We start from the raw sequence: 57070 nt of genomic DNA, 5'->3' as shown, positions 1-57070 counted from the left end.
CTTGCACCATGGGTTCCTGGCGTTCCTCCGATCGCATCCGCTGATGCGTGCCTGCGTGTCGGGCGATCCACGCCTGCAGGAGCGTCACCTGCATCGCTTCATCCATCGTCACTGGAGCGGCCGGGAAAGGCTGCATGCATTGCGCCACCACTACGAGCTGACGCTTGCGGCCTGGCCGGAGGCCTTGTTCGAAGCGGTTTACGTGCACGGCCGCGCGACACTGGGCGAGCTGATCCTGCGCGATGGCAGTACCTTGCAGCTGCATCTGAGGCCATCCATTCCCCTGGGATGCGAAGGCGAGCTGACCCTCGAACTGAGCGATGCCGACGCGCGCACGCTGTATCGTCTGGTAGTCACCTTCATCGATCGCCACACCATGGCCATCGGATCGCTGCAGGGACCGGACGGCCCGCAGGCGCGCGAACATGTGCGGGTGCTCACGCGCCAGATGCATGGCATGCGGCCCAAGCAGTTGCTGCTCGCGCTGGCCTATGCGTTGGCCGGGCAATGCGGCACGCGTCGCATCCTGGCCGTCGGCAACGACGCGCATCCCTTGCGCGATCGCACGCGTTTCCTCGCCGACTACGACAGCTTCTGGCGCGAGCAGGGTGGCGTGTCGCTGGGTGACGGTTGGTTCCTGCTGCCACACACCCTGCATCACCGGCCCGAGGCGCAGGTGGAGAGCAAGCATCGCGCTGCCTTTCGTCGTCGCGCGTTGCTGCGTTGGCAGGCGGTGCAGTTGTTGAACAATGCCCTGCGGCCGCTGCCGTGGTGGCGCGACGTAGCGCAGGCGCAGGCGGCGGTAGAATCGCTGTTTTCGCTTCCGGAAGTGTCCGAGGAAGCCTAGTGGATCGAAGAGTCGACGCCCCCGGCAACGCCGGCGTGAACCTGGACCCTGCACACGCCTTGCGCCTCGCGGAACTCTTTCGCGAGCACAACCGCGCGTTGGTGGCCTATCTGCAGTGCAAGCTCAACTCCCTGTCCGATGCGCAGGAAGTGGCGCAGGAGGCCTACGTGCGCCTGGTGACGCTGGAGCGGCCCGACCAGGTGGATTCGCTGCGTGCCTATCTGTTTCGCATCGCGTCCAACCTGGCGGTCGACCGGCTGCGCATGCGCCAGGTGCGCGCAGACAACCCGCTGCAACCACCCGATGAAGACCTGCACCTGGCGCCCATTCCCGAGCGCCATGCCGCGGCCACCAGCCAATTGCAGGCCCTGCGCGAGGCACTGCGCGAACTGCCGGCCAAGACGGGCCGCGCGTTCGTCATGCACGCTATCGATGGCTGCGAGATTGGCGCGATCGCGCGTGTGATGAAGATCAGCGAGCGCATGGTGCGCTATCACGTGGCCAACGCCCTGGCGCATTGCCGGGCGCGTATGGACGAACCGGAGATGCCATGATGGCCCAGACCCCGAATCAACAGACCTTGCGCATCGCCGCCGACTGGTGGGTGCGATTGCGCGATCCCAAGGCCAGCGAGCACACGACGGAACGATGGCTCGCCTGGATCGCCGAGGACGACGACCACCTCGGCGCGTTCGAGCGCGTCACCGAGCTGGCGGCGCGGCTGGGCGCACTGGGCGAGCTGTCGCGCGCCCGGCTGATGGCCGAGTTCGCGCCCGCCGCGCCGCGCCGCTGGCTGCCACTGGGTGCTGCCGCTGCCGCCGTGCTGCTGGTGGTGGCCGGCTACGTGAGCTGGGCGCTGCTGGGCGGCAAGCCCGTGGCGCAGGTCTACACCAGCGCCGTGGCCGCGCAGCGTGACATCACGCTGGAGGACGGCTCGCGCGTGGCCTTGGGTGGTGCCACCCGGCTCACCACGCGTTTCAGCCACGACCAGCGCAACATCGAGCTGGCCGAGGGCGAGGCGTATTTCGAAGTGGTCCACAACGCCGCGCGCCCGTTCGTTGTGCATGCCGGCAACATCACCATCGAAGACATCGGCACCGCATTCGATGTGCGCCGCACCGGCGATCGCGTGACGATCACCATGGCCGAAGGCCGCGTGCGCATCGTCGACGATGCCGCCGGAGCCGCCCACGGGCTGGAAGCGGTGGCCGGCCAGGCCGTGTCGTACGACCCTGATCGGGCGGCCATGAGTGTCACCAGCGCCGACCCTGCGCGCGCCGCCGCCTGGCGACACGAACGCCTGGAGTTCGACAACGAGCCGCTGTCGGTGGTGGTGGCCAACATCAATCGCTATCGCGCCAACCCGGTACGCATCGCGGACGATGACCTGAACGCGTTGACCTTCACCGGCACGGTCAAGACCAACGCCATCGACGACTGGCTGCAGGCCTTGCCCCAGGTGCTGCCGTTGAAGGTGAGCGAAACGGGTGGGCAGACCGTGCTCTCCGACGCACGCAAGCGGACGGGTGCCGGCTGACGCCCGTCCGTACGGCGGCAGCTCGCCAGCATCGCGTTGTTCCGGCGCGAAAAACGCCCGGCCACGTGTCACACTCGCGCTTTTTTTAGCGGGCGGGTTGCCGGTGCCATGAAAGCGTGTGCGAAACGGTTGCTTGCGGGCAGCCTGGCGATGTCGACGATCCTGGCCTTGCCGGGCGTTGCGTCTGCCGCCGCGCACACGCAGATGGATGGGCAGGCCCTCGCGTTCTCGGTTCCGGCGCAGCCGCTGGCCACGGCGCTGATCGATTTCGGCAAGCAGGCCAACGTGCAGGTGCTTACGGCGGGAAGCACCATCGCGCGATTCCGTTCGCTGGGTGTAAGCGGCACGCTGACGCCCCAGGACGCGCTCGCCAGGTTGCTGCAGGGCACCGGGCTCGATTACGCCTTCACGCAGGAAGGCACCGTGGTGGTGAAGCCGCGTGAGGCGACGTCTGCGAGCGGTGGCGCGCGGGCCAAGGCGCCGATTGAAGCCAAGCAGCTCACGGCGGTGGAAGCCAATGCGCTGGTCGGGCACGACGTGGGTTTCATGGCGTCACTCAACAGCATGGCGTCGCGCAACGACAACGACATGATCGATGTGCCGCAATCGGTCAGCGTGGTGACGCGCGACCTGATGGAATCGCAGCAGTTGCTCACCGTGGCCGACGCCGTGCGCAATGTGGCCGGCGTGCAGTACGTCGAAGGTTCCGATGGCCTGCCGCTGTTCCAGATCCGCGGTTTCTACACCAGTTATGGCCTCACCGACGGCATGCCCAACAGCATCGCCGGTTCCGGCGATTTCCCTCCGCTGATCGGCCTGCAGCGCGTGGAAGTGCTGAAGGGACCGCAGTCGGTGCTGGGCGACACCACCGGCGGCAACTTCGGCGGCCTGATCAACGTCACCATCAAGCAGCCGCAGTTCGAGCCAGTGCGCGAGCTCACCTACACCATCGGAGAGCAAGGCCAGGCGCAGGCGGGCATGGACTTCGGCGGTCCGCTGGGCCAGACGCCGGGGCTGAGCTACCGCATGGTGATATCCGGCGAATATGGTGATCGCTCGCCGCAGGGTTATCGCAACCAGCGCAGCGCGTACCTGGCGCCGTCGATCGGCTGGCGCGGCGACAGCACCGACGTGGTCGTCGGCGCGCAACGCATCCTCAACCGCGTGCCCATCACCGACCACGTGGTGCTGCTGGGCGACACCTTGTCGACCGCATCGCCGGACGGCCTGCTTCCGGGCAACCCGCGCGACTTCGCCAACTACCAGACTGACCGGCTGTACTACCTGCTCGACCAGCAGGTGGGTGACGCATGGACCTGGCGCAGCCGCGGGCAGTACGTGCGCCAGCGCAACAACCTGCATAGCTGGACGCTCTACGACCCGCAGCTCGACGGCGACACTTCCGCTTATGCAGAAGCCTATCGCTACGATGACACCTACTACTCGCTGCAGAACGACCTCATCCGTACCTTCGATACAGGATCGGTGCAGCACACCGTAACGGTGGGCCTGGACTATGCGCGCTCGCGCATCGGCCACAGCGACGATTTTCTGCATTCGTACGACGAGGGCGTCTATAACCTCTTCACCAGTCGCGCGCTGCCGACCGTGGCCGCGGTGATCCAGCCGCAGGACAACCAGCCGCTGGGCGGCACGCCGTGGTCGGTGGACAGCGGCCTGTTCCTGCAGGATCAACTCGCCTTGGGTGAGCGGTGGGAAATGCTGCTGGCCTTGCGCCGCGCATCCTACGAAGTCTCGACGGATGACGTCGATGGCAATCCCTGGACGCCCAGCCGCGTCAAATGGGTGCCCAACGCCGGCCTCGTCTACAAGCTCACGCGCGATATTGCGCTGTATGCCGGCACGGCCAACGGCTTCCAGCCCGTGTCGTTCCTCGGCGAGAACGGGCGCCCGCTGGTGCCGGCGCTGTCGCGACAGCTGGAGGCGGGCGCCAAGTTCAACCTGTTCGACGAGCGCGCACGCCTCACCGTATCGGCCTATCGCATCATGCTCGACCACAGCTACCTGCTGGTGGAAGAGCAGCCGCCGAACTTCGCCACCTTCGGCCCTGGCCAGACCAACCGTGGCATCGAAGTCGAGTTCGCCGGCCAGGTGACACCGGGGCTGGACCTCAGCGGCAGCTATGCCAACGCGATGATCCGCAACCACGACGGCTCGCGCGCCACCGGCGCCCCGCGCCAGCGGTTCAACGCATGGGTCAGTTACTGGTTCCAGAATGAGGCCTTGCGCGGCTGGGGCATTGCCGGCGGTGTGCTGGCGCGCAGCCGCTCGCTTGGGCAGAGCCTGGACTACACCACCTATTTCCCCACACCTGGTCAGGCGGAAGTGGGCGCGAATGTCTCCTATCGCGCGGCGCGCTGGCGCATGACGCTGGGCGTAAAGAACCTTCTCGCCCGCCGGCTGATCGCCGACGACTTCAATGAAACCTTCGTGCCCATCCGCACGCGGCGAAGCTACCTGCTCTCGGGCAGCTACGATTTCTGAGCACAAAAAAAGCCCCGGGGACATCCCGGGGCTTACGTTACGCAAGGCGAATGTATCAGCCGCCCGTCTGTGCGCCGGCGTCGACCTTCGCATCGGCCTTGGCTTTGGGTGCATGCTTGGTGGCCTTGTGCGCCGCGTGCTCGGTACCGGTGGCGGCCTTGTTAGCGGTCTTCTCAGTGGTGCCTACGGTCTTGTCCGCCATCTTGCTGCTCATGGCGGTGGTCTGGTCGACGGTCTTGCCGGCGGCGTCCTGCGCTGCCGCGGTGTTCGCGCTGGCCGAGACCTTCGCCGAAGCGGCGGCGTCCTGCGCAAAGGCGGGGACGGTGAGGACGGAAGCAGCGGTAACGACGAGGGCGGCGAGCATGGTCTTGCGCATGAGGAGAACCTCCAGTGTGGGAATGCCGACGAAGGCGTTGCTTCGCGGCTGGAATCCACGCTAGACGCACATCGCCCTACGGAACCTGAACCGGCAAGGTCTCCTTTAGCTGGCAGACAGATCGCTGAATCCGCGCTACCCGAGGCGATTTCAGCCCTATTGCTTTCCTTGCCACGCGGCGTCGCTGCTCATGCTTTTGGACGTCTATTCGCACTTATTGCTGCGCGCCCGCCGCCTCAGGTTGTGCCGTGGTGCGGCGATCGTGCGACGCATCGGCGGTCTGCACTTCGGCGCGTGGCAGCAACGCGTCGAGCTTGCCCTTCATGCGCAGCAAGGCGACGTTGGACATGTCCTTGTCAGCGGTTCGTTCGCCGGCATCTTCACTTTCCGGCGGTGCGCCGGGGGCACGCGTGAGTGCGGCCAGCTGCGGTGCGATCACCTGCGTCAGCGCGAAATAGGCGTCGTCACGCACGCCGGCCTGTTGCAGCAGGCGGCCGGGCAGCATCCATGACGCGAGGGCCTCGGGTTCGGTGTGTACCGGGTTGCGCGGATCCACCAGCAGCCAAGTGCCGGCCTGGCTCAGCATGTCCTTGCCATCGACAAAGCCGGTGGTGTTGTAGGTGTCGGTAAGCGCAGGGAGATGATCACCATAGAACAGCAGCAGGGTAGGCCGCTCGCGGCGCGCAAGCAGGTCCGCCAGCCGCCCCAGTTCCTGGTCGGCGTGCTGCATGTGATAGAGGTAGTTCTGCAGTTCCTGCCTGTTCTTGCCAGTCACGCCTTCGGGCACCGCAATCTCATCGCGCGCCGCGAGGTCGTTCGGCGGGACGTCGTAGGGTCCATGCGCCTCAATGCTGATGGCGAACAGGAATTGCGGCGGCCCGGCATCCTTCAGTTGCGCCATGATTTCGTCGGTCATCGCACTGTCGGCCATGTACTGGCCGTCCATGGCCGCTTTTACCGGAAATGCCGAGCGCGAGACGAAGCGGTCGAAGCCGATCGCGCGGAATGCCGTGGTGCGATTCCAGAAGCCCGGATCGTTGCCGTGCAGCGCCACCGTTTCGTAGCCGTGCGCGCGCAACGCGCGAACCATGCTGGGCACGACCTTGTGGTTCATCTGCAGGTACGGGAACTGCAGATCCTCGAAGTAGCGCAACGACAGGCCGGTGAGCACTTCAAATTCCGTGCGGATGGTGCCGCCGCCGTAGGTGGGTACGTGCAGCGGTCCGCTTTCGCCTTGCGCCGCGAGGCGATGCAGGTTGGGCGTGAGGTCGACATCCTGGTAGCCCTTCATGATCGACGGATCGAAGAAGGATTCGCTCTGCACGACCACGATGTCAGGCATTTCATCCTGTGCGCCGGAGGGTGATTGCAGGCGCTCGCGCAGCGCGGAGTCGCTCTGCGCGATCAGCTGCTGCGCAGCGACGGCGTCGGGCTTTTTGCGCGCGTGTCCCTGGTTGAGGTGGAACATCAGCAAGGAGCTGACGAGGCCCGAATGCTCCGCCGTGGCGGTGGCCGACCATGGTTCCAGCCACAGGTGCCGGCCGCCATAGATCTTCATCCAGCCCGGCATGCCGGCCAGCAGGGTGCCAAACAGCAGCAGCGCCACGCCGGACACCAGGCGCTTGCCGCGCGTGCGGCGGGCGAACAGCGGAAGCTCCATGCGCCATGCCAGCACGATGATCGCGAGCGCCGCGGCGAGCGCGAGATAAGGCCACGGGCTGCTCGGCAAGTAGCTGCCCAGCAGCTGGAATCCGCCGCGCCGCAGTTGCCCCAGCATGCGGAAATCCGCAGGCATCAGGGGCGTGTTGAGGTTGCTTACCTTCAGCGCGTTCACGCCATAGACCAGCGCCTCGAGCAGGAAGGCCAGGCCGAACGACAGCAGCGGGCGACGTGTCAGCACCAGCAGCAGCGTGGCCAGCATCAGTCCGGGCAGTGCATTGGCGATGGGAAAGATCGGCTGGGCGAGCGCCTGGGCCGAGCCCACGCCCGGACCTCCATCGATCAGGCCGGTAGCCAGCGTGAAGATGATCGCGAGCGAGGTGATGAACGCCGCGCGGACCGCAACGGAGCGGGCAAGCAGGGATGAGGTCGCAGACATCGTCATGGCATCCTGCGGAAGACTGTCATGGCTTGGACACGGGACTGTAACGGCGCGGGTCTTAACCAATTGTTGGAGCTCGGGCAGCAGCATCCCGGCACGATCAAGGCCAACGCGCGCGGCGGCCATGCAGACGACGGGAAGCGCACGATGACTGGCCTGCCGGTCATCCGCGGGTCATCTTGGGCGGCGATGGCAGCGCCAGTACGGCACAATGGCCCGATGACCGTTCCCCACAGGCCTCAGGAATCCGCGGCGCTGCGTGCGCTGATCGACGACCGCTACAGCGAACTGGCCGCGCGCTGCCGTGCCATGGGCGTGCCGCTGCACGACGACGCCGGCGTGGCCGAGCGCATCCGGCGCACGCTGCTGGCCAGCGACTTCGCCTTCGATACCTGGTTCCGGCAACCGCAACTGCTGGCGCCGCAAGGACTTGAGCGCCTGCGCTCTGGCAGCGACGCCAGCGCGCGCATCGACGCGATCAGGTTTTCCGACGACGAAGCCACCTGCATGACGGAGCTGCGCCGCTTCCGCCATGCCGAAGCGCTGCGCCTGGTATTTCGCGACGTCAACGGGCTCGACGAACTGCCGGAGACACTGTCCGCCACCAGCGTGTTGTACGAGGTGCTGCTGGGAGCAGCGCTGGGCTGGGCCGAGCGTGCGCTCGCCGCCCGTTATGGGCACAGCCGCAGCCACGACGGTGTGCTGCAACGCATGCTCGTGCTGGGCTTCGGCAAGCTCGGCGGCAGCGAGCTCAACTTTTCCTCGGACATCGATCTGGTGCTGGCGTATCCGCACAGCGGCCAGACCGACGGCGCGCGTTCGCTCGACAACAGCGAATACTTCGTGCGCCTTGCGCGCCAGCTGGTGCGCCTGCTCAACGAGCCCACGGTGGATGGCATCTGCGCGCGTGTGGACCTGCGCCTGCGGCCCTTCGGCAATGCCGGCCGGCTGGCGCTGCCGTTCTCGGCCATGGAGCAGTACTACCAGAGCGAAGGGCGGGACTGGGAACGCTACGCATGGATCAAGGCGCGCCCGGTGGCCGGTGATCGCCATGCCGGCAAGGAGCTGCAGGAGCTGCTGCGTCCCTTCATCTACCGCAAGTATCTGGACTACACCGCGTTCGCCGGACTGCGCGAGATGAAGGCGCTGATCGACGCGGAAGTGGCGCGCAAGGACCTGGCCGACAACCTGAAGCTGGGCCCGGGCGGCATTCGCGAGATCGAATTCGTGGTGCAGCTCACACAGATGATCCGCGGCGGCCGCGAGCCCTCGCTGCGCGTGCGCGGACTGTTGCCGGCGCTCACGGCGTGCGAGGCGCGCGGGCATATCAGCGCGGCGCGCGCCCGTGCGTTGCGCGAGGCGTATGTGTTCCTGCGCCGCGTGGAGAACCGCGTGCAGATGCTGCGCGATGCGCAGACGCACGACATCCCCGAAGATGCCCTCAGCCGCGAGCGCATCGCGCTCGGCCTGGGTCATGCGTCGTGGGAGGAACTGGACGAACAACTGGCGCGGCATCGCGCGCACGTGAGCGAAGAGTTTGGCGAAGTGCTGATGCCGCAGGGTAGCCGCGTGGCCAGTGCGCCGGTGGAGGATGTGGCGCTGTGGCAACGCGCGTGCATGGAAACGCTGGACGGGGGCGTGATGGAAGCCTCGGGCTTCGTGCCGGGCACCGGGGTCGCCGAGGAGCTGCAGAAACTTTCGCAGGCCGCGTCCGTGCGCGCGATGTCGCAGCGATCGCGCGAACAGCTCGATCGCCTCATGCCCCGCCTGCTGGCGGTGGCGCGTGAAAGCGCCGCTCCGGTGCCATGCCTGTTGCGCCTGTGCCGCCTGGTGCAGGCCGTCGCGCGGCGTTCGTCCTATCTCACATTGTTGGAGGAGCAGCCCGCCGCACGCTTGCGCCTGGCGCGTTTGTTCGCCGAAAGCGCCTTCCTCGCCGAGCGTGTCATCTCACAGCCGTTGCTATTGGACGACGTGCTCGATCCACGCATCGATCAATTGCCGCTCAAGCGCGCGGACATCAGTGCCGAGATCACGCGCGTGCTGGCCACGCTGGATGAGCGCGAGGCCGAGGCGGAGCTGGAGCGTCTCAACGAATTCAAGGCGAGCGTGGCGTTTCGCCTGGGCCTGGCCTTTACCGATGGGCGTGCCGATGCCGTCGCCACGGCGCGCCGACTGGCGGTGCTGGCCGAGTCGATCGTCATCGCGGTGACCGCGCTCGCCGAGCGTGAGCTGGCCATGCAGCACGGCCGCCTGCCGGGCGAAGGCTCCGGCTTTGCGGTGCTCGGCTATGGCAGCGTAGGCGGCGAGGAACTGGGTTTCGCATCCGATCTCGATCTGGTGTTTGTCTACGACAGCAAGCGCTCGCACGCGATGAGCGACGGCGCGCGCCCACTCGAAGGTGCGCGCTGGTATCAGCGCCTCGCGCAGCGCGTGATGAACTGGCTCACCGTGCTCACCCGTGCCGGTCGCCTGTACGAAGTGGATACACGGCTGCGGCCGGATGGTTCCAAGGGCCTGCTGGTCAGCAGCCTGGAGTCGTTCACCGGCTACCAGAAGAGCCGTGCGTGGACGTGGGAACACCAGGCCTTGCTGCGCGCGCGGCCCATCGCCGGTGACGCCGCATTGCATGCCGAACTGTCGGCGGTGCGTCGCGAAGTGCTCGCGGTGCCGCGCGACCGCGCCTCGGTATTGAAGGAAGTGGGCAACATGCGCCAACGCTGGCGCGCCGAGCGCGATCGCTCCGACGCGGACCAGTTCGACATCAAGCAGGGCAAGGGCGGCCTGCTGGACATCGAGTTTGCGCTGCAGGGGTTGGTGCTGGCGCATGCATTCGAGCATCCTGCCCTGCTCAACATCACCGCTAACGCCGGCTTGATCGAAGCCTGCCGGCAGGCCGCGCTGCTCGACGGACGGCAGGCGGGGCTGTTTGCTGAAGCTCACGCGCAATTGCTGCATCGCGCGCTGGCGTGCACGCTGGACCTGCGTTCGCGCATCGCGCCACGCGACGGCGAACTGGATCGCTTGTCCGGCAACGTGCAGGACGTGACGACGGAGCTGGGCTTCGAGTTCTGATCAGCCCGCCTGCCGCGCAGCAATGCGCTGGCACAGGGTCGCGGCGATGGCAGCGGTTTCGCGCAGGGGTCGGGCGGGCGGCGCGGCCTGCTCGCTGAGATCGTGCAGCCAGCCGGCGTCGCGTAGCGCGCGATGGAAACGCTCGATCTTTGCGGGCAACGTGCCGAGCACGAGCGTGTGTACGGGGCAGCCCACGGCGCATGCCTCGGACAGCATGTTCACCGAATCGGGCGTCACCACCAGACGATCTGCCCAGCCCAGCACGCCGGGGTAGGGGTTGCTGCCGTCGTCGTGGCCCGACCAGACCAGACCGGGCACGCCCACCAGGCGCTCGCGCATGCGTTCGGCCAATACCCGCGGCGTACGGCGCGAGGCAAGCACGAGCAAGCTGCCTCCTTCCGCGTGCTGGCGCGAGAGCAGCCCGCTGGCGAGCTGGTCGATATATGCCTCATCCAGCGTGACGCCCTTGCGCGGCCCGCCGAGCAGCACGCCCACGCGTGGGCGAGGAAGTTCGGCGAAGGCCGGGTTCGCATCGCGACCGTCCTGCAGCCAATCGTCATCTACTGGATTGAGCGATCCCACGGGCTGCAGCACGTTGTCGCCCTCCAAGCGGTCGTGTTGCGGTGCGATCACCGTGTCCCAGTGCGAGGGATCGATGCGCGGGTCGAGGATCTGCACCGTGTAGCAGCGCCCTTCGCTCAGCTCGCGCAGCACGCGCGTATACAACGCCGACGCCCGCCCGCAGCCGATCGCCACGGTGGGCCAGGGTGGCGAAAACTGTTCGCGCTGGATGTCGGAGAGGGCGAGCCGGGCGCCCGCGGTAAGGCGTGGTGCCAGCCAGGACCAGGGCTCGCCAGGCTCCAGCTGCAAATGCCTGACCGGCATGCCCAGCCGCTCGGCCAGCGCCAGCGCCTGGCGCTGGTTGCCGGCGGCGGCGTCAGTGATCACCCAGCAGTTGCCCTGCAGCTTCAGCATGGCTGGTGACGCTCGCGAACGGCGTTGATTGTTTCCCTGGGCAATACAGTTCGTTTCATTCGCCTGGGTCCAGTTTGTCCGCGCCCGCGCTTACACTGGGGGTCTGTTGCGCCAAGATGGGCGCGTTACGATCCAAGGATACCCATGAGCGAGTTGCTTTCCGAGGCCGCCCTCGACCAATTGTTCCGCACCGCCCGCACCTTCAACGCGTGGCTGCCGAAGGACGTGAGCGACGAGCAGCTGCACCGCCTCTACGAGCTCGCCAAGTTCGGTCCGACCAGCGCCAACTCCTCGCCGGCGCGCCTGGTCTTCGTGAAGTCGCAGGAGGCCAAGGCCAAGCTTTCGCCGTTCCTTTCCGAAGGCAACCGCGCCAAGACCATGGCAGCGCCGGTCACCGCGATCGTGGCGACCGACCACGCCTTCTACGAAAAGCTGCCGCAGCTGTTTCCCCATGCTGACGCGCGCAGCTGGTTCGCCGGCAACCAGCCGCTGATCGACCTCACCGCTTTCCGCAACGGAACGTTGCAGGGCGCCTACGTGATCATGGCGGCGCGCGCGCTCGGCCTCGATTGCGGCCCGATGTCCGGGTTCGACAATGCCGGCGTGGATGCGGCCTTCTTCGGCGGCACCACCATCAAGTCCAACTTCCTGATCAACATCGGCTACGGCGATGCCAGCCGTGACCTGTTCCCGCGCAGTCCCCGCCTCTCGTTCGACGAGGCCTGCCGGATCGACTGAGCGGCTTGTGTCCGCTGGTCCCTGCAGCCCATCCACCACTGGAGATTTGATCCATGCGTGCACTTCGCTATTTCGTTATTGCCGGCCTGCTCGGCGCCGCCTTCACCGCACAGGCCGCGCCGGTTACCTACAAGATGGATCCGGGCCACACCATGGTCCTGTTCAGCTGGAACCACTTCGGCTTCTCCAACCCCACCGCGAACCTTGGCGTGGGCGAGGGCACCCTGGTGTTCGACGAAAAGGATCCGGCCAAGTCGTCGGTCGATGTGACGCTGCCGCTGTCCGACCTGGACACGCACGTGTCCAAGCTGGATGAGCACCTGAAGAAGGCCGATTTCTTCGACGCCGACAAGTACCCGTCCATCACCTTCAAGAGCACCAAGGTGCAGGCCGTCGGCGGCAACAAGTTCAAGGTCACGGGCGATCTCACGGTGCACGGCGTGACCAAGCCGGTCGTGCTCGATGCCACGCTCAACAAGAGCGGCGAACACCCGATGATGAAAACGCAGACCGTGGGCTTCGATGCCACCGCGACGCTCAAGCGCTCGGATTTCGGCGTCGGTGCCTACGTGCCGAACGTGAGCGACGAGATCAAGGTGCGCATCACCACCGAGGCTTCGGTGCCGAAGGCCGGCGCCGCCAAGTAAGTCGCACCGCAAGTGCAAAAAAGAGCCCGCGCCTTGCAACGCGGGCTTTTTCTTGGGGTGGACGTCAGCGGCTGCCCGCGCCTTCGTTCTTCATCGATTCGAGCTTGTCGAGATCGACCGCGGCCACCATCTGCCTGAGCTGGTCGATGCTGTCGGCCGTGCCCGACGCCTTCACCGCGAAGCGCTTGCCCACCACCACGCCGTACTCGCCGTTCTTGCTGGCGGTGTCCCACGCTTCGTGCACCATGCGATCGTTGCTGGTGTAGGTCTTCTGGTAGCCGTGTTCGGTCTGCTGCTCGGATTCCGCGGAGAATGTGCCGGCCAGCGCCATCATGCCGCGCATGGTGCCGGTGTCGGTCACTTCCAGCTGGATGTCATGACCGTTGCCGTCGGTGTAGATCGCGCGGCCACTGGTGACCTGCACGCCCATCGCGCCGGTGCGCTCGGCAGAAAGATTCGCGCGCTTCATTCCCTCAAGGGTGTCGGGCAGGAACGCCTCGATCACATTCGCCGGCAGCGACTGCACGTTGCCGTCCGGGCCCATCATCTTGGCCATGGCCGCCTGTTGCGCGGTGGCGTCGCCGGATTTCTGTGCCGCGTCCAGGTCTTTGCTGGCCTTCTCGGCCTGTTCACCCATGGCCTGCAGTTTGCCCAGCGCGCTGTTCGGATCCACGGTGACGCGTCCGCCGTGGCCATCGTCCAGCTCGACGCTTCCCAGCCGATGGCCTGCGTAGCCGGCGTGGGTCGCGATGCTCGTGATGATGCCGCCCACGATGAGGCTGAACACGAACGCGATGATGACGACAACGGCCGTGTAGCCACCGGCCCTGTCCGGCGGACAGCGCATGGTGTGCGGCAGGCCGAGGTACAGCAGGTAGATGCCGTAGATCGCGCCGGCGATGGCGACGAGCCATCCCAGCCACGGGATGAGCACGGCGATGCCCGCCACCCATCCGGCCGTCCATGAGTACGCGACCACCTTGAGCGCCTGCACCGGGTCCTTCTGGCCGCCGAACGTGGGCGCCAGCGCGTTGACGACAAGCGCGACGACATAGGCCACGCCCAGGATCAGCAGGTAATACAGCACGAGGGTGACCAGGCCGTAGCCGATCGGCGCACGGAAGTGCATGCCCAGCGCGCCGTAGCCGAACACGCTTTCCTTGATGAAGCGGGCGATGACCGGTAACGCGGCCACGATGAGGATGTATCCGCGATACAGGCCACCGATCGTCGCCGGTTCGGCCGCAATTACCGGCCATTTGGTCTGCGGCGTGGACAGGATGGCCTTGATGCGGTCGAAGATCTTTCCGAAGTCCATGACGATCCTTGTTGAGCTGGAAGTTGAGCGTGGTGCTGCTGGTTGGCCGACGGCGTTCGCCGCCCGGGGCGCTTCACGTTGCCCGCCCAGCGGGCGCGGCAAGACGCTGCACTGCCATCATCGCCAGTGCCGGCCGGCTGCGCGCCGATTCTCGGCCCGCATGGGCCATCACTGACACCGACCGCTCGCCCTATGCCCAACGGCAAGGGCAGGGTGCTCCGCCGGCTCTGCACGGGGTTGGCCTGCTAACATATTCGGCTCGGTGTCCTGATGGAGTTTCCCCATGTCGCGTTCCCCTGCGGCCGCCCCGCTGATCCCGGCGAATGCCGAAAATCGTTACGAAGTGACGCGCGCGGACCTTCCGCTGTCCTGTCCGATGCCGGGCATGGCGCTGTGGAATTCCCATCCGAAGGTGTATTTGCCGGTCGTCGAGGACGGTGGTGAGTCCACATGTCCTTATTGCGGCGCGCATTACGTGCTTCGCGACTGATTTTTACCCGTTAGTTTCATTTGAAACTCTGGCCGTGCGGGATTTAGGCACGATTGCTGCTTGCCTCTTGGATGAAGGCACCTTTCGAACAAACCATGTCAGCAGTCGCCACGCCAGCGAGGTCCCTGACCGTCGTTCAGCTGATCCCCGCCCTGCACTCGGGCGGGGCTGAGCGTTCTGCGCTCGAAATCGGCCGGGCGCTGGTGGCAGCCGGTCACCAGTCCGTGGTGATTTCCGCTGGTGGTCGCCTGGTGTCGCAGCTGGAAGCCGAAGGTAGCCGCCACATCACCCTGGATATCGGCCGCAAGTCTCTGCGCACGTTGTTCAACGTCGGCGCCTTGCGCCGCGTGCTGCGCGAGCTCAAGCCGGACATCGTCCATGCCCGTTCGCGCCTGCCGGCCTGGCTAGGCTGGTGGGCCATCAAGGGCCTCAAGCCCGCCCCGCATTTCGTGACCACCGTGCATGGGCTCAACTCGCCCGGCCGCTACAGCGCCATCCTGCTGCGCGGCGAACGCGTGATCGCGGTATCGCAGACCCTGCGCGACTACATGCTCAGCCACTATCCGTGGCTGGAGCCCGCCCGCGTGCGGGTGATTCCGCGCGGTATCGATCCGGATGCGTTCCCCTACGGCCATCGTCCCGACGATGCGTGGCACAAGGCGTTTTTCGCCGAGTTCCCGGCGCTGGCCGGTGCGCCGCTGCTGACCTTGCCGGGTCGCGGTACGCGCCTGAAAGGCCATCACGACGCCATCGAGCTGGTGGCCGAACTCAAGCGCCGAGGCATTGACGTGCGCCTGTTGTTGCTGGGTGTGATCGAGCCCGGTCGCGAGGCCTACGTGGAAGAGCTGCGCGAACTGATCCAGACACGCGGCCTGGAATCGCAGGTCGTACTGATGCCGCCGCGCGCCGACGTGCGTGACATCTACGCCATCTCCTCGCTGATCCTTCAGCTTTCCAACAAGCCCGAATCCTTCGGCCGCACCGTGGTCGAGGCGCTGTCGCTGTGCCGTCCCGTGCTGGGCTATGCGCATGGCGGCGTGGGCGAACTGTTGGCCGAGCTCTATCCTGCGGGCCGCGTCCCGCCGTCCGACCAAGAGCGCCTGGTGGAACGCGCCGCCGAGCTGCTGCGCGTGGCCCCTCCCATCCCGATGCTGCAGAGCTATCGCCTGAGCGACATGCAGCAGGCCACGCTGGCGCTCTACGACGAGCTGACCGCCGCCTGATACCAGCGGCGCGGCGTGCGGCTCACCTACAATGCGTGGGCCGTGATTACCTGATGCCTGCATGAGTTCATTTGCCGTTTCCCTGAAGGCCGCCCTGCGCTCGCCGCTGTTGCCGTTCTGGCTGGTGATTGCGTTGCTTCCCTTCGGGCGCAGCTCCGAACTCGGCACTTTCCTGTGCCTGGTCGGCACGGTGTTGCTGTTTGCCCGGCACCCTTCCGCGCTGCGCGAACATGCTGGCGCGCGACTGCTGCTGTGGCTGCTGGCAGCCTACGTCGTGGCCGCGCTGGTTTCGGCGGTGGATTCGATGGCGCCGGCCAAGAGCTGGTCGACCGTGGCTGCGCTGCTGCGCTACGCGCCGTTGGGGCTGTATGCCTGCTTTGCCATTCGACGCGAGGAAAAGCTTCGCGCGCTGGTTGTCGCGGTCGCGGCCGTGGTGGCGTTCTGGGCATTGGACGCCTGGATTCAGGCGCTCACTGGCTGGAGTCTTGCCGGCCGCGCGACGCCCGAGCGACTGTCCGGCATCTTCGGCGCCGCCAACCTCAAGCTGGGCCCCACGCTGGCGGTGCTGTCGCCGTTCGTGCTGTGGGCGGCGCATCGTCGCTGGGGCCTCAAGGGATTGGCGACGGCTTTCCTGTTCCTGCTGCTGCCGGTGCTGCTCTCGGGCTCGCGTTCGGCATGGCTTTGCTACGGGCTGGTGGCCGTGGGTTTCGCATGGCACGTCGCCCGCTCGCCGGCGCGTTTCCTGGCCGCCGCGGTGACGGGCGTGGTCGTGTTGCTGCTGGCCGCCACCGTCGCGTGGAAACTGTCCGACCGTTTCCACGAGCGCATGGAGCGTACCTTGCAGATCACGCAGGGCACCGGCCACGCGATCGATTGGGCGCTGAGCGGACGCCTGGACATCTGGCGTACCAGCGTGGCGATGTTCGAAGGGCATCCGATCAACGGCGTGGGTGTGCGCGCGTATCGCGTGGCGTATCCGGGCTATGCGCCGGCCAACGATCACTTCGTGGTGAGCGATGAGGCGTGCGGCGTGGGCGAGGGTGCCTGCCACGCGCACCAATGGATACTCGAAGTGCTCACCGAAACCGGCACGTTCGGCTTGGCGTGCTGGCTGGGCGCCATCGCCATGGCGATCGTCGCCTGGCGCCGCGTGGGTGCTGCTGTGCGCCGAAACGCCTTCCCTGTGACGCTGTCGCTGGCGGTGATGCTCTTTCCCCTCAATACGCATCTGGCCTTCTATTCGGCGTGGTGGGGCTTGTTGTTCGCCTGGCTGCTTGGCCTGTGGTGCGCGGCGCTCCATGTCGTGCCGACCGAAGGGGAGCGGGCATGACGCGCGAGCCGCTGTCGGTCGTGGTGATTACCTACAACAACGGCGACACGCTGGATGCCTGTCTCGGCCATGTCGACTGGGCCGATGAAATCATCGTGCTGGATTCCGGTTCCACCGACGACACGGTGGAGATCGCGCGCCGCCATGGCGCGCGGATAGACGTCCATCCGTTCGACGACTACGGACCGCAAAAGCAACGCGCCTACGACATGGCCAGCCACGACTGGATCCTCAACCTGGATGCGGACGAAATGCTTTCGCCCGGGACGCGCGAGGAAATCGAACGGGCGCTGATGTCGCCGCGGCATGCGGGCTTCCGCCTGCCGCGGCGCGAGCGCATGTTCTGGACCGTGCAGCACCGCTGGAGCTGGCGCAACGGCCATTTGCGGCTGTTCGACCGTCGTCGCGGTGGCATGAACGATGTGGAAGTGCATTCGGCCGTGGAAGTGCGCGGGCCGACAAAGACGCTGTGGCGGGCAGATTTCGTCAACGATGGCGACGGCGACATCGCCACGCGCGTGGACAAGATCAACCGCTATACCAATGGCATGGTGGCCTACAAGCTGCGCAAGCGCCAACGCTTCACCGGCCTGCGCATGGTGTTCTATCCGCCGATCTTCTTCCTGCGCCAGTACATCGGGAAGCGCTACTTCCTCAATGGCTGGGCGGGCTTCATCGCCAGTGTCACCGGCGCCTTCTACGCGTTCCTCAAGTACGCCAAGCTGCACGAGGCGCGCGAGCGGGAACGCCGCAACGCGCCCTGAGGTAGCCGATCTTCAGGCCGCCTGCGGCCATTGCGCGCGCTGTACGCGCAGGGCGGCGAGCAGGCGCGTGCACGCCTCGCGTCGCAGCAGTTCGCGGCGGCGGAAAGCGGAGCGATGCTTGCTCTCGACCTGTGCCTCCGACCGCTCCGGCTCCGCGACCGGCAGGGCGAAGAAGCCATCGGCTTCCAGCACGCCCTGGCATTCCTCCCAGAAGCTGTCGTAGTCAGCCTTGATCTTGTCGGCGTCGCCCGCGAAAGGATGGGCGAGGTTGCACACGCCGCGCAGTTTCTGCGCGCCGGTGAACGAGCCGAAGGCGAGCAGCAGCGAGAACAGCAGGTTTTTCGGGCGCAAGCCGTAACATTGCTTGGTGAGCTCGCGCACGGCATCGCGACCAAGCCCGGGCGCGGCACCCTGCAGGCAGCCGATCAGCAGCGTGCGGCCTTCGTCGGCGATGCTGAAAATGGCCGAGGAAAGCAGTTGCCCGTGCGCATTGGCCAGGCACAGCGCGAGTTCGCCTTCGCGGCTGCGCCCGGTGGGGCGACGCAATTCAAGCAGCAGCTTGCTGCCGTCCTTCAGCTCCAGCGCGCCCAGCACGAAACGGCCCCGCAGATACACCGCTTCCACCAGCGTCGCCGGCAACTGCTCGAACAGGAAACGATAGTGGCTGCTGATGATGGCCATGCGCTGCGCGCGGCCAAGCCGACGATTGATGTAGTGGTGATGCCAGCGCTCATGCATGCGCGGGTCGTGCGCCACGATGGCCGCCAGGCGTGGCGAGCCATACAGCTCTTGCAGCCACGCCGATTGTCGTCGCGGCATGCGCCCGCAGCGGGCGACATATTTCAGGCCCGAGGCGAGACGCTTGGAAAGCGATCCTCGCCAGTCACGGCGTTCGCGCAGTGATCGCAAGAAATACCGAAAGGACATGGCGGCGGGTGTCGGGGAAAACACGTTGTGCTTTCTACCCGCGCTAACTGTCGATCACCTGTCAGCTTCAATAGACGGAGGGCATGCCTTCAGGTCGCGTTTTGAAACGCTTGTGCACCCACAGGTATTGCTCGGGTGCGGCGCGCACCATCTCCTCGATGCACACGTTGACGCACGCCGTGTCTTCCAGCGCGTCCTTGCTGGGGAAGTCCGCGAGCGGCGCACCCAGTCGCAACGCGTAGCCTGCGTTGCCCGGCAGTCGCCGGTGATGAAACGGAATGACGCATGCACCGGACAGTCGCGCCAGGTGATGCGTGGCGGTGATCGTGGCGGCGGGGATGCCGAAGAACGGCACGAACACGCTGTCCTTGCTGCGCATGTCCTGGTCCGGCGCGTACCACAGCGTGCCGCCGCTGCGCAGGTGCTTCACGGTGCCGCGGATGTCGTCCTTTTCGAACATGGCTTCGGCGTAATCAAGCCGCGCACGCAACACGGCCCATTCGAAAGGCGCCGAGTCCATCTTGCGGTACATCCCGGAAATGCGAATGCGCTGCGACACCAGCCGCGCGCACAGCTCCAGGTGCGAGAAGTGACCGCCCACCAACAGCACGCCCTTGCCTTGCACGCGTGCCGCTTCGAGGTGCTCGAGGCCTTCGATGGTGACGGGCACATCGGCGATGGCGCGCTCGCTGCCCATCCAGCCCAGGGCGAACTCCGCCATCATCAGGCCGATGTCGCGCAGGTGTGCATCGACCAGCCGGGCCTGCTCGGGTTTCGACAGTTCCGGAAAGCACAACGCGATGTTGACCTCCGCGATGTGCCGGCGCGGCGATGGCACGCGCTGCACCAGTTGTCCCAGCAGGTGCCCCAGGCCCATCAGCCACGTCCGTGGCAACCGCGCGATCAACCACACCACGCCCACGCCCAGCCAGCCTGGCCAGTGTCGCGGAGCGAGCAGGGAGCGCGTGAAGGAGGGGCGTGACATGCCAGGCATCGCGCGCATTGTAGGGAACAAGCCAAACCGAGGCGAGCCGGCGCCCCGCAACGAGCCGATATACTGGTGCACCCCATCGAAGGGATCGGCCTTGCGCTATCTGTATACCCTCGCCATGTACCTGGTGACGCCGATCATCGTGCTGCGTCTGCTGGCGCGTGGCGTGCGTTACCGCGATTACCACAAGCGCTGGCGCGAACGCTTCGGCTTCTTTGCCGCGCCAGCAAGCGTGAACGGCAGCCTGTGGGTGCATGCCGTGTCGGTGGGCGAGGTCAACGCGGCGGAGCCTTTGATCAAGGCCTTGCGCAACGACTACCCCAATGCCCCTCTGGTGGTCACAACGGTGACGCCGACCGGTTCGGAACGCGTCCGCCAGCTATTCGGCAACAGCGTTTTCCATGTGTACCTTCCTTATGACCTGCCGTTTTCGGTATCGCGATTCCTCAAGCGCGTGCGGCCACGACTGGCCATCATCGTGGAAACGGAAATCTGGCCAAACCTGTATTTCGCCTGCCGCAAGCGCGGCATCCCGATGATGATCGTGAATGCGCGCCTGTCCGAGCGCTCGCTGCGCGGCTACAAGCCGATGGGTGCGTTGGTATCGCGCGCGCTGGGCTGCGTGCGCCAGATTGCTGCGCAGTCGCGCACTGATGCCGCGCGTTACCGTGAACTCGGTGCCGATCCCGAGAAGATCGTTGTCACCGGCAACCTGAAGTTCGACATGCCGGTGCCCTACGACGCCGAGATCAAGGGCGAGGAACTGCGCCAGCAGTGGGGCAAGTTGCGCCCGGCATGGATCGCCGGCAGCACGCATGAGGGCGAGGAGCTGCCGGTGCTCGAGGCGCATCTCGAAGTGCTCACGCGCTGGCCCGATGCATTGTTGCTGATCGCCCCGCGGCATCCGGAACGCTTCAAGCTGGTGGAGAATTCGGCCCGCAGCCTGGGTTTCGCAGTCGGCACGCGCAGCGTGGACCGGGTGCCTTCGGCTTCGCACCAGGTATTCGTCATCGATGCGATGGGCGAGCTGATGCCCTTCTATGCCGCGTCGGACCTGGCCTTCGTCGGTGGCAGCCTGGTGCCGATCGGCGGGCACAACGTGCTGGAGCCGGCGGCGCTCTCGACGCCCGTGCTGGTGGGGCCGCACACGTTCAATTTCGAGGAGATCACCCTCACGCTGATCCAGGAAGGCGGCGCCACGCGCGTCGGCAGCGCGGAGGAGCTCGGTCACCAGTTGCTGCAACTGTTGCGCGACGAGCCGCGTCGCGACCGCATGGGCATGGTGGCGCGCATCGTGTTCGACAGCGAGCGTGGCGCGGTGAAGCGCGTGATGGGGATGGTCGACAGCCTACTGCAGGAATAGACGTCCATCCGTCCACAAAAAAGGCCGGGCATGCCCGGCCTCCCTGTGGATCGCGGTTGCTGGGTTACTGCAGCATCGCGTTGACCATCTCCATGTCCTTCAGGTCGATCGAGCCCGCCGACTGCCGCAGCTGCAGCTGGTCCAGCACCAACTGGTGGCGGGACTGCGAGTAGCTGCTCTCGGCCTGGGTCAGCGTCTGAATCGCGTTGAGCACGTTCAGCATGGTCTGGGTGCCCACGTCGAAGCCCGCACGGGTCGCTTCCAGCGCCTTCTGGCCCGAATCCACCGAGGCCTTGTTCGCTTCCACCTGGCTGATGCCGGCGAGCACCGAGCGGTAGAAGTTCAGCGTGTCGCGCACCACCTGGCGGCGGGTCGACTCCAGCGTGTCCTGCGCTTCATCGCGCTGGTAGATCGACTGGCGTACCCGGGACTGCGTGGCGCCGCCCGAAAAGATCGGGATGTTCACCTGCAGGCCGACCGTGGTGCCGTATTCGCCATTGCCGCGGATGTTGGAGCTGCCGTTCTCGAACCAGGTGGTGTCCTTGCCACGCGACACCGAGGCGCTCAGCGTGGGCAGGTGGCCCGCGCGCGCCGCGTCGATCGTGTGCTCAGCCGCCTGCACGCTGTACTGGCCGGCCTGGATGGTGGCGTTGGTCTTCAGCGCCGACTGCACCCATGCGTCCGGATCGGCCGGGGTCGGCGCGGTCAGCGGCAGGTCTTCGCGCAGCTTCTTCAGATCCGTCACCGGCTTGCCGGTGATCTGGGTCAGCGCTTCCTTGGCGTCGTTGAGGGTGTTCTGCGCGGCGATGGTCTGCGCCTTGGCCAGCTCGTAATAGGACTTGGCCTGATAGACGTCCGTCACGGCCGACAGGCCCACCTTGAAGCGCTGGTCGGCTTGGTCGTAGGCCTCCTTGTAGGCGTCCTCGTTGGCCTTGGCGAACACCATGGCGTCCTGGCTGGTGAGCACGCTGAAATAGGCCGCGGTGACGCGGACGTAGAGCGTCTGCAGCGCGGCTTCATAGGTCGCGTCCTGCGACGAGGCCTGCGAATGGGCCGCCGACAGGTTGGCCCACTGGCTCAGGTCAACGATGGACTGGTCCAGGGTCGCCGAGAGCGACCGGGTGCGCGAATGCCCCTGGCCCTGGATCGTGCCGTTGGAGAGGTTGCTGCCGGTGGACTGCTGGGTCACGCCGAAGCTGCCATTGAGCTGCGGCAGCATGACGGCGCGAGCCTGGGTGACGTTTTCACCGGTGGCCAGGCGCGTGGCTTGTGCCTGCGAGAGCACCGGATCGTTGGCGCGGGCTTCTCGGTATGCATCCAGCAAGTCCTCGCTGTGGCCAGCCAGCGGGAGCGCCGACAGGGCCAGGGCAAGGGTCAGAAGCTTCAAGCGCATGGGTTGCCTCATGTTTGGGGAATGGGTTCAGAAAACGAAGCGGCGCGGCGGTTCGGCGTGCTTCAGGTACGGCAGATCGGTTTCGAACAGCGACTCTTCGCGGTAGCGGCCGTTGCCCTCGTGGGTCAACAGCAGCACGTGCTGCACCGGCGAGTCGCCGCGCACCACCAGCAGGCGGCCGCCGGGCTTGAGCCAGGACAGGAAGCGCTGCGGAATCTGGTGCACCGCGCCGGTCACGACGAGCGCGTCGAAAACGCCGGACGGCTGCCAGCCGCTGACGGCTTCACCCACTTCCAGCTTCACATTGGCGATGCCGGCGCGTGCCAGACGATCGCCCGCTGCCGTGATGAAATCGGCATGGATATCCACGCTGGTGACACCGGCCGAAAGCTTGGCCATGCAAGCGGTGAGGAAACCGGAACCCGTGCCGATTTCCAGCACCTGGTCGGTCGGCGTGAGCTCCAGTGCCTGCAGCACGCGACCCTCGACCACCGGCTTCATCATCACTTCGCCGTGGCCCAGCGGCAGGGTGAGGTCGGCGAAAGCCAGCTGGCGATGCTCGGGGGCAACGAAGTCTTCGCGGCGCACGGTGCCGAGCACGTCGAGTACGCGTGCATCCAGCACTTCCCAGGGGCGCACCTGGTTTTCCACCATGTTGACCCGCGCCTGTTCGAAGTTCATCGCCATCTTGCTTGCGTCCTGTTCAGATCGGAAAAAAGGCTAAAAAGCATAAGCGCTTAGCCATCTTCCGACAATGTGCAAAGCCTGCGGCCTGGTCCAGGCGCTACGAAGTGCCGGAAGTCATCGCGCGCGGTTGACGGAAGTCATGCGTGGCGCGGTGTCCGCGGACACCCAGGCGCTACGGCGGTACAGTTTCGGTGTGCTGCCGAGCATGCCCGCGGGCAATCTTGCGAGGGCATCTTCCATGGCTTGATGCAAGGAGGCGTCAAGACGGCCCACGCGCGCCTGGGGCGACTCTTCGCCCCGGCTGTGGGCCGCCACGGCCAGCCAGGCAAGCCAGCGCGCCAGACGGCTGCGCTCGACCGTGTCCAGGCTGGCCAGTGCCGCGCGAGCCGCGAAGGCCGCCTGGCGAGCTCCCGCCTGGCCTCGCTCAAGCCAGCTGGCCACGGCGCGCTGGGCGAGCCGGTAGGCCGGACTGAGGGAAAGTTCTGCGATAGTGGTGGACATGAGGGAAGCCGTGTATCGTGGCCATGGAAAAATACTAAACCGCCGCGTATACTAAACGCCTGTTATCCGTTTGTGAAGCCATTTTGTGAAGGTGTAATTAATCATGAGCACGATCCCGCAAACCAAGCCTCAGGGGCCCGGCCGTCCCAAGGACATGGAAAAGCGCGCGGCGATCCTGGAGGCCGCCAAGGCCCTGTTCATCCGCAACGCCTTTGCCGGCACCAGCATGGACGCCGTGGCAGCCGAGGCCGGCGTGTCCAAGCTCACCGTCTACAGCCACTTCGGCGATAAGGACAACCTGTTCCGCGAGGTGATCCGAGCCCGCATACAGGATCTGCTGCCCGAAGATACGTACCAGTACGTATCCGACGAGCCCATCCGCGAAACCCTGGAACGCATCGCCCTGCACCATGTGCGCCTCGACTGCGACGTGCAGAACGTGGGCACCTTCCGCGCCATCCTCAGCGATTGCCGCCAGGGCAATCCCCGCTACGGCAAGTTGCTGTGGGAGGAAGGCCCGGAGCGTGGCCATGCGCTCATGAAACGGTTGCTGCAGCAGGCCGTTGACGACGGCAAGCTGGATATTCCCAACATCGCGCGCGCCGCTGGCCAGCTGATCTCGCTGATCAAGGGCGAGATGCTGATGCGCCGCATGTTCGGTTGTGAGGAGTGCGCGCAGTCCTACGCCGTGGAACTGGAACAGACCGCCCGCGATGGCGTGGAGATGTTCCTGCGCGCCTACCTGCCGCGCTGAGTTCCACCGCAGCCGCTTGCTGCGGTCGCACTCGCGGCCGACCCCGCTTCGTGCTCAAATAGCTTCCTTGAAGCGGGGGTGCCGGCAACAGCCGGCTGAGAGAGTCCCTTCGAACCTGATGCGGCTAGTACCGCTGTAGGGAGCTTCGCCGCACGGCACTTGAGTCCGTGCGTCCGGCGCCGTCGCTTCTGTTGCTTGTATGCGATCCCTTCGCATCGCCCCGCACACCCCACGTGCGGACCCCAACAAAAGCACGTCCCCTAGGGGACATCGCCTCGACCCGGACGGACACACGCCGATGAATGCCCTGCCCACCGACCTCGCGCGCGCCGCGCAGGAACTCTCCGAAGCCGTGACGCGCCCGATCCCGGGTTCGCGCAAGATCCATGTGCAGGGCAGCCGCCCCGACCTGAAGGTGCCGCTGCGCGAGATCTGCCAGGCGCAGACGCCGACCCTGTTCGGCGGCGAGGCGAACCCGCCGATCACCGTCTACGACACGTCCGGTCCCTACACCGACACCGACTACAAGGTGGACTTGGTCACCGGCCTGCCGGCCCTGCGCGCTGGCTGGATTGCCGAGCGCGGCGATACCGAGCAGCTGACGGGCCTGAGCTCCGCCTTCGGCCGCCAGCGCGCTGCCGACCCGAAGCTCGATGCGTTCCGCTTCACCGCCACGCATGCGCCGCGTCGCGCCAAGGCGGGCGCCAACGTCACCCAGATGCACTACGCGCGCCAGGGCATCATCACGCCCGAGATGGAATACATCGCCATCCGCGAAAACCAGCGCATCGAGGCGCTGCACGCCAGCGCGCTGCTCAACCAGCACCCGGGCCAGTCGTTCGGCGCGGCGCTGCCGAAGCTGATCACGCCGGAATTCGTGCGCGATGAAGTGGCACGCGGCCGCGCGATCATCCCGGCCAACATCAATCACCCGGAAGCGGAGCCGATGATCATCGGCCGCAACTTCCTCACCAAGATCAACGCGAACATCGGCAACTCAGCAGTGTCCTCCGGCATCGCCGAGGAAGTGGAGAAGCTGGTGTGGTCGATCCGCTGGGGCGGCGACACCGTGATGGACCTGTCCACCGGCAAGCACATCCACGAGACGCGCGAGTGGATCATCCGCAACTCGCCGGTGCCGATCGGCACGGTGCCGATCTATCAGGCGCTGGAAAAGGTCGACGGCGTCGCCGAAAACCTCACCTGGGAAATCTTCCGCGACACGCTGATCGAGCAGGCCGAGCAGGGCGTGGATTACTTCACCATCCACGCCGGCGTGCTGCTGCGCTTCGTACCGCTGACCGCCAAGCGCGTCACCGGCATCGTCTCGCGCGGCGGCTCGATCATGGCCAAGTGGTGCCTGGCGCACCACAAGGAAAACTTCCTCTACACGCACTTCGAAGACATCTGCGAGATCATGAAGGCGTATGACGTGTCCTTCAGCCTCGGCGACGGCCTGCGCCCCGGCTGCATTGCCGATGCCAACGACGCCGCGCAGTTCGGTGAACTCGATACGCTGGGCGAACTGACCCAGATCGCCTGGAAGCATGACGTGCAGGTGATGATCGAAGGCCCCGGCCACGTGCCCATGCATCTCATCAAGGAGAACATGGACCGCCAGCTGGAGAAGTGCCACGAGGCGCCGTTCTACACGCTGGGGCCGTTGACCACCGACATTGCGCCAGGCTACGACCACATCACCTCCGCCATCGGCGCGGCGATGATCGGCTGGTTCGGCACCGCCATGCTCTGCTACGTGACGCCCAAGGAGCACCTGGGCCTGCCCAACAAGCAGGACGTGCGTGACGGCATCATCGCCTACAAGATCGCAGCCCACGCCGCTGACCTGGCCAAGGGCCACCCCGGAGCGCAGGTACGCGACAACGCGCTTTCCAAGGCGCGTTTCGAGTTCCGCTGGGAAGACCAGTTCAACCTGGGCCTGGACCCTGAGAAGGCTCAGGAATTCCACGACGAGACCCTACCCAAGGACGCGCACAAGAGTGCACACTTCTGCTCCATGTGCGGTCCCAAGTTCTGCTCGATGAAAATCACGCAGGATGTGCGCGACTACGCCGCGGAACACGGCGTGGGCGAGCAGGAAGCCATCGACGCCGGCATGGCGGAGAAATCCGCCGAATTCCGCGCAGCCGGAGCGCAGCTGTACAAAAACGAGTGAAGGCCGATTCGTGAAATTGCCCGTCCCGTTCATCCAGTTGCCTTTGCAGTTCGACGCCTCGGCGTTAGCACGTGAGATAGCGGGATTCGGGCCGGAGCATTGGCGGGAGCATCCGCAGAAATACCCCGGCAACCTCTGGTTGCCGCTGGTATCGGCCGAAGGCGACCCGGACAACGACTCGTTTTCCGGGCCGATGCGCCCCACGTCCTACCTGCTGCAGAGTCCTTACCTGCGGCAGGTGATGTCCAGGATCGGCGGTGTGTGGGGCCGCTCGCGGCTGATGAAACTCACCGGCCAGGCCGAGGTGTCGCCGCACTTCGACGTCAACTACTACTGGCGCGCCAGGGCGCGCGTGCACGTGCCCATCCTTACCAAGCCCTCCGTGCGCTTCATGTGCGGCGAGGCGGAAGTGAACATGGCGCCGGGCGAATGCTGGATCTTCGACACCTGGCGGATGCATCGCGTCATCAACGCCAATGACGACGAGCGCATCCACCTGGTGGCCGACACCGTGGGCAGCGACGACTTCAGCGAATATGTGCGGCTCGGTCGCATGCCTGGCCATGCCGCGCCGGATGGCTGGCAGGCGGAGCTCATCGAGCCGTCGATGGACGCGACGCCGCCGCTGCGCTTCGAATCGGTGAACCTTCCCGTGGTGATGTCGCCGTGGGAATTGCGCGAGCACATCGGCTTCCTGTTGCGCGAAACCAGGCCGAGCCCGCTACTGGAGCAGGCGCACCAGATAACCGGACGTTTCTTCAATGCGTGGCAGGCATTGTGGGCCGAATTCGGCACGGACCCTGCCGGCTGGCCTGCGTTCCGGCAAACGCTGAACACCTACGAGCAATGGCTGGCCAGCGACGGTGCCGCGCTTCGCCTGGTCAACGACGCCTCGCTGCTCGGTACGATGCGGCTGATGGTGTTCTCCGTGGCGATCAAGGATCGCAAAGGTACGGGCGCCATTCCTGAGGGCTCGGAGCTGCGGCAGTCCATTGGCACCGCCTCATCGCTTGCGCCCCCTGCGGTGCCGGTGTCGCCGCTTCGGCAGGCACCGATCATGACGGGTGCAGCCTCGTTTGAAGTGAAGCCACCCAAACCGCAGGCCGATCCTCAGTTCGAGCGGCCCGTCTTCATCCTGTCCTCGCCGCGCGCGGGATCAACGCTGTTGTTCGAGACCCTGTCACGCGCGCCGGGCCTTTTCACCATCGGCCGCGAAAGCCACGCGTTGATCGAGGGCATTCCGGAACTTTCGCCCGGGCAGCGCGGTTTCGATTCAAACCGGCTCGATGCCTCGGCTGCCACGCGTGCCATCATCGAACAGCTGCGGCAACGGTTTTTTTCCGAACTGCGCGATCGCGACGGCAAGGCGCCGGTGCGCGGGCCGGTGCGCATGCTGGAGAAGACACCGAAGAACGCGTTGCGCGTGCCGTTCCTCGCGCGCGTATTCCCCGAGGCACATTTCGTCTATCTCTACCGCGACCCGCGCGAAACGCTGAGCAGCATGATCGAAGCGTGGGAGTCCGGTCGCTTCGGCACGTACCCCAAGCTGCCCGGATGGAAAGGCACGCCGTGGTCGCTGTTGCTGGTGCCGGGATGGCGCGACCTCAATGGACGTCCCTTGCAGGAGATCGTCGCCGCGCAGTGGGAAGCCACCACGCGCATCCTGCTGGACGACCTGGAGACCCTGCCGGCCGATCGTGTGCACGCGATACGCTACGACGCGTTCCTTGCCGATCCGTCGCGCGAAGTGGCCTTGCTGTGCCGGTCGCTGGGGCTCGGTTGGGATCAGAAACTCGATGGGACGCTGCCGCTCTCGCGCTACACGGTCAGCGAACCGTCACCCGGCAAGTGGCGCAGGCATGGTGCACTCATCGACGATGTGCTTGCTGGCATCCAGTCCACGCGGGAACGTGCCGATCGTTTCGCAACGAGGTGAATTCGGCGCGACGCGTCCTTCGTCGTCGAAGGACGCATCGCAGCCGCCTCGCATTACACGGATGTGTCGCGCTGACGAGACGAACGGAAACGACGCCGCATGATCGGCCTGTTGCGTTGATGGCGTGCGACTTCCTTGAAACCCGCACGCACGAAGGTTGATGCGATCCCCGTGAAGGCGCCGATGTTGTGCTCCGTGGTGTCCCACGGATACGCCTCGATCGCTGGTGCACCGGCCCGGCGCGCGGCATCGACGGCCGCCTTGATCAGCGCACGGGTGACGCCCTTGTTGCGATAGCCGCGCCGAACATAGAAACAGGAGATGGACCAGACAGGGACGGCATCGACCGCGATGCGCGCCTTGCCACCATCGAGCCACGGCAGATCGGCACGCGGCGTGAGTTGGCACCAACCCACGGCCCGTTCGCCATCGAAAGCGAGCAACCCGGGCGGCGGCCCCTGTTCGACGATGTCGCGCAGCGCAGCTTTGTTCTCTTCGCGCGGACGCCGGTGATACAGACTGCCGATGCGCCAATACATGCACCAGCAACCGTTGCACGCACCCTGGCGGCCGAACAGATCTTCCAGCGCGTTCCAGCGTTCCGGCGTCGCGGGATGAATGTTGAGCTTCATGAGGGCAGTGTAGCGCTGCGCAGATTGCGGGTTTTTCACCTGCGTTTCGCGTAGCGCGACCTACGGTTACTGCCATTGCCCAGCCATTCCGACGGAGGCACGCCATGGCATCGAAGCCATTTGTCAGCGACATAGAAAACATCCGCAAGCGCGCCCGCGAACACATTGACAAAGGTGCGATCACCGCGGGTTACAACGGCGATCGCGAAACCGTGATCAAGCTGCTCAACCAGGCGTTGGCCACCGAAATCGTGTGCGTGCTGCGCTACAAATACCACTACTACATGGCCAAGGGCATTCACGCCAAGAGCGTAGCGGCCGAGTTCCTCGAGCATGCGAACGAAGAGCAGCAGCACGCCGACTGGATCGCCGAGCGCATCACGCAGCTGGACGGCGAGCCAAACCTGTCGCCCGAAGGCTTGCTCACGCGCAGCCATTCCGACTATGTGGAAGGCGAAGACTTGGTTGATATGCTCAAGGAAGATCTCGTGGCCGAGCGTATCGCCATCGACAGTTATCGCGAGATCGTCAACTACATCGGTCCCTCCGATCCCACCACGCGGCGTCTGATGGAAGAGATCCTCGCCGTTGAGGAAGAGCATGCGGAGGATCTTGCGACGCTGCTGGACAACCTCGGCAAGAAAGGTGAGCCGGCCAAGCCCGCCAAGGCGCGGCCGCCAGCGAAGAAACCAGGCAAGGGCTGAGTCAGCGGTTCGTTTGCTGCCGCGTTATCGGTTCGAGCTGTCCAACGGGAGAGGCATCATGCGGATGTCGAACCATGTGGCCCGGCAAGGGCACGTGATCCTGCGGGCCGTATTGACGGCCCTGTCCATCGCAGTGCTGCTGGTGTGCATGCTGATGTGGTGGATGACGATGTTCGGCACGCCACAACCCGTCGCTTCGTCTTCCCAAGTGCAGGATGCGTCGGCAAGCACGTCGGAATGAGGCACAAAAAAACGCGCCACCCGAAGGCGGCGCGTTTTCTTAAGAACGATCAAGCTTTCTTGTCGGCTTCGTAGCGTGTGATACCGGAAGTGATCTCGGCCTTCGCTTCATCGGCGCCGACCCAGCCTTCCAGCTTCACCCACTTGCCCTTCTCCAGATCCTTGTAGTGCTCGAAGAAGTGGCCAATGCGCTCCAGCCAGTGGCCGGATACGGACTTGATATCCTTGATGTGCGCGTAACCGGCGAAGATCTTTTCCACCGGCACTACCACCAGCTTCTCGTCGCTGCCGGCTTCGTCGGTCATCTTCAGCATGCCCACCGGATGGCAACGGATCACCGAGCCCGGCACCAGCGGCAACGGCAGGATCACCAGTGCGTCCAGCGGATCGCCGTCGCCGCCCAGCGTGCCCGGCACGTAGCCGTAGTTGCACGGATAGCGCATCGGCGTGGACAGGATGCGGTCGACGAAGATCGCGCCGCTTTCCTTCTCGACCTCGTACTTGACGGGCTCGGCATCCTTGGGGATTTCGATGATGACGTTGATTTCGTCCGGAACCTTGCGGCCGGCGGAGACGAGGTGCAGACCCATGGGCGTGTCCTTGGCGTAGTCAAAAGCAAAGACTGGGAAGGATACGGCAAAAGGTGGTGCATCGCAGCAGTCGACGCTGTCCCGCCGAGCCGCAATTCAGGCTCCGGCAGCGCGATTCCAGGGGCTCAGGCTTGGTAGGGCCGCTCTCGCAACCACTTGGTAGCAATCCATTTTTCGCCCTTGATCACCGGCAGGCCGGCGTGCAGCGAGGCTTGGTCGCCAGTCTCGTACGCGAAATAGACGGCCGAACCACGCAGCGCCGTCACCGTGAGACCCATGGACGGGAAGCCCGTGCCGCCGCCTTCGTCGGGCGTGTTGAGGTACATCACCACGCTGGCGATGCGCTGGCCGCCGCGGGCCGTGACAGCCGCAAAGCCGGGTTGGGTAGGGTCGAACCAGTCGAAATGCGGCTCGTATTCCTGGCCTGGCAGATAATGCAGGATCTGCAGGCCCTCGCCATGGCTGACCGGGATATCGAGCAGCGCTGCGATGCGTTGCTCGATCCGGTCCACCAGTGGCGTTTCGCCGATGCGGAAAAACATGCCCTGGCTGGTGCGCCGCTCGTCCGTCTGGTGGCGGCCATCCACATCGACGGTGAGCGAACGCGCAAGCTGCGGCTTGGCTTCGGCGATCAGCGCATCGCATTCCTCATCGGTGAGCATGTGCTCAAGCAGCCGCACCACGGGCGTATCGGTGCTGAGCGTCACGCGAATCTCATGATCGCGCACGTGCTGGCGCGGTGGCTCCGGATGACGCGTGCGCTGGCCGGTGAAACCCTTCTTGCTCGCCGCCAGCACCGTGGACAGCGGCAGGTTGAGCACGCGCGCCACCATCTGCCGACTCTGCTCGCCGCCATAGCCGGCGTCCTTCAGCAGCCTCAGCAACTCGCCAAGGCTCTGGCCGGAACGGGCCGTAGCGAGGATCCATTCGCGAAGCTCGGGTCGGATCGTGTGTTGGTTCATGCGGGGCGGGTAAGCGTGAACAGGACAGGCGGGCCATGTTACGCGGGGTATGCGGGTAGTTCACGTGAGTGATGCTCCCTCTGCTGAGCGAGGAGAGGGAGCATTACGTGCCAGGTTGGATTCGCCCGATCACGCTTGAGCGACCGGGCGCGTCGCGCTTACAGCAACGGAATGAGCAGCAGCGCCACGATGTTGATGATCTTGATCAGCGGATTCACTGCCGGGCCCGCCGTGTCCTTGTACGGATCGCCCACGGTGTCGCCGGTCACTGCCGCCTTGTGCGCGTCGGAGCCCTTGCCGCCGAAGTGATCGTCCTCGATGTACTTCTTGGCGTTGTCCCACGCGCCGCCGCCGGTGGTCATCGAGATGGCGACGAACAGGCCGGTGACGATGGTGCCGATCAGCACGCCACCCAGCGCCTGCGCACCGGCTTCCGCACCGCCCAGCCACTTGAAGCCGAACACCACCACGACCGGCACCAGCACGGGCAGCAACGAGGGAATCAGCATTTCGCGGATCGCCGACTTGGTAAGCATGTCCACCGCGCGCGAATAGTCGGGCTTGGTGGTGCCTTCCATGATGCCCTTGATCTCGCGGAACTGTCGGCGCACTTCCTCCACCACTGCGCCTGCCGACCGACCCACCGCTTCCATCGCCATCGCGCCAAACAGGTACGGGATCAGGCCGCCGATCAGCAGGCCGATGATCACGTACGGGTTGGACAGGTCGAAGCGGAAATCGACGATGTTCAGATGCTGGGTGAGGTTGTGCGTGTAGTCGGCGAACAGCACCAGCGCGGCGAGGCCGGCCGAGCCGATCGCGTAGCCCTTGGTCACCGCCTTGGTGGTATTTCCCACCGCGTCCAGCGGGTCAGTGACGCCGCGCACTTCCGGCGGCAGGTCGGCCATTTCGGCAATGCCGCCGGCGTTGTCGGTGATCGGGCCATAGGCATCCAGCGCGACGATCATGCCGGTCATGCTGAGCATGGCCGTGGCGGCAATGGCGATGCCGTAGAGTCCGGCCAGTTGATAAGCGCCCCAGATCGCCGCGCACACGGCGAGCACGGGCAGTGCGGTGGACTTCATCGATACGCCGATGCCCGCGATGATGTTGGTCGCATGTCCCGTCGTGGATGCCCGTGCTACGTGCTGCACCGGCGCGTACTCGGTCGCTGTGTAGTACTCGGTGATCACTACCATTGCGCCAGTGAGTGCCAGACCGATTAACGCGCAGCCATAGAGGTGGCCTGCGCCATAGGCAGAGTCGGCCATCAGCTGGCTGGTGATGGGCCAGAATGCGATCGCGGCGAGGATGGCCGAGACGGCCACGCCGGCATACAGCGCATTCATGATCTTGGGACCGCGAGCCTTCACGAAGAAGGTGCCGATCACCGACGCCACGATGGACACGCCGCCCAGCACCAGCGGGAACAGCACGCCATTGCTGCCGGTTTGCTCGGCCATCACGCCGCCCAGCAGCATGGTGGCGATCAGCGTCACCGCGTAGGTCTCGAAAAGGTCCGCGGCCATGCCGGCGCAGTCGCCCACGTTGTCGCCCACGTTGTCGGCGATCACGGCAGGGTTGCGCGGGTCATCCTCGGGAATGCCTGCTTCCACCTTGCCCACCAGGTCTGCGCCCACATCGGCGCCCTTGGTGAAGATGCCGCCGCCCAGGCGCGCGAAAATCGAGATCAGCGAGGAACCGAAGGCGAGGCCGACCAGCGCATGCAAGGCATGCATGGTCTCGTAACCCATGTGACTGAGCACCATGTAATAGGCGGTGACGCCCAGCAGGGCCAGTCCCACCACCAGCATGCCGGTGATCGCGCCGCCGCGGAACGCCACGTTGAGCGCCGCTGCAAGGCCATGGCGTGCAGCTTCGGCAGTGCGCACATTGGCGCGTACCGACACGTTCATGCCAATGTATCCGGTGGCGCCGGAGAGGATGGCGCCGACCGCGAATCCGATTGCCGTGCCCCAATCCAGGGCGAAACCAACGATAAGGAACAACACCAGACCGACGCCGCCGATCGTGGCGTACTGGCGATTGAGATAAGCCTTCGCACCTTCCTGGATCGCGGAAGCGATCTCTTGCATACGTGCGTTGCCCGGCGATTTTGCCAAGATCCAGCGCACGGACAGCGCGCCGTAAAGAACCGCCAGGACCGCACATGCCAGCACGATCCACAAGCCATACTGCTGCAGCATCGGAGCCTCCCCATGGGTGGAAACCACATCGTCGGGGCCCGCCACCGGCACCCCGACACGGCGGCCGCCCTTGCGGGCGGTCTCGCCGAGTATAGGCAGAGGTTGACGACAGTCGTGTTGTGCGACGCAACGCAGGCGGCTTGCGGACACAACACAGGGGTCAGGAGTGCTTTGCGCCGCGGAGTCGCGCGGATTCGTGCGTCGGGGCTGATACACCGGCATCGCTGACGTCGGGAGCGTTTCTTGGCCAGCCTCGGGTTCGTGCCGGCCGTCCCAGGCGGTGCGCTTAGCACGTTCCTCGGCCCATTGCGCCGGACTGGGGTTGATCCTGACAGCACCCTGATCTCCCGCGGCGTCGATCTCCTCCCGCCTCTCGGGCATGTTCCGCTCGGCTGGCAGAAACAACGCCCGATTGCTGATGTCTGGACGGCCACAGGCCCTACAGCATCAGCCGAATTAGCGCTAGCACCGAAGTCAGCCCCAATCTGAACAGCAGCAAGCCATATCTCAAAACGGATCATTTCAGACAGGTCTCATAGATCGACCCCGACGCCGTTCCTACGATGCCCACAGTCGCACAGCCTCTCCGCTGCTGCTGCCGGAATCTCCGAAAGACGCTGTCGTCAGGGCCGCAGGAAGTGCCGCCCAAGGCGCATTTCAACGATTCTCGATGGTGTTGCTGGCCCAACGGCCAACACAGCCATGCCGGGCAGGTTTGTGCATTCGTTTTCCTTCTCAAGGGTAATGGGCATGAACCGCATCTATCGCATCGTCTGGAACGCCTCCCTGCATCGTTGGGTGGTGGCCTCGGAAATCGCCAAGGGACGCAAGAAGAAGGCCTCCGTGCACCGGCTCGCCGCCGCCGCAGCCTATCTCGCCATGGGCGCTGCAGGGGTCGCCCACGCAGGCCAGGCCTGCACGGTGGATACCCCCTGGCTCACCGCCCCGACGGCCAGCGGCACCACGGCGCTGGCCTGCGGCGATGCCGCCTTGGCATCGGGCGATTACACGATTGCGCTGGGGGCGCAGGCCGGTGCCACCGGCCCGAACTCCGTGGCGATCGGTCTGGCCGCGAGCACCACGGGTGCCGACGAGGTTGCCATCGGCAATGGCGCCAAGGCGTCCGGTACAGGAGGCCCCGGCGGCATCGGCAACATCGCCATCGGTGCGAACGCCACCAACAACAACGTGGGCGACGGCGGCATCGTCATCGGCCGCAATGCCACCATCAGGGACAACGGCGGGAATGGCGCCGTCACAGGAGCCTCCTCGATCGCCATCGGCGATGGCGCGACTGTCTACGGCAGCAACACGATCGCCATCGGAGCGGGTGCCCAGACCACACACTCCCAGAACCTCGCCTTTGGCAACAATGCCAGCGCCACCGGCAACACCGGTGCCATGGCGGTAGGCAACAACGCCAGCGCCAGCGGTACGGGCGGCATGGCCATCGGCAACGGCGCACAGAGCGTAGGCGCGAATACCACGGCCATCGGTGCAGCGGCTTCCGCCACCGCCACCAATAGCATCGCACTGGGCCAGAACAGCCTGGCGAATCGTGCCAATGCCGTTTCTATCGGTGCCGCAGGGGCGGAGCGCCAGATCATCAACGTCGCCAAGGGCACGGGCGACACCGATGCTGTCGATGTCGCGCAGCTCAAGGGCGTGACGACGGCGTTGGGTGGTGGCGCGACCGTCAACCCGGACGGCACCATCAAGGCCCCCACGTACAACGTGGCCGGCGGCACGCAGACGAACGTCGGTGCGGCATTGAGTGCGCTAGACATCGCCACCGTGCAGTTCAATGGCGCCGGTGGTGCAGCCAATGTCAAGGGCAAGAAAATCGTCAACGTCGCTGCCGGCGATCTGACGTCCGCCAGCACGGACGCGATCAACGGCGGACAGTTGTATGAAGTGGTCAATGGCGGCACCAAGTACTTCCACGCGAACTCGACACTGGCCGACTCCTCCGCGACCGGCGCGGACGCCATCGCCATCGGCCCGGTTGCCGATGCAAGTGCCCCCAACAGTGTGGCCATGGGGAACAAGGCGACAGTCAGCGCGAATGCAAACCAAGGTTTGGCGCTGGGTTCATCGAGTGCGGTGTCGTCTTACAACGGAGTGGCGCTTGGCAACAAGGCGACGGTCAGCACCAGCGCGAACCAGGGCATGGCGCTGGGCTCCGGGACGACAGTGTCATCCGGCAACGCGGTGGCGCTTGGCAGCAACGCCGCGGTCAGCGCCAGCGCCGACCAAGGCATGGCGTTCGGAAACCAGAGCGCGGTCCTGGCGGGCACCAACGCGATGGCGCTTGGCAACCAGAGTGCTGTTTCGTCGACCAACGCGATAGCGATGGGCAACAAGGCCACGGTCAGCACCAGCGCGAACCAGGGTATGGCTTTGGGTTCCGGGACTTCAGTGTCGTCGACGAACGCGGTGGCTCTCGGCAACAACGCTGCGGTCAGCGCAGGTGCGAACCAGGGCATGGCGCTGGGTTCGACGAGTACGGTCTCCGCTGCCAACGCGGTTGCGCTTGGCTCAGGCGCGAATGCCACCGCCGCGAACTCGGTGGCACTCGGCGCGGGTTCAACAACAACGGCCAATCTGGCCACGCCTGGCTACCAGCCCGGCGCGACAGCTGTGCAAGGAACAGCGTCAGCGGCCAAAGGCGAGGTGTCGATTGGCAAATCTGGTTCGGAACGCCGCCTCACCAACGTGGCGGCAGGCGCCGCAGCAACCGATGCTGTCAATGTCAGCCAACTGCAGTCCGAAGACGTCAAGGTCAACCAACTTGGCACGACTGCGGCTTCGGCACTTGGCGGCGGCGCGACCTACAACACGACCACCGGAGCAATCTCGGCACCGACCTACGCGCTTACAAACGCCAACACCATCAACGGCACCACGGGCGCGGCGACGAACGTCGGCACGGCTTTCGACAAGGTGGACGCCGCTCTCGGCGGGCTGAATACATCCGTCAGTAACGTCTACAACGCCGGCACCAAGTACTTCCACGCCAACAGCACCGGTGCCGACAGCCAGGCCCTCGGTGCCGACAGCGTCGCCATCGGCCAGGGTGCGGTCGCCAACAACGCCAACGACGTCGCGCTGGGCACCGGTTCGATCACCGCGGCCGCAGTCGCCACGCCGGCCGGCACGATCAACGGCAAGGACTACACCTTCGCCGGCGGCGCGCCGACCAGTGTCGTCAGCGTCGGCAGCGTCGGCGCCGAGCGTCAGATCACCCACGTCGCCGCCGGCCAGGTCACGGCCACCAGCACCGACGCGGTCAATGGTTCGCAGTTGTACGCGACCAACCAGGCCGTCGAGGCCGCCACCGCCCAAGCCAGCCAGCTCGCGCAGGATGCCCTGCTGTGGGATCCGGCCGCCAATGGCGGGGCTGGCGCCTACAACGCCAACCACGGTGGCAGCGGTTCGAACAAGATCGTCAATGTCGCCGCCGGTGAGCTCTCCGACTCCAGCCACGATGCGGTCAATGGTTCGCAGCTGAATTCGACGAATCAGCAGGTGACGACCAACACGACCAACATCAGCAACCTCGATGGCCGCGTGACCACAGTGGAAGGAGACATCACGACCATCAACGGCCAGCTGGCCGACGCGGTGATGTATGACTCCCCGGTACACGACAAGGTAACGATGGGTGGCCGGGCGTCGATCGATGGTGGTGTGACGGGCGGTACGACCATCGCCAACGTGCATCAAGGCGAGCTGTCGTCCACGAGTACCGATGCGGTGAACGGCGCACAGCTTTACGCTACCAACCAGAATGTCAGCAATGTTGCCAATACCGTGAACAACATCGTCAACGGCGATGGCATCAAATATTTCCATGCGCATTCAGCGCTAGCTGACTCCGAGGCAGTGGGCGAGGACGCCGTCGCCATCGGCGGCAATGCCAGGGCCACGGCCGACAACTCGGTGGCCCTGGGCGCCCATAGCACGACCACTTCTGACCTGACGGCAGCTGCCTATGGCGCTGGCTCCGCGACCCTGGCCGGCACGACACCGGTGGGCGAGGTATCGGTGGGCTCCAAGGACAATGAGCGCCGCATCACCCACGTGGCAGCCGGTGCGGACGACACCGATGCGGTGAACGTGTCGCAGCTCAAGTCCTTCTCTTCCGCCATCTCCGGGCTGGTTCAGGATGCCGTGCTGTATGACAACAGCCAGCATCTGGCGGTCACCCTTGGTGGCCTCGGCGCAAGCGTGCCGGTCACGCTGCACAATGTGGCGCCGGGCGTGGCGGGTACGGATGCCGTCAACCTTGATCAGCTCAACGCGCTGCAGGGCCAGGTCACCAGTATCGATGCGCGCGTCACCCACATCGAGAATGGTGGGGGCAGTGGCAGCGGCAAGCTCCCTTACATCGAAGGCAACAGCGGCAAGGCGAGCAACGCCGACGCGTTTGTAGGCGACTCGGCGGGCGTGGCGGTTGGCTACAACGCAAATGCCACGGGCGAGAACTCCTCTGTCCTCGGACAGAACGCGACGGCGCTGGGCGATTACGGCACCGCGGTTGGCAATGACTCCTATGCGGCAGGTGCCCATGATACGGCGCTCGGTGGCAATGCCGCCGTGTACGGCGACGGCAGCGTAGCCGTGGGTGCCAATGCCCAGTCGAATGATTCGGCAACCAACGCCGTCGCGGTGGGCGCCGATACACGCGTGAATGCCGCCTCGGGCACGGCCATCGGCCAGGGTGCAGTAGTGCAGTCGCAGGCCAGCGGGGCGGTGGCGCTGGGCCAGGGTTCGGTGGCCGATCGCGCCAACAGCGTGTCGGTGGGCTCCGCCGGCAATGAGCGGCAGATCACCAACGTGCAGGCCGGCGTGCAGCAGACAGACGCAGTGAACGTGGCACAGCTCAGGGGCGCCACCGATGCGCTGGGTGGCGGTTCCACCATCGACGGCAACGGCAACATCGTCGCGCCGAGCTATCACGTGGGCGGCAACACTTACAACAACGTGGGCGACGCCATCACCAATCTGGACAGCCGGCTCAACGACAACTTCTACCAGGTCAATAGCCGGATCGACCGCGTCAGCCGCCAAGCCAGTCGCGGCATCGCGTCGGCCTCGGCGCTGGTGATGGCCACGCCGTACATGCCGGGCCGCACCATGCTCAATGCCGGTATGGCTAGCTATCGAGGCCAGACGGCGCTGGGTGTTGGCGTATCGCGCTGGAACCAGAGCGGCCGGGTGAACGTCAACGCAGGCATCTCCGCCGCACGCAATGACCAGCCCGTGTTCCGCGTGGGCGTGGGCATGGTGTTCGGCGACTAAGGACAGCGCCGTCGCGGGGTGGCGAAAGCCACACCCGCGTCGGCCGGAGAAATCCCATGAAATCATGTGCAATGGCGCTGGCCCTGGTGGGCCTGCTGGCGGGTTGCGCCAGCCATCGGGCGCGCGATCGTCTGGACGTGCAAGACCCGACCGTGCTGCAGGCAGGTACGGATGTCCAGCAGGGCACGGCGGCAGGCGCGCCGACCAGGGAGTGGTTCGGCAGGTACCAGGGCATGCACGCCAGGACCATGCTTCCGGACCTGCATCAGCGGCTGGCGGCGCTCGGCTCCAGGGCGACAGGCTACGACGGTGCCAAGGCCCAGTGCTGGATCGATGCCGCCGACGAGGAATACCGGTTTGGCAACCAATGGGGCTTCGTGCAGGAGGCGATGGGCGAGGCCGATCGCCTGCTGGACGGCCTGAAAGGCAAACAGGCCATCGCTGCCGGCAATGCGAAGCTGCGCACGGTGGCGCGGCTGCGTCCTGACGTGTGGGCTACCCTCGATGCTGCCAGGAGAAAGGCAGATGGCAGGGCCGATTGCGATGAAGCCCAACGCATCATCGCCTGCAGCGAAGTGCAGCTGATGCACGCAGGGCATGAGGCGTGGCGCAGAAGCTTCGACAAGGCGGAAAAGCGCGTCGATGCGTTGACGCCTGCGGTGAACGCACTCGATGAACGGATCGACCGATGCCCCGCATCCAAGGCGGCGGAGGTGGCCACGCCGACCACCCGTACCTTCAAGGCCGATGCGCTGTTCCGTTTCGATCGCGGCGACGAAGCCGGCCTGTTGCCCGAAGGGAAGCGAGAACTCGACCGGCTGCTGGCTGACCTGAAGCAAACGGCCCTGCAGCGCATCGACATCGTGGGTCATACCGATCGCCTGGGCAGGGATGCCTACAATGACCGTCTGTCCGCCCAGCGTGCCGCGACCGTGCGGGACTACCTGGCCAGCCACGGCATGAGTGCGATGCCCATGCATGCGACAGGCGAGGGTAAGCGCATTCCGGTCGTTGAGTGCAACCTGCGGCGCCGTGAAGAACTCATCGCCTGTCTTGAGCCCAATCGGCGGGTGGAGGTACGGCTGTTCGTCAGGGAGGAATGAGTCGCGACGTGTCACCTCGCGTTCCCTCAGGCAGAAAAAAGGCGATGCCCTCGGCATCGCCTTTTTCGTGGCCAGGCGAGCGACTCAGCGAATGACCATGTCCAGGATCATGTTGTTGCCGATCGATACCAGCAGGTAGCTGTTGTCGTCGCGCACCCAGCGGTAGCCGTAGGGTGGCGGGGAGAGGCGATAGCCGCGGTAGTCGTCGACGATGTACATCGGGCCGTCATAGCGGTAGCCGCGCGCCCAGCGTGGATGCCCGCCGTAGTAACGGCGCTCGCTGTAGTAGCGGTGATCCCAGTCGTGGCGGTCGCGATCGCGCCATCCGTCGTGGCCACGCCCGCCATCACGGTCATGTCCGCGGTCGCGATCATGGTGATCGTTCCGGTCATGTCCGCGGCTGTGGTCATGCCACGGATCAGCCGCCGCGGCACTGCTGCCGGCAAGCAGGGCCAAAGTCATGAGCACGCTGGAAAGGGTTTTCATGCATCCTCCTCGGTGAGCCGCCGGCGACAGAGGCGGCGGTCAGGCAGGCGCATCGTAGGAATGTGCGTCTGAATGCCGAGCGTGCTTCCTTGAAAGCGTCGTGCAAGCTTTCAGCTCGTACTTATCCAGCTGAATCGCCGTACAGAATTGGGAGAGGCCCTGCATGTTTCTGCGCGTCGTGTTGGCGCTGGTAACGCTGGCGCTGCTGGCGTATGGCGGCGTCTGCCTCTCGATGTATCTCGGGCAGCGGCAACAGATTTATCACCCCGAGGCTTCCTGGCGGGTGCAACAGCCGCCGGACTTCACCCTGGTCAGGGAGGGCGGCGTGACCCTGCGCGGTTGGGTGATGAACCCGGGCAAGCCGAAGGCCTTGCTCTATTTCGGCGGCAACGGCGAACGCATCGAGGATGCACGCAGCAGCCTCTCGGCCTGGTTTCCCGACCGCACGATCTATCTGCTGCCGTATCGCGGCTACGCCGCGAGCGAAGGCGAACCTAACGAAGCGGCGTTGATCGGCGATGCCGCGGCGCTGTTCGACGACGCGGCGCGTTCGCACGCACAGGTGGCTGTCATCGGCCGCAGCCTTGGCAGCGGCGTTGCAGTCCAGTTGGCCGCACGTCGGCCCGTGGAACGACTGGTGCTGGTGACGCCCTTCGACAGCCTGGTGCAGGTGGCCGCCGGCTATTTCCCGTGGCTGCCGGTGAACGCACTGATGCGCGACCGTTTCGAGTCGTGGCGCTACGCGAAAGACATTCACTGCCCGGTGCTGGTGATTCGCGCCGACGGGGACGAAGTGATTCCCGCCGCACGCACCATGGCATTGGTGCGGGCATTCGCGCCGCCTCCGCAGGTGCAGGTTGTGACCGATGCCGGACACAACACCGTCCAGGACCACGCGGATTACCGCGTGAGCCTGGATCGTTTCCTGCAGTGACGATCAGCGCGCGAAGGGTTCGAGCTGGCGCGCGACAGCGGCGTTCTTCAGTGCTACATACTGCGGCAGGCCGTTCCTGCCGTAAGGCAGGGGTGCCTCGCCCTGGATCAGCGGCGCAAGGTAGCGCCGCGCCGCGGCGGTGATGCCGAAGCCGTCGCGGGTGAGGAAGCTCGCCGGCATCTTTTTTTCGCGATTGGCGATCTTCGACAGGGGAGCCGGCTCGATCTTCCAGCGATAAGGCGCATCGTTGGTACGCACGATCACCGGCATCACCGCATTCATGCCGCCCAGCGCGTACTCCACGGCGGCTTTGCCCACGGCATACGCCTGGTCGGCGTCGGTCTTCGAGGCGAGGTGGCGCGCCGAGCGCTGCAGGTAGTCGGGCAGCGCCCAGTGGTACTTGTAGCCCAGCTTTTCCTTCACCAGCGAGGCCAGCACCGGCGCCACGCCGCCCAGCTGCGAATGGCCGAATGCATCGCGCGTACCCGCCTCGGCGAGGAACTGGCCCTGAGCGTTGAGCAAGCCTTCGGAGGCCACCACGGTGCACCAGCCCACGCGCTCCACCGTGGCCTTCACCTTGGCGAGGAAGGCGGCCTCGTCGAAGGCGCGTTCGGGGAACAGGATGATGTGCGGCGGTGCATCGGCGCCTTCACCGGCGAGTCCCGCGGCCGCGGCGATCCAGCCCGCGTGGCGGCCCATGACTTCCAGGATGAACACCTTGGTCGAGGTGTCCGCCATCGAGGCCACGTCGAGGCTGGCTTCGAGCGTGGAGACAGCGGTGTATTTGGCTACCGAGCCAAAGCCCGGGCAGCAATCGGTCACGGCGAGGTCGTTGTCCACCGTCTTGGGCACGCCGATGCAGCGGATGTCGTAACCCATGGCCTTGCCCAGTTGCGAGATCTTCAGCGCGGTGTCGGCCGAGTCGTTGCCGCCGTTGTAGAGGAACCAGCGGATGTCATGCGCGCGGAACACGTCGATCAGGCGCTCGTATTCGGCGCGATGGGCCTCCAGCGATTTCAGCTTGTAGCGGCACGAACCAAACGCGCCGCCCGGCGTGTGGCGCAGCGCGGCGATGGCGGCCTTGGTTTCCTTGCCGGTATCGATCAGTTCTTCGCGCAGCGCGCCGAGAATGCCGTTGCGCGCAGCGTAAACTGCCACGCCCTTGGCGCGCGCCGCTTCGATCACGCCGGCCGCGGTCGCATTGATGACGGCGGTGACGCCACCTGATTGGGCATACAGCAAACGGCCTTGGGGCTTGGATGTCGACTTCATGGGTTTGCGTCCGGCAGGGCGAGGTTGCCGTGCTCATCAAACACGAAGTACGGATTGAATGCGAATTCCCACAGGTGACCGTCGAGATCGGCGATGTAGCCCGAGTAGCCGCCCCAGAACGCTTCCTGCGGAGGCTTTACTGCACGCGCGCCTGCCGTGACTGCGGCAGCGAACCAGGCATCGACTTCCTCGCGGGAGCCCGCATTGCGCGCCAGGGTGACGCCGGCAAACCCCGCCGGCGTGTCCTCGACCTGGGCGTCCTCGGCCAGGGCACTGCGCCCGTAAAGCGCCAGCACGCCCGCGCCACCCTTGAGGAACGCGATGTTCTCGTTGCTGGCCGACGAAGCCCGCCAGCCCAGCGCTTCGTAAAAGCGCCGCGCCCGCGGCAAATCGCCGACGCCCAGGGTGACGATGTGGATGCGTGGGGCGGTCATGCGTGATTCCTTTCAGGGGTGGTCGCGGAAGCTTAAACCCGGCCGGCGCAGGCTTTCCATGATCGCCGGGTGTGGCGGCAAACTCGTTTTGCAGCAGTCGCTTGGCGTTTTCCGGACGTTCGTCTCGTTTGACGGAAACGGCTCCAGAAGCTACTTTGAGCGCTAATTTTCTTGCATTCGATGGGGCCGCAGCCTGCGGTGACCCGCCGATACCCTGGAGCACTATGCGACTCGTCCTACTCGGTCCGCCCGGTTCGGGCAAAGGCACTCAGGCTGCGCGGCTGAAGGTGGCACTCGGCGTTCCGCACATCTCGACCGGCGACATGCTGCGCGCGGCGGTGGCGGCGGGTACCCCGACTGGCCTGAAGGCAAAAGCCGTGATGGATGCCGGCCAGCTGGTCTCCGACGACATCCTCCTGGCCATGCTCGAAGAGCGTCTTTCGCAGGACGACGTGAAGAACGGCTTCATCCTCGATGGCTATCCGCGCAACCTGGCCCAGGCCGATGCGCTGGACCATCTGCTGGCCAAGATCGGCCAGCCGCTGGACGCCGTGGTCAAGCTTGATGTGCCCAACGAAGCGATCATCGCCCGCTGCGAGATCCGCTTCGCCGCAGAGCATCGCAAGGACGACGACCCGGTGGTCGTGCGTGACCGCCTCAAGGTCTACGCCGAGCAGACCGCACCGGTAGCCGATTTCTTCGAGCGCCGCGGCAAGCTGCAGGTGGTGGATGGCGTGGGCGACCTTGACGAGGTCACCCTGCGCATCAAGCGTGCGCTGGCGGACGAATCGGCGGCCGCCAACGGCTGAGCCGGAACGCCAGTGGTTTCCAGGGCCGCCGCGAGGCGGCCCGATGTTTTCAGGGCTGGCCATCGTCCCGTAGCGCTGGCGAATCAAGCGAACAAGTCAGGTCATCCCCACATGCGTCTGCACATCCTCGGCATCTGCGGCACCTTCATGGGCGGCGTCGCCGCATTGGCGCGCGAACTCGGCCTTGTCGTCGAGGGCTCTGACGCCAACGTGTATCCGCCGATGAGCACCCAACTGGAGTCGCTCGGCATCCGGCTGATGGATGGCTACAAGGCGGAATATCTGCAGCCCGCGCCGGACCTCGTGGTGGTCGGCAATGCGATGACGCGCGGCAATCCTGCCGTCGAATACATGCTGGATCAGCAACTGCGCTACATCTCCGGCCCGCAATGGCTGGGCGAGACGCTGCTGCCGGGCCGCGAAGTGCTGGCGGTGGCCGGCACGCACGGCAAGACCACCACGACCAGCCTGCTGGCGCACCTGCTGGAAAGCGCGGGCCTGTCGCCCGGCTTCCTCATCGGTGGCGTGCCCGGCAATTTCGACGTGTCCGCGCGCAAGGGCGACGGCAAGCCGTTCGTGATCGAGGCCGACGAGTACGACAGCGCGTTCTTCGACAAACGCTCGAAGTTCGTGCACTACCGTCCGCGCGTCGCCATCCTCAACAACCTCGAATACGACCACGCGGACATCTTCCCCGACGTGGCCGCGATCCAGCGCCAGTTCCATCACCTGGTGCGCACCGTGCCTGGCAATGGACGGCTGATCGTCAACGCGCACGATCACCACCTGGCCGAAGTGCTCGCCATGGGCTGCTGGACGCCGGTGGAAACCTTCGGCATCGGGCAGGGCGACTGGCAGGCCCAATTGATTACCGCGGACGGCTCGGCGTTCCGCGTGGTTCGTGGCGACGAAGTGCTGGGCGAAGTGCATTGGCCGCTGCTGGGCAACCACAGCGTGATGAACGCGCTGGCGGCGTTGGCGGCGGCCACCGCGGCGGGTGCGGATCCGCGCGCGCTGCTGCCGGCGTTCGCCACGTTCGAGAGCGTGAAGCGTCGCATGGAAGTTGTTGGCGAAGCCGGTGGCGTTCGCGTGTACGACGACTTCGCGCATCATCCGACCGCCATCGCCACGACGCTCGCCGGACTGCGTGCCAAGGTGGGCGATGCGCGCATCGTGGTGGCGCTGGAGCCGCGTTCCAACTCGATGCGTCTTGGCGCGCATGCCGAAGCACTGGCGCCTTCGCTGGCGGATGCCGACGCTGTCATTTTCCTGCATCGCCCCGAGCTGGCATGGGACGCTGGCCGTGTCACTGGCGCACTGGATGGACGCGGCAGCGCGGTGCCCACGGTCGATGCGCTTATCGCCGCGCTGCGTGAGCAGGTACGCTCGGGTGATCACGTGGTCTTCATGTCCAATGGCGGCTTCGAAGGCGCGCCGCGCCGTTTCGCAGAAGCACTGGCATCCTGAGGGTTTCGCCGCTCCCACAAAAGCGGATGCGGAAATTCCGGCGCGATCCGCCAACTCCCTGTGGGAGCGCACCCTGTGCGCGACAGCCACATGCGAGGACGCCGCAGCACCGCTGTCGCACAAGCCGGTCGACTGATCGAAATCTGTTCGCCGCAGCGTTGGGTGGAAAGGTGATCCCGTCACGCTGCAGTCGCGCACAGGTGGATACCCCTGACGCGCTGCGTCCTTCCTGCAGGAGCGCACCCAGTGCGCGACCGCAACGTGCAATCACGCCGCCGTCTGGATCGCGCGCGACATACACGTTCGCCAACGACAAGTCCGCCATGCGGCCGTGCACAACGCATCCTGTCGCCAACAAAGACGCCCGGCCGCCGCTAAACTGATCCAATGGCTGCCCAGTCCCCCACCATCGACGTGCCGCTGTTTCCACTAGGCACGGTGCTCTATCCCGGCGGGCAACTGCCGCTGCGCATCTTCGAGCCGCGCTACGTGGACATGGTGCGCGAGTGCACGCGTACCGGCGGTTCATTTGGCATCTGCCTGATCCTCGAAGGCACTGAGGCCGGCGCACCGGCGACGCCTGCCGCGGTGGGCACGCTGGCGCGTATTGTCGATTTCCATCATCGCGAAGACGGCCTGCTGGGCATCGTGACCGAGGGCGCGCAGCGTTTTCACGTGGCGCGCACCCGCGTGCGTTCGGACGGTCTGGTTCGTGGCGATGTGGGGCTGTGGCCCGATGAGGCCGCGCAGCAGGTGCCGGTGGAGCTGGCCTTGCTGCCGGCAATCCTCGAACGGTTGATCGATTCGATGGCGCCGCAATGGAAGCATGCGCCGCGGCACCTCTATGACGATGCGAGCTGGGTGGGTTTCCGCCTGTCCGAGCTTTTGCCGCTGCAAGCCGACGAGCGGCAGTACATGCTGGAACTCACCGATCCGCTACGGCGACTGGCCGAACTTCGCGATATTCTTCCACGTTTCCAGCGTGCCTGACGTTCGGCCATAGCAGCGCACCCATCGCGCCACCGAAGCGTCATGGCGTTTCCGCTTCTCAGGCTTTTCGCGCACTGGGTGCGCTCCTACACTGGACGTTCCTCGAACAAGGCAGACACCTCATGACCAGCCTGGCCGGCAAGACCCTCTTCATCAGCGGTGCCTCGCGCGGCATCGGCCTGGCCATTGCGCTGCGTGCTGCACGCGATGGCGCCAACATCGCCATCGCCGCCAAGAGCAGCGTGCCCAATCCGAGATTGCCTGGCACGATCCACAGCGCAGCGGCCGAGATCCAAGCGGCCGGCGGCAAGGCGCTGCCGATCAAGTGCGATATCCGCGAAGAGGACGAAGTGCTCGCGGCCGTGGCCGCCACCGTCGAGGCCTTCGGCGGCATCGACATCCTCGTGAACAACGCCAGCGCGATCTGGCTGGCCGGTGCACTGGACACGCCGATGAAGCGCTTCGACCTGATGCAGCAGGTCAACGCGCGTGGCAGTTTCCTGTGCGCCCAGGCGTGCCTGCCGCACCTGCTCAAATCCGCCAACCCGCACATCCTCACGCTGGCACCGCCGCCGTCGCTGGATCCGAAATGGTGGGCGCCGCACACCGGTTACACGCTGGCGAAGATGGGCATGAGTTTTGTCACGCTGGGTCTGGCGGGTGAATTCGGTCCCCAGGGCGTGGCCGTGAATGCACTGTGGCCGCGCACGATCATCGCCACGGATGCGCTCAACATGATTCCCGGCATACCGCTCGATCGTTGCCGCAAGCCCGCCATCGTCGCCGATGCCGCGCACGCCGTGCTGACGCGCCAGGCCAAGGGTTTCGCGGGCCACTTCCTGATCGACGAAGACGTGTTGCGCGATGCCGGCATCACCGACCTGTCGTCCTACGCCATGGATCCCGCGCAATCGCCGTTGCCGGATCTGTTCCTGGATTGAGCATCGTGGACTGCCCGTTCTGCGCGATCGCTGCTGGCCGACTGGAGGCCAGCGTGGTGGCGCAGTCCGATCACGCGCTGGCGTTTCTCGACCTGCGGCAGGCCGTGCCGGGCCACGTACTGGTGGTGCCGCGCGAACACGTCCAGGACATCTACGCGATCAGTCCGGCGGTTGCCGCCGAGGTGATGCAACTTGGTGTGCGCGTGGCGCAGGCGTTGCGCGAAGTGTTTCATCCGCCGGGCCTCAACCTTTGGCAGTCCAACGGAGCGGCTGGTGGCCAGGAAGTAGCTCATTTCCACCTGCATGTGCAGCCTCGGCGCGTTGCCGATGGCTTGCTGAGCATCTATGGCGGGAACGTGCCGGCACCGACGTCGCGTGACGAGCTCGATCGCCTGGCAGGACGCATCCGCCCGTTTCTTTCCACAGACGGCGTTTCCCCGACGCCATGGAGCCACCCATGAAATACCTCCACAGCATGGTCCGCGTACGCGACATCGACCAAAGCCTGCGTTTCTTCTGCGACGGCCTGGGCCTCAAGGAAACGCGCCGCATGGAAAGCGCCGCGGGCAAGTTCACCCTGATCTACCTGGCGGCGCCCGAAACGCCGGATGCCGAAGTGGAGCTGACCTACAACTGGGACTCCAGCGAGGACTACGGCAGCGCCCGCAACTTCGGTCACCTGGCCTTCCAGGTGCAGGACATCTACGCCACCTGCGCCCACCTGCAGGCTATGGGCTACACCATCAACCGGCCGCCACGCGATGGTCACATGGCCTTCGTACGCTCGCCTGACCTGATCTCGGTGGAACTGCTGCAGGATGGCCACCTGGCGCCCCAGGAGCCTTGGGCATCCATGCCCAACATCGGTGTCTGGTAGCTCCCGCTGCTGTCGCCAGACTTGCGTTGGCACGGGGGACGGGGCGCTCGGAGGGCATCCGCTAGGCCATAGGTATTAGCCGATCGCGCTCCCCCGGGCTTCCGTTCGACTGAATCGCCCCATTTGTGGGGTGACTCAGGGCACTGCAGTTGTATATTGTGTGACGCATATCACATTTCTGCAGCGGTCGCGGGTTAGCGTGGCGCGACGGCGTGGTAACCGGGGGGTGGCCAGCATGTGCCTGGCCGCGACCGGCCAAATCTGACCCGCTACAGGGGGTTGGGAGGGACCATGGCTGTGCTAAGGGAGGAAGCCAGGCGATGCGTCGTCTGGTTCGGACAGCCCGCCAGCGAGGAACGGGCTGGTCTGGCAAAAGCAGGTTGGATCATCCGAGTGGCGGACGCCAACACCCAGGGAGGGGTAGGCATGCGCAACAACGACACGGTTGTGGCGCTCGCCGATCTGCGGCACGGTGAACCCGCGTCGATGCACGCCATGGCCGAATTGATGGCCGACCATCCATGGCTGCCGTGGGTCGCGCTGATTCCGCCGGACATGTCGACCCATGAGCCCCTCGTCGATCGCATCCTCGAAGCGAGCATCGAATACTTCGCCACGCCCGTGGACGTGGACCGACTGGTGGAGACGCTCGCCCGCATCGGTGGCGACCAGTTGCCGGCGACCGAGCCCAGCGACATCGGCGTGACCGGGCGCAGTGCCGCGATCGGCGCTGTCGTGGCCAGCATCCGCAAATACGCTCCGGTGGAGCTGCCCGTGCTGATCACGGGTGAAACGGGGACTGGCAAGGAGGTCGCTGCCCGTGCCCTGCACGGCTTGTCGGCACGCGCCGACCGTCCGTTTGCTGCCATCAATTGCGGTGCGCTGCCGCCCAACCTCGTGCAGTCGGAGTTGTTCGGCCACGAGCGCGGTGCCTTCACCGGCGCCAACGCGCGGCGCATCGGTCATTTCGAGACGGCCGCGGGTGGCACCGTGTTCCTCGACGAAGTGGGCGATCTGCCGCTGGACGCGCAAACCAGTCTGTTGCGCTTCCTGCAGGAAGGCACGCTGGAGCGCGTGGGCAGCAGCCAGCTGATCAAGCTGGACGTGCGGGTCCTTGCTGCCACGCACGTCGATCTCGAGAAAGCGGTGGAGCAAGGGCGCTTCCGCGAGGACCTGTATTACCGCCTCAACGTGCTGCGGCTGCGCATGCCGCCGATGCGCGAACGCGAGGACGATGTGGTCATGCTGGCGCAGAAGTTCCTCGACGCGTTCCGCGAACAGCACCCCAGCCGCGCCCGCACCTTCAGCCCCGGCGCGCGGCGCGCCATGCTCGATTTCGCATGGCCCGGCAATGTGCGCGAATTGCTCAACCGCGTACAGCGCGCGGCCGTGGTAGCGGAAGACATGCTGATCAGCGTGAACGACCTGGACCTGGCCGACATGCTGACCAAGCAGGCCGCGCGCTCCAGCCTCGGCAGCACGCGCGTGGCGGCGGAACGCGATGCGGTGATGGCTTGCCTGCGCGAAAGCCGTTTCAACGTCAGTGAGTGCGCGCGTCGACTGAAGGTCTCGCGCGTCACCATCTACCGGCTTTGCAAGAAGCACCAGCTCGCGCTCGACGAGTTGCGCTGAAAAGGCTGCAAGACCTCAGCCATCCTCCGCACGGCGTGCTGCGCGGGGATCGGTGGAGGCTGGGCGCTTCCATTGCCGCCTGCAGCAGGCAAGCATCGGCGGGGTGGAGTCTGGATCGTCACGATCGGCGCTCGCGGCGCCGAAGAAGGAAGGCCCCCGGCCCGCAGGGGTCGGGCCGGGGGCTTCCGTTGGTGCCCCGGCCACAGGGGTTGCCGGGTTACCGCCCTCGTATCCGCCTCGCAGCGGAAGACTGTCTACAGCACTTACCCGCCTGTGCGTCAAACGCCGTTGGTAGGTGGAACTTCCGATGCCAGCTGCGCGAACCGCGTCGACGTTGCCCTGGGCCACCCAAGGGCGTTGCTCTCCCGCCGCCGTGTTTGTCCCTGCCACGGTGTTCGAAGCGGTATCGCAGCTGGCTTTCCCCTTTCCACCTGTACAACTCTTGCGCAGCAAGCGCTGTGCCAACTTCGCAAAAGGGCTGGAAACGAGGGTTTTCATGCGGTTTCTGGCACCTTGCCCGGCGTGCCTGCGTGTTGCGTGCGTTACACGTCAGCAACCCGAAACTGCCGCTGGATCGCCCGCAGGCCGCACCGTTGTGCGGTTTTCGTGCCGTTGTAACGCAGAGGTCACACCGCACAGCCGAGGTTGACACCTTTTTCGCCGTGCAAAGCCCCGCTGCAGGGCTTAGGATGCTTGTCGCGCCGCAGCAAGCCTGGGGCGCCCCTCCATCCCCATTCGATATGGCGCCGCTCCGGCGGCGCCCGGAGCAAGACATGCACGCGCAAGACCCGTCGGCCCAGTCCCTGATCGATCTCGGCAAGCGTTACTGGCTGCCGGTCTATCGGCCACGCGAAGTGGTGCTGGACCACGGCAAGGGCGTGCGCGTGTGGGATACGGAAGGGCGCGAATACGTCGACTTCGGCGCCGGCATCGCGGTCAATGCCCTCGGTCACCAGGATCCGGACCTGCTGGAGGCGCTGACCACGCAGGCGCACAAGCTCTGGCACACCAGCAACGTGTTCTACAGCGAACCGCCATTGCGCCTCGCCGAGGAACTGGTTGCGGCCTCGGGTTTCGCCAAGCGTGTATTCCTTTGCAATTCGGGCACCGAAGCCAATGAGGCGGCGATCAAGCTCGTGCGCAAGTGGGCCACCGCGCAGGGGCGTGAAGCCGACAAGCGCGTCATCGTCACGTTCCGCGGCTCGTTCCACGGCCGCACGCTGGCTGCGGTCACCGCGACCGCCCAGCCGAAGTACCAGGAAGGCTACGAGCCGCTGCCCGGCGGCTTCCGCTACATCGATTTCAACGACGTGCCCCAGCTCGAAGCCGCCTTCGCCCACGGCGACGTGGCTGCGGTGATGCTGGAGCCGGTGCAGGGCGAGGGCGGCGTGCTGCCGGCGGCGCCGGGCTTCCTCAAGCGCGTGCGTGAGCTGTGCGACCAGTACGACTCGCTCTTGGTGCTCGACGAAATCCAGTGCGGCATGGGTCGCACCGGCACGCTGTTCGCCCATGTGCAGGACGGCATCAAGCCCGACATCGTCACGCTGGCCAAGGCGCTGGGTTGCGGTTTTCCCATTGGCGCGATGCTGGCGGGCTCCAAGGTTGCCGAGACCATGCAGTTTGGCGCGCATGGCACCACCTTCGGCGGCAATCCGCTGGCAGCCGCGGTGGCGCGCGTGGCGCTGCGCAAGCTGTCGTCGCCCGAGCTGCTCGGCAACGTGGCACGCCAGTCGCAGGCGCTGCGCGAGGGCCTCGCCCGCATCAACGCCGCGCTCGACCTCTTCGACGAAGTGCGTGGCCGGGGCCTGATGCTCGGTGCCGTGCTGAAGGAAGCCCACAAGGGCAAGGCAGGCGCCATCCTTGATGTGGCTGCTGCGCACGGCCTGCTGGTGCTGCAGGCGGGCCCGGACGTGCTGCGCTTCGTGCCACCGCTCAACCTTGGCGACGAGGATCTCGCCGAAGGCCTCCAGCGCCTCGAAGCCGCCCTGCGCGCCTACCTCGCCGGCTAGGCCGCACCTTCCATGTAGGAGCGCACCGAGTGCGCGATCACCACGTCATGATCGCGCGCTGCCATGCATCTGCACCACGTTGATGCAGGGCTTGTCACCCCACATCCGTACCGCCCAGCGGCGCGCCGCATCCCCGGCAGTAGCGCGCATCCGGCTGGTGCCCCTTCATCTGGCACTGGCCGCACGTCGCCTGCTGCCGCGCGTCGCGGATACCCGCCGCCAGTTCCGCCGCAAAAATGCCGGTGGGCACGGCGATGATGCTGTAGCCCACCAGCATGATCAGCGACGTAAGCATCTGCCCCAGCGTCGTGTGCGGGGTGATGTCGCCGAAACCCACAGTCGTCATCGTCACCACTGCCCAGTACATCGCGCGTGGGATGCTGGTGAATCCATTCTCCGGCCCTTCCACCAGGTACATCATTGCGCCGAAGATCAGCACCAGCGTCAGGATCGTGCTGATGAACACGAAGATCTTCCGCCGCGAGCGCACCAGTGTTCCCCACAGCAGGTCCGCTTCACCCACGTAACGGGTCATCTTCAGTACGCGGAAGATGCGCAGGATGCGCACCGCCCGGATCACCAGCAGGTATTGGCTGCCAGCGATGAATAGGCTCAGGTACGTGGGTAGCACGGCCAGCAGGTCGATGACGCCGAAAAAACTCAGCGCATAGCGCCGCGGACGCGCGACCACCAGCAGCCGCATCACGTATTCGAACGTGAAGGCGACGGTGAATATCCATTCCAGTGCGTAGAAGATCCCGTCGAAGCGGACGTGCACGTCCTCCACCGTGTCGAGGATGGCGACCAGGATGCTCGACAGGATGGCGATGATCAGCACCAGGTCGAACAGCCGTCCCGGCGCGTCGTCATGGCCGAAGATGATGTGGAACCAGCGTGCGCGCCAGCCGGCGCGGGAGGCGGGTGCCACCCTGACATCGAAGGGAAACGGTGGTTGCCTGCTCATGTGTCCCGCCCTCGGCAAGGTGTCACCAGCTTAGCGAGAGCCCGTCATCGCGCCGTATTCATGGCAGGCCGAACGTGGCGAGGGCTGCGCTGAGTCCGGCGAGGTCCCGGTAGTGGTGCCCATGCAGGCCGGCACGGAGGGCGCCCTGCACATGGGCTTCGTTATCATCGACGAACAACGTTGCGTCGGCCGGCACGCCAGGCCGATCCAGACATGCGAGATAGACACGGGAGTCGGGCTTGATCGCGCCGAACTCGGCGGAGGCGAATGCGCGTCCTTCGAATAGTGGAAACAGCGACGGCGCGATGCGTCGAAGTTGCCGCGCCATCAGTACGCCGTTGTTGGTAAGGAGGGCCACGTCCATGCGCGCTCCGATGCGCGCAACCAGATCGCGGACGTCAGGACGCACGTGCGTGGCCGTGCGTCGCGCCGCGGTCCACGCATCCGCGCTGACTTTGCGCCCGAGAAACGCGCTTAGGGCATCGAGATAGGCCTCTGGCGTCAAAGCACCACGATCCGCCGCATCCTCGATGCCTGACGCATGGATGGCCGCGCGAACCTGTTCCGGCGTACTGCCGATCGCGTCGGCGAGATGGCCGACGCGAACCGCGCGATCGTAGTCGGCCAACACCTCGTCCAGGTCGAACAGGATGCAACGCAGCAAGGATTTATCCGGCGCGAGCAGCCTTCAACGCACCGCGTGCCGCTTCAAGCGTATCGGCGATGTCCTGCTCGCTATGCGCGCTGGAAACAAAGCCGGCTTCGAAGGCGGACGGCGCGAGATAGACGCCACGCTCCAGCATGCCGTGGAAGAAGCGGTTGAACATCGCCGTATCGGCGGCGGTCGCCTGTGCGTAGCTTTCCACCGTTTCGCCGGTGAAGAACAGACCGAACATGCCGCCCGCGCGATTCGTGCTGAAGGCGATGCCTTCGCCATCGGCAATCGCCTGCATGCCGTCGGTGAGCAGGCGCGTGCGCGCTGCCAGCGCGTCGTAGAATCCTGGCGCTTGGATCAGCTCCAGCATCGCCAGCCCGGCAGCCATCGCCACCGGATTGCCCGACAGCGTGCCGGCCTGGTAGATCGGACCGGCCGGCGCCACCTGCTGCATCAGCTCGCGACGGCCGCCATAGGCGCCCACCGGCATGCCGCCGCCGATGATCTTGCCGAATGTGGTGAGGTCCGGCGTCACGTCGTAATAAGCCTGCGCGCCGCCCAGCGCCACGCGGAAACCCGTCATCACTTCGTCGAAGATGAGCAGTGCGCCGTGCTTGGTACACAGCTCGCGCAGCGCCTGCAGGTAGCCTTCCTTCGGAGGAATGCAATTCATGTTGCCGGCCACCGGTTCGATGATCAGGCCGGCGATATCGTGCCCGTGCTCGTCAAACAGCCGCACGGCGGCATCGAGATCGTTGTAGGTCAGGGTCAGCGTGAGATCGGCATTCGCCTTGGGCACGCCCGGCGAGGTCGGCACGCCAAACGTCAACGCCCCCGAACCCGCCTTCACCAGGAAGCTGTCGCCGTGGCCGTGGTAACAGCCCTCGAATTTCACGATGAGATTGCGCCCGGTGGCGCCGCGCGCGACGCGAATGGCCGACATGGTCGCTTCCGTGCCGGAATTGACCATGCGCACCATGTCGATCGAGGGAATCAGCCGCGTGATCGTCTCGGCCATCGTCACCTCGGCCGGGCAGGGCGTGCCATAGGACAGGCCGTTCTTCACCGCGCGTTCCACCGCCTCGCGCACGTGGGGATGATTGTGGCCGACGATCATCGGCCCCCAGGAGCCCACGTAGTCGATGTAACGCTTGCCCTCCACATCCCACAAAAAGGCGCCATCGGCCCGCGCCGTAAAGAACGGCTCGCCGCCAACCGACTTGAAGGCGCGCACCGGCGAATTCACGCCGCCGGGCATCAGGTTCTGCGCGCGTTGGAACAGCTCGTGGTTGGTGGTCATGCGAAAGGTCTCAGTACGAAGTGAAGAGTTGGGTAAAGCGCGTAGCTGCGCCGCGAACGTCCGGGTCGCCGAATACGGCCGAAATCACGGCGAGATAGTCGGCGCCGGCATCGATCAGCAGGCTGCCATTGTCCGGCGTGATGCCGCCAATCGCCACTCGCGGCAATCCAAGCGTGGCGCTCTGCCGCAGCAGGTCGAACGAAGCGCGGCGCGCATGCGGCTTGGTGGGCGAGGGGAAAAAAGCGCCAAACGCCAGGTAGTCAGCGCCCGCGTCGGCCAGTTTCCTGGCGCGCTCGATCGAGTCGTAGCAGGACGCCCCGATGATGGCATTTGCGCCCAGCAACTCCCGCGCGGCGGCAATATCGCCATCGTCCTCGCCCAGGTGCACGCCAGCCGCACCCACCGCTTCGGCGAGCTTGACGTCATCATTCACGATCATCGGCACACTGCGTGCAGCGCACAGCGCGCGAATGGCGCGAGCTTCGTTCAGGCGGCGCACGTGATCCTGGGTCTTGTCACGGTACTGCAGCAGCCGGGCGCCGCCAGCCAGGGCCAGGGCCACCACTTCCAGCAGATTCGGGCGCGGCCCGTCGGTAATCACATACAGGCCGCGGCCCTTGAGTCTTGATTGCATGGGGTTCCATCCGGGAAAACAGTCGCCATACGCTTTCGCATCGGCGGGGGAGTTGCGAGAATGCGCCTCTTATTCTCCATATCAAGCTATCCAGCGATGAATCAGAGCACCAACGAAACCGGCGCATTCCGCAAATGGATGTGTGTCGTCTGCGGCTTCATCTACGACGAGGCGCTGGGTGTGCCTGAAGAAGGCATCGAGCCCGGCACCCGCTGGGCCGATGTGCCCGATACCTGGACATGCCCGGACTGCGGCGCGACCAAGGAAGATTTCGAGATGATCGAAGTCGACTGAATTCGCTCTCCGCGTTGCCCTCAAACGGCCCGATTCCGTCATCGTACGGACCGGGCCGTTTGCTTAGATAGCACCTGCGCGCCGGAAATGATGGCACGCACTCAGGCAGGAGCAGCACCATGAAGCAGTTCATTCCCTTCGAAGACGACTGGGACGCCCTGGAAAATCTGCGTCCGGAAATGCTAATTCCCTATCACGTCGGCGTCCCCTGCCGGCACGACCTGGCCGCCAACGATGGTCATGCGGCACCGACGTCGCCCTCGATGTCCATCGGCGCCACCGGCGCTACTAATACCTAGGGTCCAGCGGCAGACGCATGGGGCTAGGGATTTCACGCCCACCGGTGAGGCTTTCGCCGGTATGAAGAGTGTTCTTCAGCAGCGCCCGTGGCGATCGTCGCGCGGAAACACCAACAACGCGCTGTGACCGTGCGTGAGCGCGGAGACCAACCGGCCGCGCAAGCGTGTTGCGTCATCGGTGGCCAGTTACGCAGGGAAAAGTTGCCCATGCAGGAGCTCGCGCCACGAACAGCAACGGTGCAAGCACCGATTGCACCGGTTGCGGGACTCGTTTGACGGCGTGTTGGCGAGTCCCGAGGTGTGGCGGACTGTCACGGCAGTGAAAAAAAATCGTTTGAACCCCTTCCCAGATCCTGGAAGGGGCGCTATTATTTTCCTCCCCCGTCGAGACGCTCTCCGACGCGGGGTTCCACCAAAAACCCGAAAGCAAAAATTCTTTGCGAACGGTGTTGACGGACAGGAAAAACGATGTAAGATGAGCGGCTCACTCGGAACGAAATGTTCCGGCGCGGACACCGAAAGGGGCCGCAAGTGATTGCGATCTTTGACAGTGTGCGCAGGTGACTTGTGTGGGCGTCTTGCGTGGATGATTGAATGTCCATATATGCAAGCGTCTAACCTAAGAGTCAATTCAAAAGCTTGACGTTTATGGTTAGGACATACGCTTCAGAAAGATAGAT

At 65.5% G+C, this 57070-nt stretch carries 50 protein-coding genes and 1 riboswitch (1 of these 51 cut by a window edge); of the genes, 30 read left to right on the top strand and 20 right to left on the bottom strand.

Annotated features, from left to right (window positions below; genetic code table 11):
• The 4 genes from VFG49_RS16700 to VFG49_RS16685 form a co-directional block, all read left to right on the top strand.
• Nucleotides 1-847 carry the 3' portion of a VirK/YbjX family protein gene (locus VFG49_RS16700; RefSeq protein ID WP_324862599.1) on the top strand. It extends 287 nt beyond the left edge of the window, so only the last 847 of its 1134 coding nucleotides appear in the window; its start codon lies off the left edge, out of view; its stop codon occupies nt 845-847.
• Nucleotides 847-1401: an RNA polymerase sigma factor gene (locus tag VFG49_RS16695; protein WP_324862597.1), complete on the top strand. Its 555-nt coding sequence runs from the start codon at nt 847-849 to the stop codon at nt 1399-1401. Before VFG49_RS16700 ends, VFG49_RS16695 begins: the two co-directional genes overlap by 1 nt.
• Nucleotides 1398-2384: a FecR family protein gene (locus tag VFG49_RS16690; RefSeq protein ID WP_324862594.1), complete on the top strand. Its 987-nt coding sequence runs from the start codon at nt 1398-1400 to the stop codon at nt 2382-2384. The genes VFG49_RS16695 and VFG49_RS16690 overlap by 4 nt, the downstream gene beginning before the upstream one ends.
• Nucleotides 2385-2534: 150 nt before the next feature.
• Complete coding sequence (locus tag VFG49_RS16685; RefSeq protein ID WP_324862592.1) at nt 2535-4889, top strand: TonB-dependent receptor; 2355 nt, start codon at nt 2535-2537, stop codon at nt 4887-4889.
• Nucleotides 4890-4944: 55 nt separating this feature from the next.
• On the opposite strand, the gene VFG49_RS16680 is transcribed toward VFG49_RS16685, so the two are convergent.
• Both VFG49_RS16680 and VFG49_RS16675 read right to left on the bottom strand, forming a co-directional pair.
• Nucleotides 4945-5265 carry a hypothetical protein gene (locus VFG49_RS16680; RefSeq protein WP_324862590.1) on the bottom strand — a complete coding sequence of 107 codons (321 nt, stop codon included), beginning with the start codon at nt 5263-5265 and terminating at the stop codon, nt 4945-4947.
• Nucleotides 5266-5479: 214 nt separating this feature from the next.
• The gene (locus VFG49_RS16675; RefSeq protein ID WP_324862588.1) at nt 5480-7369 is read right to left on the bottom strand and encodes an LTA synthase family protein; all 1890 of its coding nucleotides are present in this window, start codon (nt 7367-7369) and stop codon (nt 5480-5482) included.
• Nucleotides 7370-7585: 216 nt separating this feature from the next.
• On the opposite strand from VFG49_RS16675, the gene glnE reads away from it, so the two are divergent.
• Nucleotides 7586-10438: a bifunctional [glutamate--ammonia ligase]-adenylyl-L-tyrosine phosphorylase/[glutamate--ammonia-ligase] adenylyltransferase gene (gene glnE, locus VFG49_RS16670; protein ID WP_324862586.1), complete on the top strand. Its 2853-nt coding sequence runs from the start codon at nt 7586-7588 to the stop codon at nt 10436-10438.
• Here glnE and VFG49_RS16665 read toward each other — a convergent pair whose 3' ends face one another.
• Nucleotides 10439-11413, bottom strand: a complete 975-nt coding sequence (locus VFG49_RS16665) for a mitochondrial fission ELM1 family protein (protein WP_324862584.1) — start codon at nt 11411-11413, stop codon at nt 10439-10441.
• A 144-nt stretch (nt 11414-11557) separates the two neighbouring features.
• Here VFG49_RS16665 and VFG49_RS16660 point away from each other — a divergent pair, with 144 nt between their 5' ends.
• Nucleotides 11558-12151 carry a malonic semialdehyde reductase gene (locus VFG49_RS16660; RefSeq protein WP_324862582.1) on the top strand — a complete coding sequence of 198 codons (594 nt, stop codon included), beginning with the start codon at nt 11558-11560 and terminating at the stop codon, nt 12149-12151.
• Nucleotides 12152-12204: 53 nt separating this feature from the next.
• Entirely contained in the window at nt 12205-12798 is a 594-nt protein-coding gene (locus VFG49_RS16655) for a YceI family protein (protein ID WP_324862580.1), read from the top strand.
• 64 nt (nt 12799-12862) lie between these two features.
• Here the strand turns inward: VFG49_RS16655 and VFG49_RS16650 are convergent, their stop codons facing one another.
• On the bottom strand, nt 12863-14116 hold the full coding sequence (locus VFG49_RS16650) for a Yip1 family protein (protein ID WP_324862578.1): 1254 nt from the start codon (nt 14114-14116) through the stop codon (nt 12863-12865).
• A gap of 283 nt (nt 14117-14399) precedes the next feature.
• Here VFG49_RS16650 and VFG49_RS16645 point away from each other — a divergent pair, with 283 nt between their 5' ends.
• The 4 genes from VFG49_RS16645 (at nt 14400) to VFG49_RS16630 (ending at nt 17923) form a co-directional block, all read left to right on the top strand.
• Nucleotides 14400-14606, top strand: coding sequence for a zinc-finger domain-containing protein (locus VFG49_RS16645; RefSeq protein WP_198670389.1), 207 nt, complete (start codon nt 14400-14402; stop codon nt 14604-14606).
• 95 nt (nt 14607-14701) lie between these two features.
• A complete protein-coding gene (locus tag VFG49_RS16640; RefSeq protein ID WP_324862573.1) occupies nt 14702-15829 on the top strand; it encodes a glycosyltransferase in 1128 nt (375 codons plus the stop codon).
• Nucleotides 15830-15890: 61 nt separating this feature from the next.
• On the top strand, nt 15891-17159 hold the full coding sequence (locus tag VFG49_RS16635; RefSeq protein ID WP_324862571.1) for an O-antigen ligase family protein: 1269 nt from the start codon (nt 15891-15893) through the stop codon (nt 17157-17159).
• A complete protein-coding gene (locus tag VFG49_RS16630; RefSeq protein WP_324862569.1) occupies nt 17156-17923 on the top strand; it encodes a glycosyltransferase family 2 protein in 768 nt (255 codons plus the stop codon). Before VFG49_RS16635 ends, VFG49_RS16630 begins: the two co-directional genes overlap by 4 nt.
• A gap of 12 nt (nt 17924-17935) precedes the next feature.
• On the opposite strand, the gene VFG49_RS16625 is transcribed toward VFG49_RS16630, so the two are convergent.
• A complete protein-coding gene (locus tag VFG49_RS16625; RefSeq protein ID WP_324862568.1) occupies nt 17936-18850 on the bottom strand; it encodes a VirK/YbjX family protein in 915 nt (304 codons plus the stop codon).
• Nucleotides 18851-18917: 67 nt separating this feature from the next.
• Nucleotides 18918-19844, bottom strand: a complete 927-nt coding sequence (lpxL, locus tag VFG49_RS16620) for an LpxL/LpxP family Kdo(2)-lipid IV(A) lauroyl/palmitoleoyl acyltransferase (RefSeq protein WP_414649163.1) — start codon at nt 19842-19844, stop codon at nt 18918-18920.
• A gap of 91 nt (nt 19845-19935) precedes the next feature.
• Between lpxL and waaA the strand changes: the two genes are divergently transcribed.
• A complete protein-coding gene (gene waaA / locus VFG49_RS16615; RefSeq protein WP_324862559.1) occupies nt 19936-21204 on the top strand; it encodes a lipid IV(A) 3-deoxy-D-manno-octulosonic acid transferase in 1269 nt (422 codons plus the stop codon).
• A gap of 64 nt (nt 21205-21268) precedes the next feature.
• Here waaA and VFG49_RS16610 read toward each other — a convergent pair whose 3' ends face one another.
• The 3 genes from VFG49_RS16610 to VFG49_RS16600 form a co-directional block, all read right to left on the bottom strand.
• On the bottom strand, nt 21269-22597 hold the full coding sequence (locus VFG49_RS16610; protein WP_324862558.1) for a TolC family outer membrane protein: 1329 nt from the start codon (nt 22595-22597) through the stop codon (nt 21269-21271).
• A 27-nt stretch (nt 22598-22624) separates the two neighbouring features.
• Nucleotides 22625-23284, bottom strand: a complete 660-nt coding sequence (locus VFG49_RS16605) for a protein-L-isoaspartate O-methyltransferase (RefSeq protein ID WP_324862557.1) — start codon at nt 23282-23284, stop codon at nt 22625-22627.
• Between the two features lie 114 nt (nt 23285-23398).
• On the bottom strand, nt 23399-23785 hold the full coding sequence (locus tag VFG49_RS16600; RefSeq protein ID WP_324862556.1) for a hypothetical protein: 387 nt from the start codon (nt 23783-23785) through the stop codon (nt 23399-23401).
• A gap of 103 nt (nt 23786-23888) precedes the next feature.
• On the opposite strand from VFG49_RS16600, the gene VFG49_RS16595 reads away from it, so the two are divergent.
• From VFG49_RS16595 to VFG49_RS16585, 3 genes are all read left to right on the top strand, one after another.
• Nucleotides 23889-24539 carry a TetR/AcrR family transcriptional regulator gene (locus VFG49_RS16595; protein WP_324862555.1) on the top strand — a complete coding sequence of 217 codons (651 nt, stop codon included), beginning with the start codon at nt 23889-23891 and terminating at the stop codon, nt 24537-24539.
• Nucleotides 24540-24603: 64 nt separating this feature from the next.
• A riboswitch (TPP riboswitch) is annotated at nt 24604-24698 on the top strand.
• A gap of 139 nt (nt 24699-24837) precedes the next feature.
• Nucleotides 24838-26715, top strand: a complete 1878-nt coding sequence (gene thiC, locus VFG49_RS16590) for a phosphomethylpyrimidine synthase ThiC (protein ID WP_324862554.1) — start codon at nt 24838-24840, stop codon at nt 26713-26715.
• A 10-nt stretch (nt 26716-26725) separates the two neighbouring features.
• Entirely contained in the window at nt 26726-28651 is a 1926-nt protein-coding gene (locus VFG49_RS16585; RefSeq protein WP_324862543.1) for a sulfotransferase, read from the top strand.
• A 53-nt stretch (nt 28652-28704) separates the two neighbouring features.
• On the opposite strand, the gene VFG49_RS16580 is transcribed toward VFG49_RS16585, so the two are convergent.
• The gene (locus VFG49_RS16580) at nt 28705-29283 is read right to left on the bottom strand and encodes a GNAT family N-acetyltransferase (RefSeq protein WP_324862541.1); all 579 of its coding nucleotides are present in this window, start codon (nt 29281-29283) and stop codon (nt 28705-28707) included.
• 104 nt (nt 29284-29387) lie between these two features.
• Between VFG49_RS16580 and VFG49_RS16575 the strand changes: the two genes are divergently transcribed.
• Nucleotides 29388-29987 carry a ferritin-like domain-containing protein gene (locus VFG49_RS16575; RefSeq protein WP_324862539.1) on the top strand — a complete coding sequence of 200 codons (600 nt, stop codon included), beginning with the start codon at nt 29388-29390 and terminating at the stop codon, nt 29985-29987.
• Between the two features lie 58 nt (nt 29988-30045).
• Nucleotides 30046-30228, top strand: a complete 183-nt coding sequence (locus VFG49_RS16570) for a hypothetical protein (RefSeq protein ID WP_324862537.1) — start codon at nt 30046-30048, stop codon at nt 30226-30228.
• Nucleotides 30229-30277: 49 nt separating this feature from the next.
• Here VFG49_RS16570 and ppa read toward each other — a convergent pair whose 3' ends face one another.
• The 3 genes from ppa to VFG49_RS16555 all read right to left on the bottom strand — a co-directional run bounded on the left by ppa (nt 30278) and on the right by VFG49_RS16555 (nt 33986).
• The gene (gene ppa / locus VFG49_RS16565) at nt 30278-30817 is read right to left on the bottom strand and encodes an inorganic diphosphatase (RefSeq protein ID WP_324862535.1); all 540 of its coding nucleotides are present in this window, start codon (nt 30815-30817) and stop codon (nt 30278-30280) included.
• A 125-nt stretch (nt 30818-30942) separates the two neighbouring features.
• Nucleotides 30943-31779: a 2OG-Fe(II) oxygenase gene (locus VFG49_RS16560; protein WP_324862534.1), complete on the bottom strand. Its 837-nt coding sequence runs from the start codon at nt 31777-31779 to the stop codon at nt 30943-30945.
• A gap of 158 nt (nt 31780-31937) precedes the next feature.
• The gene (locus VFG49_RS16555; protein WP_324862532.1) at nt 31938-33986 is read right to left on the bottom strand and encodes a sodium-translocating pyrophosphatase; all 2049 of its coding nucleotides are present in this window, start codon (nt 33984-33986) and stop codon (nt 31938-31940) included.
• Nucleotides 33987-34736: 750 nt separating this feature from the next.
• On the opposite strand from VFG49_RS16555, the gene VFG49_RS16550 reads away from it, so the two are divergent.
• Both VFG49_RS16550 and VFG49_RS16545 read left to right on the top strand, forming a co-directional pair.
• Nucleotides 34737-39290: an ESPR-type extended signal peptide-containing protein gene (locus VFG49_RS16550; RefSeq protein WP_324862529.1), complete on the top strand. Its 4554-nt coding sequence runs from the start codon at nt 34737-34739 to the stop codon at nt 39288-39290.
• Nucleotides 39291-39346: 56 nt separating this feature from the next.
• A complete protein-coding gene (locus VFG49_RS16545; protein ID WP_324862527.1) occupies nt 39347-40393 on the top strand; it encodes an OmpA family protein in 1047 nt (348 codons plus the stop codon).
• Nucleotides 40394-40477: 84 nt separating this feature from the next.
• On the opposite strand, the gene VFG49_RS16540 is transcribed toward VFG49_RS16545, so the two are convergent.
• Nucleotides 40478-40879 (bottom strand): RcnB family protein, encoded by a 402-nt coding sequence (locus VFG49_RS16540; RefSeq protein WP_324862526.1) that lies wholly within the window; start codon nt 40877-40879, stop codon nt 40478-40480.
• Between the two features lie 163 nt (nt 40880-41042).
• Here VFG49_RS16540 and VFG49_RS16535 point away from each other — a divergent pair, with 163 nt between their 5' ends.
• Nucleotides 41043-41813: an alpha/beta hydrolase gene (locus tag VFG49_RS16535; protein WP_324862524.1), complete on the top strand. Its 771-nt coding sequence runs from the start codon at nt 41043-41045 to the stop codon at nt 41811-41813.
• A gap of 3 nt (nt 41814-41816) precedes the next feature.
• Here the strand turns inward: VFG49_RS16535 and VFG49_RS16530 are convergent, their stop codons facing one another.
• Entirely contained in the window at nt 41817-43085 is a 1269-nt protein-coding gene (locus VFG49_RS16530; protein WP_324862522.1) for a 6-phosphofructokinase, read from the bottom strand.
• Entirely contained in the window at nt 43082-43519 is a 438-nt protein-coding gene (locus tag VFG49_RS16525) for a VOC family protein (RefSeq protein ID WP_324862520.1), read from the bottom strand. Before VFG49_RS16525 ends, VFG49_RS16530 begins: the two co-directional genes overlap by 4 nt.
• A 224-nt stretch (nt 43520-43743) precedes the next feature.
• On the opposite strand from VFG49_RS16525, the gene VFG49_RS16520 reads away from it, so the two are divergent.
• The 8 genes from VFG49_RS16520 (at nt 43744) to VFG49_RS16485 (ending at nt 52244) form a co-directional block, all read left to right on the top strand.
• The gene (locus VFG49_RS16520) at nt 43744-44328 is read left to right on the top strand and encodes an adenylate kinase (protein ID WP_324862518.1); all 585 of its coding nucleotides are present in this window, start codon (nt 43744-43746) and stop codon (nt 44326-44328) included.
• Between the two features lie 111 nt (nt 44329-44439).
• Nucleotides 44440-45795 (top strand): UDP-N-acetylmuramate:L-alanyl-gamma-D-glutamyl-meso-diaminopimelate ligase, encoded by a 1356-nt coding sequence (gene mpl, locus VFG49_RS16515; RefSeq protein ID WP_324862516.1) that lies wholly within the window; start codon nt 44440-44442, stop codon nt 45793-45795.
• 387 nt (nt 45796-46182) lie between these two features.
• A complete protein-coding gene (locus tag VFG49_RS16510; RefSeq protein ID WP_324862514.1) occupies nt 46183-46785 on the top strand; it encodes an LON peptidase substrate-binding domain-containing protein in 603 nt (200 codons plus the stop codon).
• Between the two features lie 122 nt (nt 46786-46907).
• Nucleotides 46908-47726, top strand: coding sequence for an NAD(P)-dependent oxidoreductase (locus VFG49_RS16505; RefSeq protein WP_324862512.1), 819 nt, complete (start codon nt 46908-46910; stop codon nt 47724-47726).
• A gap of 5 nt (nt 47727-47731) precedes the next feature.
• Nucleotides 47732-48187, top strand: coding sequence for an HIT family protein (locus VFG49_RS16500; RefSeq protein ID WP_324862630.1), 456 nt, complete (start codon nt 47732-47734; stop codon nt 48185-48187).
• Nucleotides 48184-48603 carry a VOC family protein gene (locus tag VFG49_RS16495; protein ID WP_324862510.1) on the top strand — a complete coding sequence of 140 codons (420 nt, stop codon included), beginning with the start codon at nt 48184-48186 and terminating at the stop codon, nt 48601-48603. Before VFG49_RS16500 ends, VFG49_RS16495 begins: the two co-directional genes overlap by 4 nt.
• A 291-nt stretch (nt 48604-48894) precedes the next feature.
• Nucleotides 48895-50235 carry a sigma-54 dependent transcriptional regulator gene (locus VFG49_RS16490; protein WP_324862509.1) on the top strand — a complete coding sequence of 447 codons (1341 nt, stop codon included), beginning with the start codon at nt 48895-48897 and terminating at the stop codon, nt 50233-50235.
• A 773-nt stretch (nt 50236-51008) separates the two neighbouring features.
• Nucleotides 51009-52244 carry an acetylornithine transaminase gene (locus VFG49_RS16485; protein ID WP_324862507.1) on the top strand — a complete coding sequence of 412 codons (1236 nt, stop codon included), beginning with the start codon at nt 51009-51011 and terminating at the stop codon, nt 52242-52244.
• 94 nt (nt 52245-52338) lie between these two features.
• Here VFG49_RS16485 and VFG49_RS16480 read toward each other — a convergent pair whose 3' ends face one another.
• The 4 genes from VFG49_RS16480 to thiE are packed head-to-tail and all read right to left on the bottom strand — an operon-like array spanning nt 52339 to nt 55797.
• On the bottom strand, nt 52339-53208 hold the full coding sequence (locus VFG49_RS16480; RefSeq protein ID WP_324862505.1) for an ion transporter: 870 nt from the start codon (nt 53206-53208) through the stop codon (nt 52339-52341).
• Nucleotides 53209-53266: 58 nt separating this feature from the next.
• The gene (locus VFG49_RS16475; protein ID WP_324862503.1) at nt 53267-53872 is read right to left on the bottom strand and encodes an HAD family phosphatase; all 606 of its coding nucleotides are present in this window, start codon (nt 53870-53872) and stop codon (nt 53267-53269) included.
• Between the two features lie 4 nt (nt 53873-53876).
• Complete coding sequence (gene hemL / locus VFG49_RS16470) at nt 53877-55163, bottom strand: glutamate-1-semialdehyde 2,1-aminomutase (protein ID WP_324862501.1); 1287 nt, start codon at nt 55161-55163, stop codon at nt 53877-53879.
• A gap of 10 nt (nt 55164-55173) precedes the next feature.
• Nucleotides 55174-55797, bottom strand: a complete 624-nt coding sequence (gene thiE / locus VFG49_RS16465) for a thiamine phosphate synthase (protein ID WP_324862499.1) — start codon at nt 55795-55797, stop codon at nt 55174-55176.
• 96 nt (nt 55798-55893) lie between these two features.
• Here thiE and VFG49_RS16460 point away from each other — a divergent pair, with 96 nt between their 5' ends.
• Together VFG49_RS16460 and VFG49_RS16455 are read left to right on the top strand one after the other, a co-directional pair.
• Nucleotides 55894-56091 (top strand): rubredoxin, encoded by a 198-nt coding sequence (locus tag VFG49_RS16460; protein ID WP_324862497.1) that lies wholly within the window; start codon nt 55894-55896, stop codon nt 56089-56091.
• 119 nt (nt 56092-56210) lie between these two features.
• Nucleotides 56211-56390 carry a hypothetical protein gene (locus VFG49_RS16455; protein ID WP_324862495.1) on the top strand — a complete coding sequence of 60 codons (180 nt, stop codon included), beginning with the start codon at nt 56211-56213 and terminating at the stop codon, nt 56388-56390.
• The last annotated feature ends 680 nt before the right edge of the window (nt 56391-57070 follow it).

Source organism: Dyella sp. (assembly GCF_035685885.1).
Taxonomy (GTDB): Bacteria; Pseudomonadota; Gammaproteobacteria; order Xanthomonadales; family Rhodanobacteraceae; genus Dyella.
This window is presented reverse-complemented; position numbering and strand designations above follow the sequence as displayed.

Excerpts from the sequence above, each read along its gene's own strand:
- ppa (WP_324862535.1), bottom strand. The coding sequence starts at position 30,817 with ATGGGTCTGCACCTCGTCTCCGCCGGCCGCAAGGTTCCGGACGAAATC.
- VFG49_RS16655 (WP_324862580.1), top strand. The coding sequence starts at position 12,205 with ATGCGTGCACTTCGCTATTTCGTTATTGCCGGCCTGCTCGGCGCCGCC.
- VFG49_RS16610 (WP_324862558.1), bottom strand. The coding sequence starts at position 22,597 with ATGCGCTTGAAGCTTCTGACCCTTGCCCTGGCCCTGTCGGCGCTCCCG.
- VFG49_RS16535 (WP_324862524.1), top strand. The coding sequence starts at position 41,043 with ATGTTTCTGCGCGTCGTGTTGGCGCTGGTAACGCTGGCGCTGCTGGCG.
- VFG49_RS16685 (WP_324862592.1), top strand. The coding sequence starts at position 2,535 with ATGTCGACGATCCTGGCCTTGCCGGGCGTTGCGTCTGCCGCCGCGCAC.
- VFG49_RS16490 (WP_324862509.1), top strand. The coding sequence starts at position 48,895 with ATGGCTGTGCTAAGGGAGGAAGCCAGGCGATGCGTCGTCTGGTTCGGA.
- VFG49_RS16510 (WP_324862514.1), top strand. The coding sequence starts at position 46,183 with ATGGCTGCCCAGTCCCCCACCATCGACGTGCCGCTGTTTCCACTAGGC.
- VFG49_RS16630 (WP_324862569.1), top strand. The coding sequence starts at position 17,156 with ATGACGCGCGAGCCGCTGTCGGTCGTGGTGATTACCTACAACAACGGC.
- VFG49_RS16485 (WP_324862507.1), top strand. The coding sequence starts at position 51,009 with ATGCACGCGCAAGACCCGTCGGCCCAGTCCCTGATCGATCTCGGCAAG.
- VFG49_RS16650 (WP_324862578.1), bottom strand. The coding sequence starts at position 14,116 with ATGGACTTCGGAAAGATCTTCGACCGCATCAAGGCCATCCTGTCCACG.
- VFG49_RS16550 (WP_324862529.1), top strand. The coding sequence starts at position 34,737 with ATGAACCGCATCTATCGCATCGTCTGGAACGCCTCCCTGCATCGTTGG.
- VFG49_RS16575 (WP_324862539.1), top strand. The coding sequence starts at position 29,388 with ATGGCATCGAAGCCATTTGTCAGCGACATAGAAAACATCCGCAAGCGC.
- VFG49_RS16555 (WP_324862532.1), bottom strand. The coding sequence starts at position 33,986 with ATGCTGCAGCAGTATGGCTTGTGGATCGTGCTGGCATGTGCGGTCCTG.
- thiC (WP_324862554.1), top strand. The coding sequence starts at position 24,838 with ATGAATGCCCTGCCCACCGACCTCGCGCGCGCCGCGCAGGAACTCTCC.
- VFG49_RS16600 (WP_324862556.1), bottom strand. The coding sequence starts at position 23,785 with ATGTCCACCACTATCGCAGAACTTTCCCTCAGTCCGGCCTACCGGCTC.
- VFG49_RS16645 (WP_198670389.1), top strand. The coding sequence starts at position 14,400 with ATGTCGCGTTCCCCTGCGGCCGCCCCGCTGATCCCGGCGAATGCCGAA.
- lpxL (WP_414649163.1), bottom strand. The coding sequence starts at position 19,844 with ATGCCTGGCATGTCACGCCCCTCCTTCACGCGCTCCCTGCTCGCTCCG.
- VFG49_RS16625 (WP_324862568.1), bottom strand. The coding sequence starts at position 18,850 with ATGTCCTTTCGGTATTTCTTGCGATCACTGCGCGAACGCCGTGACTGG.
- VFG49_RS16455 (WP_324862495.1), top strand. The coding sequence starts at position 56,211 with ATGAAGCAGTTCATTCCCTTCGAAGACGACTGGGACGCCCTGGAAAAT.
- VFG49_RS16690 (WP_324862594.1), top strand. The coding sequence starts at position 1,398 with ATGATGGCCCAGACCCCGAATCAACAGACCTTGCGCATCGCCGCCGAC.
- VFG49_RS16460 (WP_324862497.1), top strand. The coding sequence starts at position 55,894 with ATGAATCAGAGCACCAACGAAACCGGCGCATTCCGCAAATGGATGTGT.
- VFG49_RS16545 (WP_324862527.1), top strand. The coding sequence starts at position 39,347 with ATGAAATCATGTGCAATGGCGCTGGCCCTGGTGGGCCTGCTGGCGGGT.
- VFG49_RS16605 (WP_324862557.1), bottom strand. The coding sequence starts at position 23,284 with ATGGCGATGAACTTCGAACAGGCGCGGGTCAACATGGTGGAAAACCAG.
- VFG49_RS16635 (WP_324862571.1), top strand. The coding sequence starts at position 15,891 with ATGAGTTCATTTGCCGTTTCCCTGAAGGCCGCCCTGCGCTCGCCGCTG.
- VFG49_RS16570 (WP_324862537.1), top strand. The coding sequence starts at position 30,046 with ATGCGGATGTCGAACCATGTGGCCCGGCAAGGGCACGTGATCCTGCGG.
- VFG49_RS16640 (WP_324862573.1), top strand. The coding sequence starts at position 14,702 with ATGTCAGCAGTCGCCACGCCAGCGAGGTCCCTGACCGTCGTTCAGCTG.
- glnE (WP_324862586.1), top strand. The coding sequence starts at position 7,586 with ATGACCGTTCCCCACAGGCCTCAGGAATCCGCGGCGCTGCGTGCGCTG.
- VFG49_RS16540 (WP_324862526.1), bottom strand. The coding sequence starts at position 40,879 with ATGAAAACCCTTTCCAGCGTGCTCATGACTTTGGCCCTGCTTGCCGGC.
- VFG49_RS16595 (WP_324862555.1), top strand. The coding sequence starts at position 23,889 with ATGAGCACGATCCCGCAAACCAAGCCTCAGGGGCCCGGCCGTCCCAAG.
- VFG49_RS16520 (WP_324862518.1), top strand. The coding sequence starts at position 43,744 with ATGCGACTCGTCCTACTCGGTCCGCCCGGTTCGGGCAAAGGCACTCAG.
- thiE (WP_324862499.1), bottom strand. The coding sequence starts at position 55,797 with ATGCAATCAAGACTCAAGGGCCGCGGCCTGTATGTGATTACCGACGGG.
- VFG49_RS16560 (WP_324862534.1), bottom strand. The coding sequence starts at position 31,779 with ATGAACCAACACACGATCCGACCCGAGCTTCGCGAATGGATCCTCGCT.
- VFG49_RS16660 (WP_324862582.1), top strand. The coding sequence starts at position 11,558 with ATGAGCGAGTTGCTTTCCGAGGCCGCCCTCGACCAATTGTTCCGCACC.
- VFG49_RS16580 (WP_324862541.1), bottom strand. The coding sequence starts at position 29,283 with ATGAAGCTCAACATTCATCCCGCGACGCCGGAACGCTGGAACGCGCTG.
- hemL (WP_324862501.1), bottom strand. The coding sequence starts at position 55,163 with ATGACCACCAACCACGAGCTGTTCCAACGCGCGCAGAACCTGATGCCC.
- VFG49_RS16505 (WP_324862512.1), top strand. The coding sequence starts at position 46,908 with ATGACCAGCCTGGCCGGCAAGACCCTCTTCATCAGCGGTGCCTCGCGC.
- VFG49_RS16525 (WP_324862520.1), bottom strand. The coding sequence starts at position 43,519 with ATGACCGCCCCACGCATCCACATCGTCACCCTGGGCGTCGGCGATTTG.
- VFG49_RS16680 (WP_324862590.1), bottom strand. The coding sequence starts at position 5,265 with ATGCGCAAGACCATGCTCGCCGCCCTCGTCGTTACCGCTGCTTCCGTC.
- VFG49_RS16665 (WP_324862584.1), bottom strand. The coding sequence starts at position 11,413 with ATGCTGAAGCTGCAGGGCAACTGCTGGGTGATCACTGACGCCGCCGCC.
- VFG49_RS16530 (WP_324862522.1), bottom strand. The coding sequence starts at position 43,085 with ATGAAGTCGACATCCAAGCCCCAAGGCCGTTTGCTGTATGCCCAATCA.
- mpl (WP_324862516.1), top strand. The coding sequence starts at position 44,440 with ATGCGTCTGCACATCCTCGGCATCTGCGGCACCTTCATGGGCGGCGTC.
- VFG49_RS16495 (WP_324862510.1), top strand. The coding sequence starts at position 48,184 with ATGAAATACCTCCACAGCATGGTCCGCGTACGCGACATCGACCAAAGC.
- VFG49_RS16675 (WP_324862588.1), bottom strand. The coding sequence starts at position 7,369 with ATGACGATGTCTGCGACCTCATCCCTGCTTGCCCGCTCCGTTGCGGTC.
- VFG49_RS16480 (WP_324862505.1), bottom strand. The coding sequence starts at position 53,208 with ATGAGCAGGCAACCACCGTTTCCCTTCGATGTCAGGGTGGCACCCGCC.